Raw genomic sequence first — 56607 nt, 5'->3', positions numbered from 1 at the left:
GGGCGAGCAGCGGCTCGACGGCCTTCTCGTACTCGCGGCGCGTCACGCGGATCTCGTCGTCGTAGCCCGGGACCCACAGGTTCACCGCGGGCAGGCGCGACAGGGCCTCCTTGGCCTGGGTGACGTCGCGGCGCAGCAGCGTGCGGTGGCGCTCGGCGACGCGGCCCTCGGCCTCCCAGAGATCGTTCCACGTGTCGGGGTCGAGGGCCTCGGCGTGCTCGGCGAGGATCTCCATGAACGCGGCGTCGAGGTCCTCGCCGCCCAGCGCGACGTCGCCGCCCGGCGAGCCGGCGAGCTCGAAGCCGTCGCGGCGGCGGCGCAGGACGGCGGTGTCGAAGGTGCCGCCGCCGAAGTCGTAGACCCCGATCATGCCGCCGTCGGGCACGGCCTGGTCGCCGGAGCCGGTGCGGACGTAGTGGTGGGCGGCGGCGACGGGCTCGGCGACGAGGTCGGGCTCGCCCAGACCCGCCCGCTCGGCGGCCTCGGCGAGGCGGCGCAGCTCGGTGCCGCCGGCCTGCCAGCGAGCGGGGTGGGTCAGGACGACGCGGGTCGGGCGGCTGCCGGAGAAGCGCCGGCCGGCCTCGCCCGCGACCCGGGCCAGCACGGCCGCGACGAGCTCAACGGTGCCGACCGTGCGCGTGCCCAGCAGCACCTGCTCGGACGCGACGAGCGCACGCTTGGGCACCCGCTCGGTGCGGTCGGGCGCCATCGCCGCCTCGTTGACCGCGTCGCGGCCGGTGAGGACCGTGCCGTCGTCGTCGACGCAGACCAGCGAGGGCACGTACTTCGACCCGTCGATCTCCAGGACCTCCGCGCGCCCGCCGGCCAGCGTGGCGGTGGTCGTGAACGAGGTCCCGAAGTCGATCGCGAGGTGCCAGTCGGTCACACCGCGCCGCCGTCCCCGGCGCCGTCGTCCCAGCCCTCGTGCGCGTCGAGGGTGTCGTGGGCGCCCGGGTCGTCGTGGCCGTGCTCGTCGTGGCCGTGCTCGTCGTGGCCGTGCTCGTCGTGGCCGTGCTCGTCGAGCGCGGGCTCGGCGGACCAGGCGGCAGGGTCGTCGGCGGGGTCGTCGGCGGGGTCGGCGCGGTCGTCGGCGGGGTCGTCGGCGGTCGGGTCGTCACCGGCCTCGCCCGTCACCACGGCGAGCATGTGCTCCCACACGACGTCGGGCAGCGCGCCGTCGTCGACGGCGAGCGCCGAGGTCAGCAGGCCCTGCTCGTCGCCGGAGAGGACGGTGTCCGGGTCGGTGTCGGGGTAGCGGGACATGTCGAGCCAGGCGGCGTCGGGCCCCCCGGCCGGATGGGACGCGGTCACGACGACTCCTCCTCGGTGGATCGGTGGGCGGGCAGCCGCCGGGCCAGCTGCTCGGCGGTCTCCCTCAGCTCGTTGCGGCGCTTCAGCTTCGCGTCCACATCGGCCTTGCGCCGGGCCAGCGCGCTCTTCTCGCTGGCCAGGTTCTTCTCGTGCTCGGCGAGGCTCGCGGTCAGGCGGTCCTTCTCGGCGGCCAGCGCGGCAATGATCTGGCGGCCCAGCACGTCGCGGGCGCCGTGGACGGCCTGCGCGACCACCGGCGGGATCTCGTTGTTGAGGCGCGTGGTGACCTCGCCGAGGTAGCGGCGGGCGTCCTCGCGGCTCCGGGCGCCCCGCTCCTTGCTCCAGCGCCGCCAGGAGAAGAACCCGACGGCGCCGAGCCCGGCGAGGATGCCCACGGGCGGCGCGACGACGAGGGCCACGAGGTGCCCGAGCCCCATCCCGAGGCCCGCGGCCATGATCCCCTGCTCGGCGAAGCTCGTGCTGCCCTGGCCGCGGGCGGCCTCGGGCAGCTGGGCGAGGCGCTCCGGGGCGTCGGGGACGACGCCGGCGAGGTCCACCTCGACGCCCTCGAGGTCGGCGAGCAGCGCCTCGCCGAGGGCGGTGAGCTCGCGGCGCAGCAGCGTGTCGAGCTCGATCCACAGCGCCTGCGCCCGCGGCGGCAGGTCGGTGGCGACCTCGTCGAAGATCTTCGACGAGCCCGTGGCGATGCTGTCGCCGACCTGCTTGCGCAGGTCCTCGAGGCGACGCGCGAGCTCGGTGCGCATGCGCTGCTCGAGGCGCACCGAACGCTCCGAGAGCGTCTGGCGCCACGTCGCGTTCTGGCCCTGCAGCGCGGTCAGCGCCTCCTTCTCGCGCTTGACCAGCTCGGCGAACTCCGGGGAGAGCGACAGCGACATCGCCCGCCGCACCTGCAGCGCCGACAGCCGCTTGACCAGCACCGACGCCTGGTGCAGCAGGTTCGCCAGGCGCAGCCCGTCGGCGCCCTCGGCGAGGCCCGCGAGGTGCTCGGCGAGCGGCACGATCCCGCTCGCGGCCCGCTCCTGCGCGGCCTCCTCGGGCTCGCCGTCGGCCTCGGCGGCGATCGCGTCGGCGGCCGCACGGCTCGACACCCCGAACCACGGCGCGTCGGCGTAGCGCGGGGCGTGGGCGGCGATCAGCTCGACGTCGCGGGCCCGCACCTGCTCCCACGCCGGGAACTGGTCGATCTTGGTCAGCGCGAACACGACGGTGGCGATGCGCTCGGTGGCGCGCTCGAGGAACGCGAGCTCCGAGGCGGTGATCTCGCTCGACCCGTCGAGGACGAACACCAGGGCATCGGCGCGGTCGAGGGTCGCGAGCGTCAGGGCCGCGTGGCCGGCGACCAGCCCGCCCACCCCGGGGGTGTCGATCAGCTCCAGCCCGCCGGCGAGCAGCGGGGCGGGGACGCGGACCTGCACCTGGCTGACGTCCTCGTGCTCGGGGACGCGGGCGCCCGGGTCGAGCGCGGCGTACTCGGCGACCGCGTCGAGCGGCACCTCGCGCCCGGTGGGCCCGCCGCCCTCGACGACCGTCGCGCCGTCGGGCCCGTACGAGACGACGACGTGCACGCAGGTGGCGACGTCGGCGTCGACGGGCAGCAGGCCCGGGCGCCCGACCAGCGCGTTGATCAGCGAGCTCTTGCCGCGCTTCTTCTCCCCGACGACCACGACGGCCGCGCTGCCCCGCCGCACCCGGGTGACGTCGACGTCGAGGCCCTCGGCCGCGCCCGCCTCGTCGTCCTCCACCGCCACCGTCCGCACGGCGGCGACCAGCGCGAGGACCTCGTCGGCCATCGGGTGGGGCCGGCGCTCGTCGGCGGCAGCGGTGGCAGAGGCGGAGGCGGCGGAGGCGGCGGCGGTGCTCATCGGGTGGCTCCGGGCGTCAGGGCGTAGACGACGACCTCGGGCCGCCGCAGGAGCCGGCCCCGGTCGAGGTAGCCGGCACGTTCGGTGCTCGCGACCGTGCGGTCGCGGGCGGGGTCGTCGGTCAGCTCTCGGTCGACGGCGTCGTGCTCCGTGCCGTCGAAGGGCAGGCCGTCCGGTTCGACCGCGACCACCCCGACGTCGGCGAGACCCCGGTGCACCCGGGCCCGCAGGCCCGGTCCCGCCGTGTCGAGGCGGTCGGCGAGGTCGATGCAGAGCTCGACCAGGGCCGCCCGCTCGGCCCCGATGGTCGCGGGGGTCGCGGGGGTCGCGGGTGTCTCGGCCGTCGCGCCGAGGTGGTCGGTCACGATCAGAAGCCGTTCGGGTCGTGGGCCGTGGTGTCGGCCTGGCCGTCGCCGTCGGTGTCGACCGCGGCGGTGTCGTAGTCCCCGTCGCCGTCCGTGTCGAGCACCATCGTGTCGTAGTAGCCGTCGGCGTCGGTGTCGACGATGCCGGTCTCGAAGGTGCCGTCGTGGTCGGTGTCGGCGACCGAGGTGTCGAGCCGGCCGTCGCCGTCGGTGTCGGTGGTGACGAGGTCGACGTTGCCGGCCGCGTCGGTCTCGTACGTGCCGATCATGGTGCCGTTCGCGTCGTAGACGCCGCCGTCGGCGCTGAGGTAGGTCTCGCCGGCCGTGTCGGTCGTGCCGCTCATCGTCGCTCCCGCGGGGCGGGGCCCGCGGGGTCGCGGGCCGTTCGGGTCTGTGACGGCGCGAGCGGGCCCGGATGTTCCGGGGTCTGCCGGTTTTCTTCCCGCGGCGCGCTACGCGAGCGCCGCGCGGGCCGCCGCGGCGAGGGTGCCGACGGTCGGCGTCCGGTCGCCCGGGGTCTTCGCCAGCGCGCCCGCGACGACCGCGTCGAACGCCGCCGGCACGCCCGGGCGCTGCTCCGAGGGCCGCGGGATCGGGCCCTCGAGGTGGCCGCGCATGCGCTCGGGCAGGCTGCGCCCGGGGTAGGGCCGGGCGCCGGTGAGGCACGTGTAGAGCACGCAGCCCAGGGCGTAGACGTCCTCGCGGTGGTCGGTGGCGCCGCCGCGGAAGCGCTCGGGCGCGGTGTGGTCGAGCGAGAGCCCGTTGCGCGGGACCAGCCCGAAGTCGCCGACGCGCAGCTCGGTGGCGCCCGGGTCGGTGAACACGAGGTTGGCGGGCTTGACGTTGCGGTGGGCCAGCCCCCGCGCGTGCGCGGCGGCCAGGGCCCGCGCGACCTGCTCGACGACGGCCACCGCGCGCGACGGGTCCAGCACCTCGTCGCGCCGGAGCACCGCGCCGAGGTCCGGGCCGGCGAGCAGCGGCGTCGCGACGAACAGCCGCCCGCCGGTCTCGCCGAAGTCGAGCACCGGCAGGACGTGCGGCTCGCGCAGCGTGCGGGCGATGCCGCAGGAGCGGTCGAAGCGGGCGCGGTACTCCCGGTCGGCGTCCTCGGCGGCGAGCAGCTTGAGGGCGACGACACGGTCGTGGGCGGTGTCGTGGGCGCGCAGCACCTCGCCGGACCGCCCGCGGTGGACGACGTCCTGCACCACGTACGGCCCGAGGACGGTCCGCGGCGGACCGGCGCGGGGCGGCACCCCCGACGGCACCCCCACCGTGACCTCCCCTCCGCTCGCGCTGCCCGACAGGACGGTCACCGGGTCGGCGTCCGAGCCTGCCAGCTCGGCGCGTCGTCCACTGCGGCCCGCTCGGCGAAGAGCATGTGCTCGCACAGCTCCCGCGCGGTACGGACGTGGCGCGCCAGCACCCGCGACGGGCGGGCCTCGAGGCGGCGCCAGTGCGGGATCTGCGCGGCGGCCGCGGCGGCGATCGCGGCGGGGTCGGCGCCGGCGCCGAGCCCGAGGCGGTGGGCGTCGTCGGCGCCGGTGGCGAGGTCGCGCAGCCGTGCGGTGTCCTCGTCGCCGAGGCGCATCCGGCCGGCCTCGAGGTCGACCAGCGCCGACGCGAGATCGACCTGGCGCAGCGCGGGCTCGAGCCGCAGCCGGTCGAGCTCGGACTGGAGCGCGAGCAGGGCGCGCCGGTCGACCTCGTCGACGGCGTCCCACCCGAGGTGCTCCAGCGCGGCGATGCCGGCGCTGGCGCGCAGCCGGTCGGCGCCGGCGACGAAGACGGTGTCGATGCGCTCGATCAGCTCGGCGACCCCCGAGCGCTGCGCGAGTCCCTCGAGCAGGGCGGGCGTCGCGCGCCGGCCCTCGTCGAGCAGCTCGAGGGCGACCCGGACGCCGTGCAGGCCGAGCAGCTCGAGGAGGCGCTCGCGGTCGTCGCCGGGGACCGGCGCGTCGTCCCAGGCGCGGAACCGCTGGACCGTGCGCAGCTTGCGGACGACGCCGCCGCGATCGGCCCCGGCGAGGGTGCGCAGGGCGCGGGCGTCGGACTCGGAGAAGTCGGGGCCGCGCGCGGTCTCGGCGAGCAGCCCGGCGACGGGGACGACGTCGGAGAGCACGGCGCGCAGCTCGCGGGCGTAGCGGTCGGCGACGCGGCGCGCGGCCGGCCACGGGTCGTCGTCGTCGGAGAGCGTGTCGATGCGCGACAGGACACCGATCATGTTCGCCGCACCCAGCCGCAGGCCCCCGGACCAGCCGCGCACGGCCTCGATGGCCTCGGCGTCACGCTCGCCGGGGTGGGGCATGAGGTAGACGACGGCGTCGGCGTCGCCCAGGGCCGCGAGCGAGTCCGGGTCCAGCCTCGACAGCGAGTCCATGCCCGGGGTGTCGATCAGGGTGTGCCGGGTCAGCGCGTCGTTGGGGGTCTCGACGGTGAGGTGCCCGACCTGCGCCGCGTCGGCGCCGGTGACGGTCGCGCCGACCCCGCCGGCCGCGGCGAGCGGCAGGACCCGCTCGGCGCCGTCGCGGTGGTGCACGCGGACGCGGGCCTGGTGGCTGTGGCGGAACCAGGTGACCAGCCGCGTCGTCTCCGTCGCCCCGGTGGCCGCGAGGCGCTCCTGGAGCAGGGCGTTGGCGAGCGTCGACTTGCCGGCGTTCATCCGCCCGCCGACCGCGACGCGGATGCGCGGTTCGGACAGGCGGGTCACGAGCCCGTCGAGGCGCTCGCGCAGCTCGGGGGTGCGCAGCCGGTCCCGGGTGCCGGCGCAGAGCGCGATGAGCCGCGAGGTGACGGGACCGACCGGACCTGTCATGCCGAGCGGACCGCCGGCCGGTCGGTGAGCAGCTCGACGAGGGCCTGGCGGCCGCGGGAGAGCTGGGACTTGACGGTCTGGACGGGGATGTCGCGCAGCTCGGCGATCTCGGTGTAGGACAGGTCGCAGATCTCCCGCAGCACCACCACCGCGCGGTACTGCGGGGGCAGCGCGGCGAGCGCGCGGTCGACGTCCATGCGCGCGATGACCCCGCCGTCGGCGGCGCGGACCGGGGTGGGCTCCCCGAGCTCCTCGGCCGGCTCCGGGGCCCGCTTGCGACGGCGGACCTCGTCGATCGCGGCGTTGGTGGCGACGCGGTAGAGCCACGTACCGACCGCGGACCGGCCGTCGAACTCCCCGAGCCGCTTCCAGGCGATGATCATCGTCTCCTGGAGCGCCTCCTGGGCGTCCTGGTCGTGCGCGGTGATGCGCCGGCACACCGCGTAGAGGCGGGGGCGGTGGCGGGTCATCAGCTCCGCGAAGGCGGCCTGGTCGCCGCCGGCGGCGAGCACCGCGAGCTCGGTGTCCGGCGGCCCGCCGGTCACGCCTGCTGCGCCCACGACCCCTCCTCCGTATTCCTGGACCCCGTCGTCACGCGGGGTGACGACGACCCCCTGCCGCCGGGGCACGACGTTACTTTCCGTCGACTCCACGGCCAAGCGACTCACTCGTACAGCCTAGTGACCGCTTCGTTGAGTGACCAGGTAGGTCGGGAACACCCCGCGCCGCCCGTGCGCTGACAATGGTGGGCCGGGCCGTCCGCCGGCCCCGGTGACCGGTGTCCCGTCGACGGCCGCCGATGTCACGACCGGCCCGGGACACGCGTCCCGCGCCGTCACCCGCCCCGCGCCAGGAGGAGTCCGCACGGTGTCAGCCGCGTCCGACGTCGGCAGCGACGTCGGGACCGACCTCGCGACCCGCGTCGCCGCGCTCGGACCCGCCGACGAGCACCGCCTGCGACGCCGGATCGCGGGCGCCCGGCGCATCGGCGACGACGGCCGGCGGGCGGGCACGCTGGAGAAGATCGCCGGCGACGTCACCGCCGCCGAGGAGCGGCTGGCGCGCCGCCGCGCGTCGGTCCCGGCGGTCACCTACCCGGAGGCGCTCCCGATCACCGAGCGGGTCGGGGAGATCCGCGCCGCGCTCGAGTCGCACCAGGTGGTCGTCGTCGCGGGCGAGACCGGCTCGGGCAAGACGACGCAGCTGCCGAAGATCGCGCTCGAGCTCGGGCGCGGGGTGCTCGGCACCATCGGCCACACCCAGCCGCGCCGCATCGCCGCGCGCACCGTCGCCGAGCGCGTCGCCGAGGAGCTCGGCACCACGGGCACCGACACCGTCGGCTACCAGGTCCGGTTCACCAGCCGCGCGAGCGAGGACACGCTGGTCAAGCTCATGACCGACGGCATCCTGCTCGCCGAGATCCAGCAGGACCGGTTGCTGCGCCGCTACGACACGCTGATCATCGACGAGGCCCACGAGCGCAGCCTCAACATCGACTTCCTGCTCGGCTACCTCGCCCAGCTCCTGCCGCGCCGCCCCGACCTCAAGGTGATCATCACCTCGGCGACGATCGACCCCGAGCGCTTCAGCCGGCACTTCGGGGACGCCCCCGTCATCGAGGTCTCCGGGCGCACCTACCCCGTCGAGATCCGCTATCGGCCACTGGTGGACGACTCCGCCGGCGACCCGCCCGCCCAGCAGCGCGACCAGGTCGAGGGCATCGTCGACGCCGTCGACGAGCTCCGCCGCGAGGGGCCGGAGGGCGACGTCCTCGTCTTCCTCTCCGGCGAACGGGAGATCCGCGACGCCGCCGACGCGCTGCGCGAGCACGCGGCGCAGGCCCACGTCGAGGACCTCGACGTGCTCCCCCTCTACGCGCGGCTGTCGTCCGCCGAGCAGCACCGGGTCTTCGAGCCGGCACCGGGCGGGCGGCGCCGGGTCGTCCTGGCCACCAACGTCGCTGAGACCTCGCTGACCGTGCCCGGCATCCGCTACGTCGTCGACCCGGGCCTCGCGCGGATCTCCCGCTACTCGCGGCGCACCAAGGTGCAGCGGCTGCCGATCGAGCCGATCTCGCAGGCGTCGGCCACCCAGCGCGCGGGGCGGTGCGGGCGCGTCGCGGACGGCATCTGCATCCGCCTGTACGCCGAGGAGGACTTCGACGCGCGCCCGGAGTTCACCGACCCGGAGATCCAGCGGACGAACCTCGCCTCGGTGATCCTGCAGATGGCCGGAGCCCAGCTCGGGCCCGTCGAGGAGTTCCCGTTCGTCGACCCGCCGGAGCGGCTCGCGGTCCGCGACGGGGTCCGGCTGCTCACCGAGCTGGGCGCGCTCGTGAACGGTGACGCGACGCGGCTGTCGGAGACGGGCCGGCGGCTCGCGCGCCTGCCCGTCGACCCCCGGATCGCGCGCATGGTGCTCGCGGCCGACGAGCTGGGCTGCCTGCACGAGGTCACGGTCATCGCCGCGGGGCTCTCGGCGCAGGACCCGCGGGAGCGCCCCGCGGACAGGAGCGACGAGGCCGACGCCGCGCACGCCCGCTTCACCGACCCGCGCTCGGACTTCCTGTCCTGGGTGCACCTGTGGGAGCACGTGCGCGCGGGCCGTCGCGAGCTGTCGTCGAACCAGTTCCGCAAGCGCTGCCAGGCGGAGTTCCTCAACCACCTGCGCATCCGCGAGTGGCAGGACCTCGCGGCGCAGCTGCGCCAGCTCGGCGACGAGCTCGGGCTCACGCGCAACGAGCCGTCGCCCGAGATGACGAAGGACCTGGCGAACCGCGTGCACCAGGCGATGCTCACGGGCCTGCTCTCGCAGATCGGGCTCGCGCAGGAGCCGCCGACGGACCCGAGGACGGGGAAGCCGCGGCGGCGGGCGCTCGTCGAGTACGAGGGCTCGCGCGGCGCCCGGTTCGCGATCTGGCCCGGGTCGACGCTGGCGAAGCGCCCGCCGACGATGGTCATGGCCGCCGAGCTGGTCGAGACCTCGCGGCTCTGGGCGCGCACGGTCGCGGGCATCGAGCCGGCGTGGGTCGAGGAGGCCGCGGGCGACCTCGTCACGCGCACCCACTCCGAGCCGCGCTGGTCGAAGCGCCGGGGCGCCGCCGTCGCCACCGAGCGGGTCTCGCTGTTCGGGGTGCCGCTGGCGATGGACCGCACGGTCGACTACGCGAGGATCGACCGCGAGGTGGCCCGGGACCTGTTCGTCCGGCACGCGCTCGTGCTGGGCGAGTGGAACACCCGCCACGCGTTCGTCACCCGCAACCGCGAGCGGCTCGAGCAGGTGGCCGAGATGGAGCGCCGGGCGCGCCGCGAGCTGGTCGTCGACGAGGAGACGATCGTCGCGTTCTACGACGCGCGCGTGCCCGCCGACGTCGCCTCGGTGCGCCACTTCGACCGGTGGTGGCAGAAGGCGTCCCGGCGCGACCCGCACCTGCTCGACCTCGACGTCGAGGCCCTGCTCGCGAGCGAGGCGCCCTCCGCCGAGCAGTACCCCGACACCTGGACCTCGGGCGGGCTGACGCTCCCGCTGTCCTACGCCTACGAGCCGGGCGCCGAGACCGACGGCGTCACCGTGACCGTGCCCCTGGCGGTGCTCGGGCAGGTGCGCGCCGAGGACCTCGCGTGGCAGGTGCCGGGGCTGCGCGAGGAGATGCTCACCGCGCTCGTGCGCTCGCTGCCCAAGAACCTGCGCCGCTCGCTCGTGCCCGCTCCCGACAGCGCGCGGGCGCTGCTGGCGCGCCTCGCCCACGACGGCCGCCCGCGCGGGGACGAGACGCTGCTGCCGGCGCTGTCCGAGGCCGTCAAGCGGCTGTCGGGGCTCGACGTCCCGGTCGACGCGTGGAACGTCGCGAGCCTGCCCGCGCACCTGCGCCTGACGTTCCGCGTGACCGACGACGACGGGGCCACGGTGGCCGAGGGCCCGGACCTGGGCGCCCTGCGGCGCCGGCACGCCGAGGCGACCCGGCGCGCCGTGGCCGCGGTCGCCGACGGGGCCGAGCGCCGCGGGCTCACGTCGTTCGACGGACCGGACGGCGTCGGCGAGCTGCCCCGCACCCGCGAGCAGCAGCGCGCCGGCGGCACGGTGACCGCGCACCTGGCGCTGGTCGACACCGGCCGGGCCGTCGACGTGCGCGTCTTCGACTCGGCGTTCGAGGCCCGCGACGCCATGCGTGCCGGCACCCGGCGCCTGCTGCGGCTCGCGATCGCGTCGCCGGCGCGCTCGCTGGTCCGCTCGCTGGACAACCGCGCGGTGCTGCGGCTGCGCGGGGCGATGACCGCGGGCGGCTACCGGGACGTCGACGCGCTGGCCGAGGACTGCGTGGACGCCGCGATCGACGCGCTCGTGGCCACGGGCGGCGGCCCGGCGTGGGACCCGGCGGCGTTCGCGACGCTGCGCGCCCACGTCGCGGCGCGCCTGCCGGCCGCGGCCGCCGAGGTCCTCTCCCGCGCCGAGACGGTGCTCGGCGAGGCCGGGCAGGTGGCGCTGGCGGTCGACGAGCTCGCCGCCCGCCCCGGCGGCCTGCTCACCGACGCGCTCGACGACGTCCGGGAGCAGAGCCGCGTGCTCGTCGGCGACCGGTTCGTCGCGCGGACGCCGGTGGCGCGCCTGCCCGACGTGGCGCGCTACCTCCGCGCGGCGCGGCGGCGCCTCGACAAGCTCCCGACCGCGCCGGCCCGCGACGCCGAGGCGATGGCGACCGCGCACCGGGTCGAGGGCCAGTACCGCGCCCGGCGCGCGCGGGCGGCGGCCGAACCGCGCAGCTTCGACCGCGACGCCTTCGACGCGGTCGCGTGGATGCTGCAGGAGCTGCGCGTGAGCCTGTTCGCCCAGGAGATCGGCACCCCGGGCCCGGTCTCGGAGCAGCGGATCACGAAGGCGCTCGCCAAGCTCACGTGAGTACTTTCCGGGCCTATAGGCCCGGAAAGTACTCACATACGAGGTGGCGGGTCCCCCTGCTTCAGAGCCCAGGCGACGAGGGCCACGGGGACGACGACGAGGACCGCCGTCGCGACGCCGGCGAGCACCCACACCCCCGGCACGACGAGCAGCGCGACCCCGACCACGGCGAGGACGCCGACCACGAGCCACGGCACGACGCCGGCGGTGCGTCGGGGACGCCCACCGCCCAGCCGCCGGGCGAAGCGGGGATCGGCCGCCGCCTCACGCTCCGCGAGCCGGGCGAGCGCTGCGCGCTCGCGCGCCGTCAGTGCTCCGTGCGGGGGCTCGGGCAGGCGTTCCACGGCGACCTCGGATGACTCGGACGACGGCGGTGTCGACCTGGCGAGCATGCCCCCGGATCCCCCTCGGGCGCACCCACCGAACGGAAGAGAGGATGCGCACCGTGGTGAGCGACGCCGAGGAGGCACTGGTCCAGGAGCAGCTCGAGGAGCTGCACGACCACCACGTCGACGAGCACGAGGACGACATCGTCTCCATCGCGCTGCCGGCCGCCGAGGGCGAGGAGGACGTCTTCGGGCTCGCCGGGACCGCGGTCGACGGCACCCAGTGGACGGTCGGCGACTGCGAGTTCCGCTTCCCGCTGCAGTCGATCTCCAAGGTCGTGACCTACGCGCTCGCGCTCGAGGACAACGGCCGCGAGACGACCCTGCGCCACGTCGGCGTCGAGCCGTCCGGCGACCCCTTCAACTCGATCACCTTCGACGACGAGCACCAGCGCCCGCACAACCCGATGGTCAACGCCGGCGCGCTCGTCGCCGCCTACCTCGTCCACGGGCAGACGGCCGACGAGAAGATCGAGCGGATCCTCGACCGGATGCGGGCCTTCGCGGGCGCGCCCGACATCGAGGTCGACCAGGAGCTGCTCGCCGACCAGCTCGCCGCCGCCGACCGCAACCTCGCGATCAGCTACCTCATGCGCTCGCTGGGCATGCTCACCGGCGACATCGAGGAGAACCTGCGGGTCTACCTGTCGATGTGCTCGGTGCGCCTGACCACCTGCGAGCTCTCGACCGTCGGTGCGACGCTCGCCAACGGCGGCCTCAACCCGCTGACCGGGCGGCGGGCGCTCGACGCCAACCACGTCCGCGACGTCGTCAGCGTGATGATGACCTGCGGGATGTACGACGCCGTCGGCGAGTGGGCCACCGACGTCGGCATCCCGGCCAAGAGCGGCGTCTCGGGCGGCATCGTCGCCGTGATGCCCGGACGGCTCGGGCTCGCGACGTTCTCGCCCGGCCTGGACGCCCACGGCAACTCGGTGCGGGGCCAGGCGGTGTTCCGGGAGCTGTCGCTGCGCTACGGCCTGCACATGTTCGCCACCCCGGACCAGACCCGCTTCGGGCGCCTGCACCGGACCGGAGGGCCTCGCCTGACCCGGGCATGACACGGCAGGATGAGTGATCGTGGTCGCCGTCGGAGAACAAGAGCTCGTCCGCAAGCAGCTCGACGAACTGCACGCCGAGTACCGGGACTTCGGCGAGGACCAGGTCGTCAGCTACTACCCGGAGGACGCCCCGGAGGACCAGCGTCACTTCTTCGGGCTGGCGGGCACGAACGTGGACGGGACGCAGTGGCGCGCCGGCGACTGCACGGTGCCGTTCCCGCTGCACTCGGTGTCGAAGGTGTTCACGTACGGGCTCGCGCTCGAGGACAACGGCATGGCGGCGACGCTCGCCCGCGTCGGCGTCGAGCCGTCGGGCGACCCGTTCAACTCGATCACCTTCGACGAGGTCCACCACCGGCCGTACAACCCCATGATCAACGCCGGCGCGCTGGTGGCGGCGAACCTCGTGGACGGCAAGGACGTCGACGAGAAGGTCGACCGCATCCTGGAGCGCTACCGGGCGTACGCGGGCAACCCCGGGCTCGCCGTCGACCAGCGGATCCTGCGGGCGCAGCTGCGCAGCAACGACCGCAACCTCGGGCTCTGCTACGTCATGCGCTCGCTCGGGATGATCACCGGCGACATCGACGAGGTCGTCGAGACCTACCTGTCGGCGTGCTCGATCACGGTGACCGCCGCCGACCTGAGCGTCATGGGCGCCACCCTCGCCAACGGCGGGCTCAACCCGCTGACCGGCGAGCGGGCCGTGCCCCGTGAGTACGTCCGCGACATCGTCAGCGTGATGATGACGTGCGGCATGTACGACGCCGCCGGGCAGTGGGCCAACGAGGTCGGCATCCCGGCCAAGAGCGGGGTGTCCGGCGACATCGTGTGCGTCCTGCCGCGCTACTTCGGTTTCGGCGTGTACTCACCGGGCCTCGACACGCACGGCAACTCCGTGCGCGGGGTCGCCCTCTGCCGCGAGCTGTCCGAGACCTTCGGCCTGCACGTGTTCGCCGACCCGGCGGACTCGCGCTTCGGTCGGGTCGCCCAGCCCGACCTCCCGGGATGAGGATGGGGGCGTGGAGCGGGACGTCAGGGCCTCGGACACCGAACGCGAGCTCACCGTCGAACGGCTGAACCGCGCGGTGGGCAACGGACGCCTGAGCGTCGACGAGTTCGACGAGCGGGTACGCGCGGCCTACGCCGCGCGTACCCGCGGTGAGCTCGCCGACCTCACCCGCGATCTGCCCGGTCACCTCTGGTGAGCGGCTCGGCCACCTCGTCGGCGGTGACCGGCTCGGCGGCCTCCCGGGCCGCCGGCTCGGACGCCGCCTCGATCGCGCGGCGCACCGCATCGGTGGTGGCATCGGTGGTGCTGTCGGCACCGTTGCCGAGCTGACCGGTCTCCCCGGTCGTGCCCGGGCGGCTCGCCGTGCCCGTGGCGGCCCCGGTCGCGTTCTCGAAGAACCGCAGCAGCTCCACCGGCAGCGGCATGACCAGCGTCGAGTTCTTGTCCGACGCCACGTCGCTGACGGTCTGCAGCAGGCGAAGCTGCAGCGCGCCGGGCGCGGCACTCATGCGCTCGGAGGCCAGGGTGAGCTTCTCCGAGGCCTCGAGCTCGCCCTCGGCGGAGATCACGCGGGCGCGGCGGTCGCGCTCGGCCTCGGCCTGACGCGACATCGAGCGCCGCATGCCCTCGGGCAGCGCGATGTCCTTGATCTCGACGCGGTCGATGCTGACGCCCCAGTCCTCGGTGGGCGCGTCGATGACGGCCTTGAGCTCGGAGTTGATCGCGTCGCGGTCCGAGAGCAGCGTGTCCAGATCCGCGCGGCCGATGACCGACCTCATCGAGGTCTGCGCGACCTGCGACGTCGCCCGCAGGTAGTCGTCGACGTTGATCACCGCGCGGACCGGGTCGGTCACGCGGAAGTAGACGACGGCGTCGACGCCGATCGTCACGTTGTCGCGCGTGATGGCGTTTTGCGACGGGACGTCGAGCACCGTCGTCTGGATCGGCACCTTCCGCATGCGGTCGACGAACGGGATGATCGTCCGCAACCCCGGCTCGCGGACGTTCGGCAGCAGGCGCCCGAACCGCAGGACGACGCCGCGCTGGTACTGCTGGACCGACTGGATGGCCGCGCCACCCGTGATCAGCGCCAGGAGCCCGAGGACGATGAGGACGATCAGCAGGCCTTCCATGTCCGACTCCTTCCCATGAGTCGCTTCCCAGGGTCCTCGTCGGATCTCGTTCCGCGCCTGGTGGAGTCCTGAGTGCAGCCTGAGGGTCACCGTTTCGGCATGATCACCCACAGCGCGATGTAGATGATGAACTGGGGTCCGGGCAGCAGGCAGGAGAGCACGAACAGCAGGCGCACCACCCCCGCCGACATCCCGAAGCGCTCCGCGAGCCCGGCGCACACCCCGGCGATCACCTTGTTGTCCTGCGGCCTGGTCAGGCTGGTCATGACGCCTCCGGATCCGTGCTGGTTCCCTCGTCGTGGTCCGACACCACCGACGTTCCCGCAACGAACGGTCGGGGTCGCGAGTGCCCGACCCCGGACTTCGTCAGGGTCGGCCGTGACGCCGCTCACCGAGCCGTGACGACCACTCGTCGCTCGCTGCCGGTTTCGGCTCCGTGTGGTGTTGGTACGTCGGCCGGGGTCCACACCGGGCCGGACGACAGGTCGAGGAGGACCACGTGGCGGACAACGGGCGCACGGGAGTGGCGATCGTCGGGCTCGGTGGCGCGGTCGCCACCACCGCGGTCGGTGGCGTCGAGATGATGAAGCTGGGCACGGTCGGCACGGACGGGCTCCCCCTCGCCGACGTGGCCGGTCTGGTGCCCTACACCTCGCTGGTGTTCGCCGGCTGGGACGTCCAGGGCGACGACCTCGCGAAGGCCGCGCACGTGCACCGCGTGCTCGACGACCGCCAGATCGAGGCCGTCGGGTCGGCGCTCTCGGGCATCGAGCCGTGGCCGGCCGTCGCCGACCCCGAGTACTGCCGCAACGCCCGCGGCACCAACCTCGTCGCGGTGGCCGCCCTGCGCGACCGCGTCACCCACATCGCCGAGGACCTGCGGCGCTTCAAGGCCGAGCAGGACCTCGACGCGGTCGTCGTGGTCAACCTGGCCTCCACCGAGCGCTGGCCCGACCTCACCCTGCCCGCGCTGGCCACCGCGGAGGGTTTCGAGAAGGCTCTCGACGTCGACGACAGCGCGATCACCCCGGGCATGCTCTACGCGTACGCGGCGATCACCGAGCACTGCCCGTACGTCAACTTCACCCCCAGCGCGGCGGCCGACGTGCCCGCGCTGCTGGAGCTCGCCGAGCAGCGCGGCGTGCCGGTCGCCGGCAAGGACGGCAAGACCGGGCAGACGATGATGAAGACGGTGCTCGCGCCCGCCTTCCGTTCGCGCGCGCTCACCGTCGACGGCTGGTACTCGACGAACATCCTCGGCAACCGCGACGGCGAGATCCTCGACGACCCGGACTCGCTGTCGTCGAAGGTGCAGACCAAGGGCTCCGTGCTCGACGACATCCTCGGCTACGAGGTCGGCGACCACGTCGTGCGCATCGACTACTACCGCCCGCGCGGCGACGAGAAGGAGGCCTGGGACAACATCGACCTGACCGGCTTCCTCGGCCAGCGGATGCAGATCAAGGTCGACTTCATGGCCCGCGACTCCGTGCTCGCGGCACCGCTGGTGCTCGAGCTCGTGCGCCTGGTCGTCGAGGCGCAGCGCCGCGGCGAGGGCGGGGCGCAGGAGCAGCTCGGCTACTTCTTCAAGGCGCCGACCACCCGCGACGGCCGCCGCCCGGAGCACGCCCTGCACGTGCAGGAGCGCGTGCTGCGCGACTGGATCAGCGCGGGCGCCGCGTGACGACCGCCGTGGTCGCGCCGACCGCGCGGTACGCGGCCGTCCCCGGGCTGTTCCGGGAGGTCGGTGACCTCAAGCGTGTCCGCACCGCCGACGCCGACGGATCGATGGCGGCGCGGGCGTTCGTCCGGGCCTGGTCGGCGCTCGTCTCGGGCGCCGACCCCACGGCGGTCGCCGACGCCGAGACCGCGGCCGCGGTCGCCGGCGCACGCCTCGCCGGGATCGACGCCCGGGTGCTCGACGAGGCCGGCCTGTCCGCCGGCGAGGCCCGCGACGTGCTACGCCGCGCGATCGACGAGGTCGCCGCGGACGTCGTGCACCCGGCCACGCTCCAGCGGCTGCAGGCGGCGCCGCCCCCGGAGGCCGGGCACGTGGCGCCGCCGGCGTTCGTCGGGGCGCTGTGCCGCCAGCCCCGCGCGGGGGCGACGGCGCCGGGGCAGGCCCGGCTGATCGTCGAGCCGCCCGAGGACCACGGCGAGCACTGCTGGGCGGTGGCCGTCTACGGCGCGTTGCTGGCCGAGGACCACGGCGCCGACCGGGGCGAGGCGTTCCTGCTCGGGCTCGCCCACCACCTGCACAACGCCGTGCTGCCCGACGCCGGGTTCGCCGGCGAGACCCTGCTCGGCGAGCACCTCGACGGCGTCGTCGACCGGCTGACCGAGCGCGCGCTCGCGACGCTCCCCGACGGGCTCGCGGGCCGGGTGCGCGGGCTGCTCGGCGCCCGGGCGGACGCGGACACCCCGCTCGGCGCGACCTTCCACGCCGCCGACGTCCTCGACCGCGTCCTGCAGACCCACCACCACGCCCGCGCGGCGGCGTTCACCGCCCGCGCGGCACTCGTCGACCTCGAGCTCGTGCACGCCTCGCCGGTCCAGGAGCACCAGAACGCCGTGCTCGACGCGGCGGGGCTGCTGCCGTGAGCGCCACGAACGGGGAGTTCACGCCCCTAGAAGCAGCGAACACGGCGTTCGCTGCGAGCCTGGTGAGCCCCGGCAACGGCGCCGCCCTGCGCGCCGACACCCCGCACAGCCTCGACGACGGCGCCGTGCGCTGGCCGGTGCTCGAGGGCATCCCCTACCTGCGCGCGGGTCGCGAGGAGGTCCGGGACGGCGCGCTCGCGGCGCTCGACGACGGCCGCCCCGACGACGCCGCGGCGGTGCTGCTCGCCGACAACGACGACTGGTGGGACCAGCCCCCGCCGCCCGCCGAGCAGCTGCGCGCGACGCTCGGGGCCACGACGCTGCGCGAGGCCGTCGCGGGACTGGGGCTCGGGCGGGTCGGCGACTACTTCCTGCACCGCGACCACGACCCCTCGGGCCTCGCCGTCCTCGCGCTGACGGCGGCCCACCCGCCGGCCGGGCGCCCGGTGCTCGACCTCGCCTGCGGGGCCGGGCACCTCCTGCGCCGCCTCGCCGACCACGGCGAGCGCGACCTCACGGGCGTCGACGTCGTGTTCGCCAAGCTCTGGCTGGCGCGACGCTTCCTGGTGCCGGACGACGTGACGCTCGTCTGCGCGGACCTCGCCCGTCCCTGGCCAATGCCGCCGCGGACGGACACCTACGTCGCCGTGCACGACGTCCTCTACTTCCTCGAGGACCCGGCGGCGGTCCTGGCAACGGCCGCGCAGCACGCCGGGAACCGCGGCGCCGTGGTCGCCGCCCACTGCCACAACCTCGGCCGGCCCGGCCACCCGCGCCCGCCGGAGGGGTGGGCGGCGCTGCTGCCGGGCGCCGCCACCTACGCCGAGGAGGAGCTGACCTCGGCGACGCTCGAGCGCCGGCTGCCCCGGGCCGCCGACGCCCGGGACCTCGGCGACACCGAGGCCGTGGCGCTGGCCCGCGACGGCGGCGACGTGCCCGCCGACCCGGCGCTGCTCGACCCCCCGGAGGGCGCGGACCTGCGTCCCAACCCCCTCTACGCCGACGGCACGCGGCGCTGGCCGAACGAGGTCTGGGGCGAGGAGTACGGGCCGCGTGCGGAGACCTACCTCCCCGAGCGCTGGCCCGACCCCCTGCCCGCCGACGCCACCGCGCGCCGCCTGGTCGTCGACCTCCCGGTGCGCTGGTGAGCACCGGCTGGGGGGTCGTCGGGCTGGGGTGGGTGGCGCGCGACCACGTCCTGCCCGCCATCGCCGACGACCCCGCGGCGCACCTCGTCGGCGTCCACGACCGCGACCCGGCCGCCCTCGAGGGGCCGGACCACGGAGCGCCCCCGTTCGACGACCTGGCGGACCTCCTCGCCGCGCCCGGCCTCGACGCGGTCTACGTGGCGACCCCGAACCACGCGCACGCCCCGGTGGTCACCGCCGTCGCCGCCGCCGGGATCCCGGTGCTCTGCGAGAAGCCGCTCGCGCACGACGTGCCGGCGGCGAAGGAGATCGTCGCCGCCACCGGCGGGCTGCTCGCCGGCACCGCGTTCGACCAGCGCTTCCATCCCGCGCACGAGGTGATGGCGTCGATGATCGCGGCGGGAGAGCTCGGCGTCGTCACCACCGTGCGCATCGTCTACGGCTGCTGGTTGCCCGCGGACTGGGCCACGCCCATCGGGGGTCGGGACAACTGGCGTGTGGACCCGGCCCGCGCCGGCGGCGGCGCGATGATCGACCTGGCCCCGCACGGCATCGACCTCACCGGGCGCCTGCTCGGCGAGGACGTCGTCGACCTCGTCGCCCTCACCGCGACGAGCGTGCACGCGTACGACACCGACGACACCGCCGTCCTCGCCGGCCGCACCCCCAGCGGCACGTTGCTGTCACACCACGTCAGCTTCTCGACGGCCGACCCGCTGCCGCGGCGGCGGCTCGAGGTCGTCGGCACCCGCGCGCAGCTCGTCGCCGAGAACACGCTCGGGCAGGACGCCGGTGGCACGCTGACCCGCATCGACGCGAGCACGGGCCAGGCCGTCCCGGTGCCCTTCGACGCCGACGCCGGCCCGTTCGACCGCCAGCTCGCCGCGTTCGGCGCCGCCGTGCGCGGGGAGGCCGCCTGGCCGTTCCCGCTCGAGCGCGACCTCGCCCTGCACACCCTGCTGATGGAGGCGGCATGCCCCTGAGCCCCTGGACCTGCACGAACTGCGGGCACTGGCAGCGCTGGTTCGACGTCCCGCCGCAGTGCCCGGTGTGCGTCGACGTCCGCAACGCCCTGCCGGAGGACGGCTGGGAGTTCCGGTCGTTCGCCGACCTCGCCGCGGGCCGCGAGGCCCGCTGGGAGGAGGTGACCCCCGGCGTCTCCGGCTTCTGGTGCGAGCCGCAGGTCGGGCTGGGCACGTGCGGCTGGGTGATCGAGACCGACCGCGGGCTCGTCGGCTGGGAGGCCGCGGGCTTCTACCCGGACGCCGCGATCGCCGAGATCCGCCGCCGCGGCGGGCTGGCGGCGCTGGGCGCGAGCCACGTGCACGGCTACGGGGCGCTGTTCCAGCTCCAGGACGAGCTCGACCCGCCGGTGCTCGGCATCGGGGTCCGCGACCTGGAGTGGACCAAGGCCTTCCGCGTCACCTGGCCCCTCGACGACCGCCACGAGTTCGCCCCGGGCCTCGTCGCCCATCGCACCGGCGGGCACTTCGACGGCCACAACGTCCTGCACGACGAGCGCCGCGGCATCCTGTTCTGCGGCGACATGCTCAAGGCGAGCTTCGACGCCGACGGCGCGCCGGTCGGGCTCTCCGCGCACAAGGCCTACCACGCGCAGATCCCGTTGTCCCACCAGGAGATCCGCGACGCGTACGCCGTCATCGAGCGGCTCGACTTCGACGCCGTCGCGACGCCGTTCGAGTACGCCGCGGGCATCTCGACCAAGACCGTCCTCGCCCTCTACGACCGGCTGCTCTCGGCGCAGCCGGTGGCGGGGCCGATCCCGCTCGAGGAGCTCCGGTGACCACGTCGTTCGACGACGTCACCGCCGCCCTCGACGCGGCGCTGCCCCCGGGCGAGGTGGGCGACGTCGAGCTGTCGTCGGCCGACCGGACCGGCGTCGCCGTGGTGGCCGCCGACCACGCCGACCCGGCGGGCGAGTGGTCGCGCAGCGGGGCGTTCGGGTACGGGCTCACGGCCGGGCGAGCCCGGGTCGCGGCCCACGCCGAGCTCGCCGAGGAGATGCTGCTGGCGCGGCGGCTGCGCGAGCTCGCGCCGGTCCGCGGCTCCTACACCGAGCTCCGGGCCGTCCGCGGCGACCGCGGGATCGTCGACCCCGTCGCCCTCGTCCTGCCCGCGGGCACCGCGTACGACCCGGACGCGGCGCGCTGGTGGCTCCCGACGACGCGGTGGCGCACGGGCGAGGAGGTGCTGGTCCCCGCCGAGTTCGCCGCGGCCTACCCCGTCGACCTCGACTGGCAGCCCGCCGAGGAACGGCTGATCACGGTCATCACCAACGGCTGCGGCGCCGGGGACACCGCCGAGCGCGCGGTCGGGCACGCCCTGGGCGAGCTGCTGCAGCGCGACGGCAACGCCACCGCGTTCCGGGCGCTCGACCGCGGCATCGTCATCGACACCGACGGCGTCGCCGACCCGGACACCCGCCGGCTGCTCGACCACCTCGCCGAGGCCGGCATCACGGTGGTCCCGAAGCTCGCGTCGACGGCGTTCGGCGTCACCGACCTGCACGTCGTCGGCTACGACACCGACCCCGCCGACGCGCCGCACCCGATCTCGGTCACCGCGTGCGGCGAGGCCGCGCACCCCGACCGCGAGGAGGCGCTGCAGAAGGCGCTGCTGGAGTTCTGCTCCGCGCGCGTGCGCAAGCTCGTCGCCCACGCCGACCTCGACACCGTCGGCCCGCTGTTCGACGCGCGGTACTGGGAGCGCGAGCTCGCGCACCCGGTGCCGCCGCAGGAGCGCCGGGCGTTCGAGGCGATGGCGGACTGGATCGGTCGCGGGCCCGCCGAGCTGCGCGAGCTGCTCGAGCCCACCGTGCTCGCGCGCCGGGGCCGCGTGGCGTTCACCGACCTCCCGCACACCCCGGGCCTCGACGAGCCCGGCGCGCTGCTCGACGACCTGCTGGCGCGCCTCGACGGGTTCGACGTGCTCACGGTCGTCGCCGACGCCGGGTCGGCGGTGACCGCGAAGGTGATCGTCCCGGGGCTCGAGGTCGAGACCATGTCGTACGGACGGATCGGGGCCCGGGGCGTCGAGCGCCTGCTCGCGCGCGGCAGCGACCTCGTCGGGCTCGGCGACCCGCCCCGGCCCGGCACGCAGCCCGTCGCGCTGACCGCCGAGGGCCGCGAGCACCTGGGCGGGCCGGCGTGGCTCGACCGGACCGCGGTGGACCGCACGGTCGGCGAGCTCTACCCCCTCTACCGCGAGCCCTCCCGCCACGCCCTCGCCCGCGCCGCCGCCGGGGAGCCCGTCGACCTGCGCTGATGCCGCACAGGGTGGGCGTCCCACATTGAGACAGGCGTCACGTCCCGCGAGCCCTAGCGTCTCGTGGTGTGGACGACGACGTGGTGCCCGGGGGCGGTGGGTCGCGGTCGCTGAAGACCGCGGCGACGGTCCTGCGCGCGCTGCGCCTGCTCGGGGACCACCCGGAGGGCCTGTGCGCCGCGGACCTCGCCGAGGAGCTCGGCAAGAGCGCCGCGACCGCCCGCTACATGATCAACACCTTGTGCGAGGCCGGCTACGCCGAGCGCGCGGCGTCGGGCCGGTGCCGGCTCTCCGACGCGCCGCCCTGGGGCCACTGGGGCGCGGCCGCCGCGCCTCCGAGCCCCGTCCCCGGCGACCCGGACCCCGGCGCCGTGCTCGCCGAGGCCACCACCGAGCTCTACCGGCGCACCCGCCAGCGCTCCTATCTGGTGCGCCGCACGGGCACCGTGGTCGCGTCGGTCACCGACTCGCGCGGCCACCAGGGCCTCGCCAAGCACCCGGGTCTGGGTGACCACGTGCCGCCGGCCCACGCCCACGCCCTCGCGATGACCAAGGTGCTGCTCGCGACGTCGGCGGCGTACCGCGAGGTCGTCGTCGAGGAGGGGCGGCCGCCGGCGCTGACGCCCGCGACCGTCACCGATCTCGCCGCGCTGCGCGCCGAGCTCGACGCCGTCCGCCGCGACGAGGTCGCGCTCGACCGCGAGGAGTTCGCCGAGGGCTTCGCCACCGTCGCCGCCCCGGTCGTCTCGCCGTCGGGCGCCGTGACGGTGGCGCTGGGGCTGTCCTGCTCGGCGCGGCGGCTCGCCCTCGACGAGGACGAGCTCGTCGACGCGGTACGCGCGGTGGCCCGGCGCGCGAGCGCGCAGTGGGCCGGCGAGGTCGGCGCGCGCCCGGTGCCCGCCCTGCCGGTGGAGGCCCCGGCGGGGCCGGCCCCGGTGGACGAGCCGCTGGTCAGCGGCCCACGTCGCTGATCCCGAACGCCCGCAGTCGCCGGTAGAGCGTCGCCCGCCCGATCCCGAGCGCCGCGGCGGCCTGCTTGCGGTTGCCGCCCGCCTCGAGCAGGGCGGACACGATGAGGTCGCGCTCGGCGGTCTCGAGCGGGGTGAGGCGCCGGCGGGTGCCGCTCGCGAACTCGGCGGGCAGGTCGCCGGGCTCGATGTCGCCGGCCGGGCGCGCGGCGAGCGCCCGGCGAAGCACCCCGGTGAGCTGGGTGACGTTGCCGGGCCAGCGGGCGCCGACGAGCAGCGCCGCGGTCTCGGGCGTGCAGCGGGCGCGGCGGGACGGCGCGAGGCGGGCGAGCACCGCGGCCGCGATGACCGGAACGTCGTCGGGGCGGCGGCGCAGCGGCTCGACCAGCACCGACGTCGCGAACCCGCCGAGCACCCCGCTGACCGGACCCTCCTCGGGCGCGCGCTCCGCGGTGATCAGCCCGACCACCCACCACGTCGACGGGATCTCGCCGAGCAGCGCGGTCAGCGCTCCCGCGCCGGCCGCGTCGAGCGCCTCGGTGTGCCGCACGACCACCGTGACCCGCCCCGGCTCGTCCGTCGACGCCTCCGCCGCGTAGCCGGCGAGCGTGACCGCGGCATCCGGGTCGGTGCCGTCGATCGCGACCCACCGCGCGCCGGGCCGGGTCTCGCCGTGCACGGCGCGCACCGCCGCGGTCTTGCCCGTGCCGGGCTCCCCGAGCACGACGGTGCTGCGGGCGGCCGACGCCGCGGTGCGCAGCGCGGCGGCGACCGAGCGCCACGGCCGCGAGTCGCCCGGCAGGCCGGGCAGCGGACGGTCCGCCGCCGGCGCGGGCGGCGCCCACGTCGACACCGGCGACGACGGGCCCGGCAGCTCGGTGCCCGGCGGTGACGGCAGGTGCGGCAGATCCGTCGGGGAGGGGTCCTCGCGCCCGGCGAGACGCAGGCTGCTGCGGCTGGGCACCACCTCGACGACCACCCCCACCGGCCGCTCCGCGGGCACCGGGGTGATCATCAGGCGCGCCGGGCCGTCGGCCAGCAGCACGCGGTCCTGGTGGGGGCGCGCGGTCTCGCCCAGCTCGAGCGCACGCATCGTCACCCGGTCCTGGTCGAGCGGGGAGAGCGCGCGGGCGGCGCGGTTGGCCATGACGAGGTCGTCGGTCAGCGCGAGCACCGGCCCGCGGGTGCGCGCGCACGTGGCGCGGAACGCGGCCATGACCCGCCGGACGCCGACCCCGCCGCGCTCTCGCAGCACGTCCTCGATGTCGGTGGCGGCCTGCTGGGCGAGGAAGCGCATGAGGTCGTTGGCCTCGGAGCGCAGGCACGTGACGTCGAGGATGCCGGCGAGCGCGCCGTCCGGGCCGCGCACCGGCGCACCCGCGCACGCGAAGGCCTGCAGGCGCTCGCTGAAGTGCTCGGCACCGACGACCAGCGCCGGGATCGCGCCCTCGAGCGAGGTGCCGACGCCGTTGGTGCCGGCGAACTCCTCGGCGTAGCTGAACCCGGGCGCCAGCGAGATCGCGTCGAGGCGGCGCTGGAGCTCGCCCTCGCCGACCCGGCGCTCGAGCACCCGCCCGTCGGCGTCGGTGAGCACCACGGCCACGGACATGCCCGACAGCCGCTCGGCGAGGTCGTCGAGCACCGGGCGCGCGCAGTTGGACAGGCTGCCGTCGAAGTCCAGGTCGGGCTCGTAGGGGAGGTCCAGCTGGGTCGCGTCGACCCCGGCGCGCCGCGAGCGCTCCCAGGAGTCGACGATCTCGGGCCGGACGATGCCGGAGGCGCTCACGGAGCCCCGGTCGACGAAGAACTCACGCGCACGACCGAGAGCGCTCTGGGCGCGTCCGTCCATGGGCCACCTCGCCATCGACCACCACGCACGACGTGATGGGTAACACGGCATCGTACGGCCCGAGCGGCTCCCGCAGGGGTCTTCTCGTGTCTCGGATCGAGACGGATGTGCAGGTCAGAGCAGGTCACAGCAGGTCAGCGCCGGTCCGACGGCCGGCCACCGTCCGGTCGGCGCCCGCCGCACACTGTGGCTCAGCGCCCCTCCCCGCCGTCGGGCGGCCGCCCGAAGTCCTGCGCGGTGGCCCCGTCGAGGAACGCCCGCAGCTCGGCCACCTGCTCGGCGGCCTCGCGCGCGGGCTCCGGCCGGTCGCCGCCGAGCTCGCTGAACGACTGGCCGACCGCGTCGAGCACCGCGTCGGCCACCTCGATGGGCAGCGCCTCGCGCACCGCGACCGCGAGCACGTCGCTGGGGCGCGCCGGCAGCCGGGACCCGTCGTCGAGGACGAGCTCGGCCCGGAAGCGGTCGTCCACGAGGTCGGTGATCGCGCCGTGGTCGAGGCGCCGGCCGACGAGGACGGCGAGCTCGCCGAGGAGGTCCTGGGTGAGCCGGTCGTCGTCGGACGGCTCGGCCGGCCGCGGCCCGCGGTCGATGATCTCGGCCTGCGGCCCGCGCACCGACACGACCAGGCACCGGTCCCCGCTCCCGTCACTGCTCTCCTCGACGAGCAGCGCGAGCGGCTCGCGGGTCATCCTGTGCACGACGAGGCGCGCGACGCGCATCGTGGTCACGGTCAGTCCCGGCGGTGGTCGGCGGTGTCGGCCGTGTCGAACGCCGCCCGGATGCGGGCGAGGTCGTCGCGCACGCGCTCGGCGTCCTGCCCCTCGCCCCACGACGGGTCGCCGGGCGTGATCCCCAGCGTCTCCAGCAGCTGCGACGCCGCCGCCGACGGGTCGCCGGACTCCCCCAGCACCGGGTGCAGCCCCTGCTCGGCGAGGTGGTTGAACACGACGTTGACCACGGTCCAGGGGTTGTACTTCTCGATCACGCGTCACCCTCCGGGGCGTCGGTGAGCTCGACCTCGTCCAGCGTCTCCAGCTCCGACGGGCTCAGGCTGCGGGCCCCCTCGAGCACCGTGCCCTGGTGCTCGGCGATGCGCTGGTCGACGAGCTGGCTGAGCTGGTAGGCGATCGCGCCGGTCTGGTGCACCGAGATCGTGTCGGGCAGCGACTGGCGGGTGGACGTGATCGCGACGCCCTGGGGCACGCCGTCACCGACGGCCACGCCGACCTCGAACGTCTCGCGCGGGTTGGTGGCGGGGTCGGCGTAGTGCTTCTTGAGCTGTCGCAGCATCTGGTGCCAGCCGAGCACCTCGCCCTCGAGCTGCAGCCCGGTCACGTCGGCCTCGGTGAGGCCCATGCCGCGCCCGCCGGGCGCGAAGCAGCGGCTGTAGGACAGCAGGGCCGTCGTCCAGAGCGACTCGATGACGACCGGGTCCGGTTCCGGGACGCTCAGCTGCGTCACCAGGCGCTCGCAGCACAGCAGCACGGTCTGCAGGTCGTCGAAGATCGCGGCGAGGTCGGCCAGCGCCGCGGCCGCGGGTGACCCGATCCGACGGACGGTGCGGGGGGTCTCGCTGGGCGCGCTCATTGCGTACAGCTCCTCTCGAACCGGGCCGGACCGTGCTCTACAGCCCGTAGCGGGCGGCGAGCTGGCCGCGGCAGATGCTGGTGTTCGCGTCGACGCCGACCTGGTACGAGCGCGCCTTGCGCAGGTGCAGCGGCAGGGCGTCGACGCCGACGGTGCGGCCCACCGGGTCGACGACCAGCGGCGCGTCGTCGCCGTCGGGGATGCCGAGCTCGCGGCGCCGGGCGCGCAGGCGGTGCAGGTCGGGACCGTCCGGGGCGTCGCCCAGGGTCATCGCCGCGATCTGCTCGGGCGTGGTGCCCCCGCGGACCAGGGGACGGACGACGAGGTCGGTGCCGGCCATCATGGCCCGCTCGGTGAACGTGCGCCGCAGGTCGTGCAGCTCGTCGACGGCCTCGCCGACCTCGCTGCCCGCCATCGAGCGCACGAAGCCGGCCCGCGCCGCGACGCCGGCGTTGATGGCGTCGGACGCGAAGTGGTCGATGAGCTCGACGTCGACGTCGGCGAGACCCGGCACCTGCGACACGGCGTCCCACGCGTCGGCGACCATGAGGAACGCGAAGTTCGGGGCGCAGAAGTAGGTGGGCAGGCGCAGGCGCACGTGCGCGATCCCGTCCTCGTCGACCGAGCAGTCGGCCACGAAGTCGAGGCTCACCACGTCGGTGTCGAGCTCGGGGTCGCGCACCGTGCGCAGCGCCTCCCACACCCCGGCCAGCAGGGTGGCCGGGGTGTCGGAGACGACGGTCATGCCTGGGCCACCGACCGGTCCTCGACGAGCTCGGCGGCGTCCGGCGCGGCCGGCTGCCCCTCGCTGATCTGGCACTCGGCCGGCACGTCGATGCCGTAGAGCTTCGCCGCGTTGAGCCCGAGGATCTTCTTCTTGCCGTTGGTGTCCAGGCGCGGGTAGTCCGCGAACTGGTCGTCGTCGGGCATCGTCCAGTCGACGAAGCCCTCGATCTGCCACTTCGGTTCCCAGATGTTGTAGTCCGAGCCGAAGGTCATCTTGTCCTCGCCGACCCAGAACAGCAGCTCGCCCATGACCTTGGCGAAGAACTTGGGACGGGCGTGCATGAGGCCGCCGATGACCACCGACAGGCCCGCGTACACGTTGGGCTCCTGCGTCGCCATGAAGCAGAAGTCCTCGATGCGCGGCAGGCCCACGTGCTCGACGATGAAGTTCAGGCCCTGGAAGTCGGTGGCGGCGTGGTCGACGTCGGAGACGTCGAAGGCGTCCTTGTCCAGCGGCCAGATCGTCGGGCCCTTGTGGACGTGGATGTTCTTGACGCCGAGCTCCTCGGCGCGCTGCAGGAAGCGGTAGGCCTCCGGGTCGGTGAGCTTGAAGCCCCGGGAGTCGCCGTTCCACTCCGCGGTGTAGACCTTCGCCCCGGTGCAGCCGTACTTGCGCACGTTGTCCTCGAACTCGCGCATGCCCGCGTCCCCGTCACGGGGGTCGAAGCGCGTGTTGAGGATGAACTTGCCCGGGTACTTCTCGGCGAGGTAGCCGTTGCGCTCGGTGGTGTTGAAGCCCTCCTTGTACCACTCGCGCAGGTACGTCGACTGGAAGATCGCGACGTCGACGTGGCCCTCCTCGAACTCCTCGCGCATCAGCTGCTCCTCGGAGACCTTCTGGAACTCCTCGAGGGGCTGGTGCGTGTCGGCCGGGCCGAGTCCCTGGTAGGCGTGGAAGCACTCGATCCAGCCCTTGGCGTACTGCTCCGCGCCCTGCACCCAGTTCTCGGGCGACGCGTCCCAGTAGTGCATGTGGGAATCGACGATGAAGTACTTCTCGCCGTCCTTCTCGTACATGTGGTGGTGTCCTTCCTACGGGACGAGGATCGCCCGGCCGCGCACCTTCACCGCGTCCAGGTCGTGCAGGGCGTCGAGGGCGTTGTCGAGCGGGTACTGCTGGGTGTGGAGCGTGACCTTGCCGGCCTGGGCCAGGACCATGAGCTCGGCGAGGTCGTTGTACGTCCCGACGATGTTGCCGATGACGTTCTTCTCCCCGGCGACGAAATCGAGCGTCGGGGCCTGGAACTGTCCGCCGTACCCCAGGACGAACTGGTAACCGGCGGGCCCGGTCATCTGCCAGGCCTCGAGCTCGACGCCCTGCTCGGCGACGAAGTCGAAGACGACGGTGGCGCCGCCACCAGTCAGCTCCTGGACCTCGCCCACCTGGTTGCCGTCGGCGAGGACCGTCTCGTCGGCGCCGATCCGCTTCGCCAGGTCGAGGGCGTCCTTGTTCTTGTCGACCACGATGATCTTCGTCGCGGTCAGCGCCGCCAGGGCCTGGATCCCGATGTGGCCGAGGCCGCCGGCCCCGATGACGACCGCCGAGGTGCCCGGGTACAGGTACGGGACGGCCTTGCGCACGGCGTGGTAGGCCGTGATGCCCGCGTCGGCGAGTGCGGCGACGTCGGCGGGGTTGGTGTCCGGGTTGAGCTTCACGCAGGCCCGGGCGGTGGTCCGCAGGTACTCGGCCATCCCGCCGTCGTTGTTGGACAGGCCGGGGAAGAACGCGTTCCCCGTGCACTGCATGTCCCGCCCTGCGCGGCAGGCGAGGCAGAGCCCGCAGGAGGGCTGCGGGTGCAGGATGACGGTGTCGCCGACGCTGACGTTGGTGACGGCGTCGCCGACCTCGTGCACCCAGCCGGCGTTCTCGTGGCCGATGACGTAGGGCAGGTCCGGGTTCTGGATGTCCTTCCAGTCCCCGTTGACGATGTGCAAATCCGTCCGGCACACCCCCGCGCCACCGATCTTCACGATGACGTCGAGCGGGCCCTGCAGCTTCGGCTCCGGGATGTCGTCGAGGCTGGGGTCCTGCTGGTAACCGTGGACGCGAACGGCCTTCACGACGAGCTCCTCTCGGTGGTCACAGCGCTGTCACCCCATCGACGGGCCGAGGCCCATCGACTGCGGCGTGCTCGAGTCGGGCGCCGGCTGCGGCAGCCCCTCGTCGAGCTGGCCGAACTCTGTCATGAGGGACTTGTTCCAGGGGGTCTGTTCCTCGGCGACCAGCGAGTTCGTCGTGAGGATCAGGCCGGCCACCGAGGCGCCGTTCTGGAGCGCGGAGCGCACGACCCGCAGCGGGTCGATGATGCCGAGCTCGACCATGTTGCCGAAGCGGCCCTCGAGGGCGTCGAAGCCCTCGTCGACACCCAGGTCGCGGGTCTGCTTGACGACGTCGCCGCCCTCGAAGCCCGCGTTCGTGGCGATGAGGTTGGCCGGCTCCGACAGGGCCGCGCGCACGATCTCGGCCCCGATGCGGCCGTCCCCGGTGAGGCCGTCGAGCTCGGCCAGCACCGACTCCGCGTGCAGCAGCGCCGCGCCGCCGCCGGCGACGATCCCCTCGGCCATGGCCGCGCGGGTCGCCTGCAGCGAGTCGTCGACGCGGTGGCGGACCTCCTTGAGCTCGGCGTTCGTCGGCGCGCCGACCTGCAGGATCGCCGCCTTGCCGGACAGCCGCGCGATGCGCTCGGAGAACCAGTCCTCGTCGGTGCCGATCGTCGCGCGGTCGAGCTCGGCCCGCAGCTGCGCGAGGCGCTGCTCCCGGCCCGCCGGGTCGCCGAGGCCACCGATGATCGCGGTCTGCTCGCTGGTGGCGCGCACCTGCGTGGCGCGACCCAGGTGCTCGGCCCCCATCTGCTCGAGCGAGAACGCCGACGCCTTCGAGTGGACCTTGCCCCCGCACAGGGCGGCCATGTCCTCGAGCAGGTGCACGCGCTTCTCGCCGAAGCCCGGGGCCTGGATCGCGGTGACCTTGAGGTGCCCGTTGACGTGGTTGTGCACCAGCATCTGGAGGGCGGAGCCCTCGACCTTCTCGGCGACGATCACGAGCGGCCGCGGGTCGCGCATGATCCTCTCGAGCACCGGCATGAGGGAGCGCACGTCGGTGATCTTCTCGGCCGAGAAGAGGATGTACGGGTCGTCGAGGACCGCGAGCATCGAGCCGGGGTCGGTGACGAGGTAGGGCGAGACGTAGCCGTTGTCGAACTCGAAGTCCTCGACGAAGTTGACGTGCAGGCCCAGCATCGGGCCGTCGTCGACGGTGATGACGCCGTCGTCGCCGACCGTGTGCAGGGTCTCGGCGACCACGCGGCCGATCGCGTCGTCGTCGTTCGCCGAGATCGCCGCGACGCGTGCGAGCGCCTCGACGTCGTCAACGGGGTGCGCGACCGCGGCCAGGTGGTTGACGACCCGGGCGACCGCGGCGTCGATCCCGCGCTTGACGAGCACCGGGTTGCCGCCCTGGCCGATGGCCTTGAGACCCTCGCGGACGATCGCCTGGGCGAGCACGGTCGACGTGGTGGTGCCGTCGCCGACCACGTCGTTGGTCTTGACGGCAGCCTCCTTGAGGACCTGCGCGCCCATGTTCTCGAACTGGTCGCGCAGGTAGATCTCCCGCGCGATCGTCACGCCGTCGTTCGTGACCTCCGGTGTGCCCGTGATCTTCTCGAGGATGACGTTGCGCCCCTTGGGCCCGAGCGTGGACTTCACGGCTTCGGCGAGCTGGTCCACCCCCGCCTGGAGCGCGCGTCGTGCGTCGGGACCGAATCGCAGTTCCTTGGCCATGGCTTCGTACGGCCTCTCTTCTCCTCGTGGGCGCGAACGGGGCGATCAGTGCGAAAGGTGGAGATGGTGCCGGGTCGCCGCCCGCGGTGCCCCCGCAGCGGACGGCGACCCGGCGACCGGTCCTACTTGTTCACCACCGGCGGGAGCATGTCGCCGATGAACTCGGCGGCCTCCTCGAGGTTCCCGAACATGATCGTCCGGTCATCCATGTGGATCATCTTCCCGTAGTGGGTCGACATGTTCTCCTCGAACTCGGCGGCGTTGTAGAAGTCGGGCTCCTCGCCGAGCGCCTCGGAGATCTCCGCGTACACGAAGTCCATGCGGCCCACGCAGTCGACACGGATCATCGAGGGGAGGTGCTTGACCGTCACGTTCTCCTGGCGGTCCATCACCTCGGCCACCACGACGCCGACCTGGTTGTTCATCAGCGTCACGCCAGCCATGCCGGACTCGGTGTTGTCCTGCTTGAACGGGCTCTCGGCCGTCTTGAAACTCTTGGTCACTGGTTCAGCTCCTTCGGGGTCTCGAGGCCGAGGTCGGTGAGGATCGCGGAGAAACGGTTCTTCGCGCGGTCGAGGGCGTCCTCGAAGCGCGGGGGCTTCGCGTCGGGCTGCGACCAGAGCGGCTGCATCGTGCGGGCCGCCTCGAGGCACTTCGGCACCCACTTGGCGACCCAGCCGTCGAACAGCTCCTTGTTGTGGTCCGCGAACTCGCGGTCCTGGGTCAGGGGGGCGAAGGCCGCAACGGTCCAGCGCAGGTCGCGCTGGGCGAAGTCGTACTCGCCGGCGCCCATGACCGTCGGCGTCACGTAGTCGCCGTTGCCGGCCGCCGCCTGCATGACCAGGTTGGACCGGAAGAGCTCGCCGATCAGGGGCTCGAAGACGATGTTGGCGGCGAAGATCATCTCGCCCCAGTCGTCCTCGATGGCGGTGATCTCCTCGACGACCTTCCGGACGCCCTGCCACTCGGCGTCGTTGTTCCACGCGTCGATGTGGGCCGAGCCGTCGAAGCCCTCGATCTCCTCGGTGAGGGTCAGGTTGTAGAGGGCCAGGTCCTGCGCGAAGCGGATCTTGTGCTCGCTGTTCACGGCCATCGCCGTGTTGTGCATGTTCGTCGGGCCGGAGCGGTTGCAGGCCGCGAAGACGTACAGGCCGAAGATGTGCTCGATGTGCATCCAGGCGCCGACGTTGCGCTCCACGAAGCGCACCCAGTTCGGGGTCCACTGGTCGAACGCCTTCGCGTTGCGGGCGTTCTCGACGTTCTGGGTCACCTGCCGGACAACGTTGGCGTTGTACCGGTACATCGTGAGTTCCCACTCCTCGTTGGGATCGCGGAACTCGTGCCACCCGTGGGCCGGCCAGTCCTCGACGTGCTTGCCGCCGGACCCGGGGCCGCGCTCGGGCTCAGGGTTGTCCACACCCCACGCCTTGAGCTTCGTCCAGGTCAGCGGGTAGCCGCGCGAGCCGTCCGCGAAGCCGTAGATCCAGCCCTGGGAGAGGTAGTGGCGCGGGTCCGGCTGGACCTCGACCGTCACGTCCTCGTAGTGGGTCTGCTTGCGCTTCGCCGGCTTGAAGTAGTTGTAGCGCCGGGCCGAGGGCCCGGAGTCGGGGAACTCCTTGGCGCCCGCTTCCGCGTCGGTGAAGACGGGCTTCGGAACGCTCCGCTCTGGACGTTCTTCGGTGCTTGTCATGGGTTAGCCCTCGTCCTCCGGCTCTCCGGTGGTGGTGAACTTGTCGAAGTAGATGTGCTGCTCGTCCATTCCGCGCTGGGTCAGCAGGGCGATCGCCGCATCCACCATCGGCGGCGGCCCGCACACATAGGCATCCATCCCTTCCAGGCCCGGCTCGTTCGCCCGGACGACCTCGGTGATCAGTCCGGTCGCGCCGTCCCAGTCGTCGCCGGTGTGCTCGGAGAGCGCGGGGACGTAGCGGAAGCCCGGGATCTTCTCCTCGAGCGCCCGCAGTTCGTCCTCGAAGCAGAGATCGGCCTTCGTGCGCGCGCCGTAGTAGAGGCGCGCCTTGCGCTCGCCGTCCTTCTCCGCGAGCGCCCGCAGCAGGCCGAGCAGCGGGGCCATGCCCGCGCCGCCGCCGACGAAGACGATGTCGGAGGTGCGGTTCTCGCGGAGGGTGCAGGTCCCGAACGGGCCCTCGACCTCGATGCGGTCACCGGGCGCCACCTTCTTCTCCAGGAACTGCGAGAAGGCGCCGTCCGGGTAGATCTTGATGACGAACTCGAACACGCCCTCGCGGTTCGGGAGGTTCGCCATGGAGAACGACCGCACCTCGCCGGTGTCGGGCACCGTGAGGTCCATGTACTGGCCGGGGAAGAACTTGATGTCCTCGCCGGCGACCTGCTTGACCACGAGGTGGCGCATGTCGTGGGTGACGGCCTCGTTGGTGAGCACCTCGACGGTGCCCTTCCGCACCGGGAGGCCGCTGCGGATGATCTCCTCGTCGTAGTTGAGGAGCTCGATGACCAGGTCGTCGTAGGCGTGGGCGCGGCACAGGAGGGTCTGGCCCTCCTCGCGCTCCATGTCGGGCAGGGCGAAGGTCGAGTACTTGTCGAGCTCGATCTCGTCCATGTCGCCCTCGAGGACGAAGGACTTGCAGGCGGCGCACTGCCCTTCCTTGCAGCCGTGCATGAGCTGCACGCCCTGCTCGAAGGCGGCACGCAGGATCGTCTGGTCCTCGTCGACCTCGATCTCGATGCCCACCGGTTCGAAGCGGACCCGGTGCTTGTCACCCATCGATGGCTTCTCCGTTCGGGAGGGAAGGGCCGAATCCGGACGGGGAGGGGTGGCTCCCGTCCGGACGAGGGCGTGAGGGATCGAGGGAGGGCCGGGTCGGACCCGGCCCTCCCTCTCACCTCACCGTCGTGCGGTCGCGACTAGCTGGTCGCGTCGGCCGGCCGGCCGGCCGGGCCCTGGCGGTTGTAGTCCGCCACGAACGCCTCGCGCTCCGCGTCGCTCATCTCGTTGAGGATGACGTTGGGGCTGGCCACGTGCGGCATGCGCCGCAGGTGGTCGAGCGTCCACATCTTCTTCGGGTCGAGATCGAGGTGCGGCTGCGCCGTCATGGTCTTGCCGTCGTCGCGGACGAAGCCCATGTCGGAGACCACGTCGGCCCAGTTCCAGCCGTGGTAGAGCGTCTCCCACTCGCGGTGCCCCACGAGCTTGCCCATGTTCGGGGTCTCGCGACCCTGGTACGTGGGCCGGAAGGCCTCGGCGTCCGTCCAGCGGCAGGCCTCGTGGCAGTACGTCCGCCACTGGCCGTCCACCTTGTCGACGACCATGTCCTCACGCACGAGGCACGGGACCATGCAGGTCCAGCACCGGTGCGGGTACACGTAGTCGACGTCCTCGGCGACGATCGGGTGGTGGCCGTTCGGCTTGGCCAGACGGTTGTAGTTCTCCCACCACTTGCCGTACTTGTCGTACCAGCCCGGGTACTTGTACTCGAACCACTCGAAGTCCTCGTCGGTCATGCCGTCGATGCGCCAGTAGTTCGCGAGCCACCCGGTGGCGAAGAACTGCGCGACCTCGTGGACGTAGCCCTTGTTCCAGATCTGGTTCCAGGACTCCTCGACCAGGTCGTGCGGGATCACGAGGCCGTACTTCTCGAGCGGCAGCAGGTACGCCCGGTAGTAGTCGTCGTAGATCCAGCGGCGCCACATCTCCGCGTAGGACTCACGGTCCTTGCGGCGGTCCTTGGTGCCGTACTCGATGAACGTGCCGATGGCGGCGTCCACCACGCGGTGGTTGTTCCACCACGCGTAGCGCAGGTCGCGCTCGAGGAGCTGGCGGTTGTCCTCGTCCGACAGCGCCATCAGCAGGGTGGCGTAGCCGTTCGAGATGTGCCGCGACTCGTCGGACTGCACGGAGTGGAACACCGTGGGCAGCAGGTAGTCACCGTTCGCCGCCGCCTCGGCCGGCATGGCCACGAACAGGGTGTTCGTGAACGCCGTCTCGGCGACGATCGTCAGGTAGATGCTGGCCGCGGTGATCGCGTCACCGGTGATGAACCCCTCGGCGAACTGGCGGCCGATGGTGCCGCAGTAGTCCGAGTGGAAGTTCCGGAGGGTGTTGTTGAACCCCGCCGGGTCGATGTAGTTGTTCATGTACAGCCGCTTGAGGTTCTGCTGGATCGTGCTGTGCCGAACCTCGTCGATCATCTGGATCGCCTGGCCGTTGTGCAGCTCCGGGTTCGGAACCGCCTGGAACAGCATCGGCATCGACCGGGCGGCCGAGATCTCCGGCAGCGGGATGATCGACAGGAACAGCTTCTGCCACTCCAGCCACCGCTCCTGGACCTGGCGGAACATGTTCCCGCGGATCGCACCGTCGGATGCTCCGTAGACGCGGTTGTCCTTCTCCTCCTGCATGGGGAAGTAGGACCGAAGGACCTGCTTGAGCGGGTCCTTCTTGGCCGCCTTGCGGAAGGTGTAGTCCGTCCCGTACTTCATGTACGGCTCGTGGTACACCGGCTCCCAGGAAAGTTCCTGGATCTTCTGGTGAGCCTTCGCCAAACTCTGACGGCTCATTTCTTCTCCTCGTGGAGTTCCAGCTCGGCCTACGGGGTTCCGCAGCCGTGGTCCGTGGTGGTGGCCGCCGCCGGTGGGGTTCCGGTGCGGCACGGCCGGTGCTCGGCCCGCGTCAGTGCCCGGGGGGCACCGGGTCGGCCGGGCGCGGCGGCGGCAGGCCACCCGCGACGGCCTCCGCGTCCAGCCAGCCGCGCGTGGCCGTACTGGCGACGTCGCGGACGGCGCCGGTGAGCTCCTCGGCCTCGACCTCGAAGCGCTTCGCCGGCGTCGAGATGGCGATGCTCGCGGCGACCCGGCCGTCCGGGGCGAAGATCGGCGCGCCGATGCAGCAGAAGCCCTCGGCGTACTCCTCGCGGTCCACCGCGTAGCCGCGCCGGCGGACCCGCTCGAGCTCCAGCTCGATGGCGGGCGTGGTCGTGATCGTGGTGCCGGTGAACGCCGCGAGGTCGGAGCGCTCGCGCAGCGCCGCGGCGTGCGGGCCGGACGACGCGATCAGGGCCTTGGTCACCGCCAGCGCGTGCGCCGACGCGAGCGGGATGCGCTCGGCGAGGTCGGGGATGCGCGCGAGGCCCTGGTGGCCGCGGGCGTCGACGATCACCGTCGCGTCCTCGTCCTCCCAGCGCGCGAGGTAGGTGCGCTGGCGGGTGCGCCAGTACAGCTCGGTGACCGCGTCGGAGAGCCGCTCGGGCAGCTCGTAGCGCGTCAGGTCCTGCGGGACCTCCGCGCCGTCCCACACCGCGCCCCACGCCCCGCCCCACGGCGGGGACTCCGGGAGGCGGACCCGACCGGTCTGCCGGTCGCGGACGGCGAAGCCCTCCTGGCAGAGGGTGTTCAGCAGGTACCGGGCGGTGGCGGTGCTCTTGCCGAGCTCCGCACCGAGGGCCTCGGCCGTGACGCCGTCCTCGGCGGCACCCAGGTAGCGCAGCGCCGCCAGCGCCTCGGCCGCGGTCTTGAGGGAGCGACCCCCGCCGACGCCGCGACCGTGACGCGCTTCCGACATGGGTGCCTCCTCCCGACAGGTGGCTCTCGCGGCGACTGCTCCGACCGGCCGCTCGCGGCCCGTCGCGCGGAGGTCACTGAACGCGTCCGGGACCCTTGTGGTCAACATCACTGTTTGTGCGTGCAGATGCTGCACCCACCGCAGGCCGCGCCCTGTCGACCGCCCGGCTCGGTGGATCACAGGTCACGCCGTCGACGAGCGGCGGACGAGCGGTGGGTTCTGCTCGGCGTCTCCGGTGGTACCTCGGCCGGGATGTCCGGTCCGGAGCAGTCCTCCCCGCACGCGGGCCCCCGTGCGTTGCGCTACGCCTACAACACCAACGGGCTCACCTCGCACCGTCTCGACGACGCGCTCGCGCTGCTCGCCGACTGCGGCTACGACGGCGTGGCCCTGACCCTCGACGTCGCCCACCACGACCCGTTCGCCCCGGAGCTCGGGCGCCGGACAGCCGCGCTGGCCGACCGCCTGCGCGGGCTCGGGCTGGACAGCGTCGTCGAGACCGGCGCGCGGTTCCTGCTCGACCCGCGCCGCAAGCACCAGCCGACGCTCGTCACCGACGACCCCGACGGGCGGGCGCGCCGGGTCGCCTTCCTGCGCACCTGCGTCGGCGTGGCGGCCGACCTGGGCAGCGAGGCGGTGTCGTTCTGGGCCGGGGTGCCGGCGCCGGGGCTCGACCACGCCGAGGCCTGGTCGTGGCTGCTCGACGGGGTGCGCGAGGTCGTCGCCCACGCCCGCGAGAAGCGGGTCGTCTGCGCCGTGGAGCCCGAGCCCGGGATGCTCGTCGAGGACTGCGACGACTGGATGCGGCTGGCGCTCGAGGTTCCCGAGGTGACCCTCGCCCTGGACACCGGGCACTGCATCGTCTCCGGGCGCTGGACCCCCGAGGGCGCAGTGCACGAGTTCGCGCCGCTGCTCGGCGCGGTCGCGGTCGAGGACATGCCGCGCGGGGTGCACGAGCACCGCGCGCCCGGCGAGGGCGACATGGACCTGCCGGCGGTGCTCGGGGCGCTGCGCGCCGTCGGGCACCCGGGACTCGTCTCGTTCGAGCTGTCCCGGGACTCGCACCGCGCGGACACGCTCGTGCCGTCGGCCCTCGAGACGATCAAGAAGCTGGAGGCCGGCGCGTGAGGATCTGCTTCGTCTCCCGCCGCTACTGGCCCGCGGTGTCGGGCATGAGCGCCTACGCCGAGAACCTGCTGCGCCACCTGGTCCGCGAGGGCCACGACGTCGTGCTGATCTCGCAGTACCGCGGCGACGAGGCCGGCCGCGCGGTCTACGGCGGCGGGCCGCCGCCGCCCGAGCGGGTCCCCGCCGGCGTGCACGTCGTCGCGCTCGAGGCGCACGGCGAGCAGGAGGTCGTCGAGGGGCGCCCGGCCGACTTCGAGGCCGACGTCGAGACGATGCGCCGCGCCGTCGCCGACGAGCACGCCCGCGCGCCGTTCGACGTGCTCCACGCGCAGTACGCCTACCCGAACGGGCTCGCGGTCCTGCGGGCCGCGCACGACCTCGGGCTGCCCGCGGTGGTCAGCGTCCAGGGCGGCGACGGGCACTGGGTGGGGACGTGCTGCGCGACCCACGAGAGCCTGGTGCGCGCGGTGTTCGCGCACGCCCCCGCGCTGGTGATCGGGTCGCCGTCGTTCGCCGCGGAGGTCTCGCAGCGCCACGGCGTCGACCCCGGCCGCTGGACGGTCGTCTCCGGGGCCACCGACACCGAGCGGTTCACCCCGGCCCGCGAGCCCGGGGCCCTGTCCGACCCGCCCGTGCTGCTCTACCACGGCCGCGTCGACGCCCGGAAAGGCGTGCTCGACCTGCTCGATGCCGTCGACGACCTGCTCGACCGGGGTCGGCGCCTGCACCTCGTGGTGTCGGGCATCGGCCCGGACACGGGCACCGTCGCCGACCGGGTCACCGAGCTCGGGCTCGACGAGCACGTCACCCAGCTCGGCTACACCGCCTACGAGAACGCTCACCAGGTCTACCGGCGCGGCGACGTGTTCGTCAGCCCGACCTACGCCGAGGGCTTCTCGAACACGGTGCTCGAGGCCATGGCGACCGGGCTGCCCGTGGTGTCCACCGACGTCGTCGGCGTGCGCGACTGCGTCCGCGACGGCGAGAACGGCCTGCTCGTGGCGCCCAAGGACCCGACGGCCCTCGCCGACGGGATCGCCCGGGTCCTCGACGACACCGACCTGCGCGTCGGGCTCGCCCGCCGGGCCCTCGACGAGGTCCGCGAGCGCTGGTCCTGGCCGGTGATCGCGCACCGCCTCACCGACGTCTACGACCAGGTGCGCGACGTCGGAGTGCCGGCGATCGACGACGTCCCCGTCGACCCCGACTGCCGCTTCCGGGCGGCGCCGCACCTCCTGTGAGTGTCAGCGGAGTGCCGTCGCTGACGTTGAGTGTCCGTATCGGTACTTCGATCATCGGGGAGGACGTGTGAGCTCCCGTCCCCTCGGCGTCGTCGCCGTCAGCCCCCACCTCGACGACGCGGTGTTCTCCGCCGGCGGGACGCTCGCACGCCTGGCCGCCGCGGGCCACGACGTCCTGGTGCTCACCGTCTTCACCGGCTCGGTCGACGCGCCGACCGGGTTCGCGCTCGCGTGCCAGACCGACAAGGGCCTCGCGCCGGAGGTCGACTACATGGCGCTGCGCCGCGCCGAGGACGACGCCGCGCTCGGTCGCCTCGGCGTGCGCGGCGCGCACCTCGGGCTGCTCGAGGCCCCGCACCGGGGCTACGGCTCGCCCGCCGCGCTGTTCGCGGGGCGCCGCGACGGCGACGACGTGGCCGGGGCGGTGGGCGACGCGATCCGCGAGCACCTCGCGGGCGCCGACCTCGTCCTCGCGCCCCAGGCGGTCGGCGACCACGTCGACCACCAGGTCGTCACGGCCGTCGTCGCCGACCTGGCCGACGCCGACCGGACCGCGTGGTGGCGGGACACGCCGTACGCGGTGCGCCACCCCGACGCGCGCGGGGCGCCCGAGGTCGACGGCACCGACGTCGCCGTCGACGTCGGCGCCGTGCTCGACGCCAAGAGCGGGGCGGCCGGCGCGTACGCCACCCAGGTCGGGTTCCAGTTCGGCGGGCCCGAGCACGTCGCGCCGGTGCTCGCCGACCTCGCCCGCCGCGAGGGCGACGGCCGGCCGGTCGAGGTGTTCCGGGCCGGCGGGCGGGCGCGGGCGCTGATCGGCGCGCTGGAGCCGTGAGTCTCCTCGAGGTCGCGACGATCCACGCCGAGCCGGCGTCGCTCGCGTCCCTGCGCGGCCAGGAGGTGCTCGCGCGGTTCCCGGACGCCGAGGTCGTCGAGATCGACTCGCACTGGGCGATCCCCGACCTGCACGGGGACGAGGAGAACGTCGCGCGCTGGGTGCGGGTCAAGGCCGAGCACCTGGTGCTCGGGGAGAAGAAGTCGCTGACGGTCCGGCCGAACGGGCGCTCCGCGGACTTCATCGCGCCGTCGACCGCCAACGGTTGTGCGATGGCCTGCGCCTACTGCTACGTGCCGCGCCGCAAGGGCTACGCCAACCCGATCACGGTCTTCACGAACATCGACGCGATCCAGCGCGCCGTCGCCCGGCACGTCGCCAGGCAGGGGCCCAAGCCGGAAGCGAACCAGTGCGACCCCGTCGACTGGGTCTACGACCTCGGCGAGAACTCCGACTGCTCGGTCGACGCCCGCGTCAGCGACAACGTCGCCGACCTCGTCGCGCAGTTCGCGCGCCTCGACGGCGCCAAGGCCTCGTTCGCGACCAAGCACGTCAACCGCGACCTGCTCGCCCTCGACCCGCGCGGCGGCACCCGCGTGCGGTTCTCGCTCATGCCGCGGCGGGACGCCAAGCTCCTCGACATCCGCACCAGCTCGATCGACGAGCGCATCGCCGCGGTCGACGACTTCGTCGACGCCGGCTACGAGGTGCACCTCAACTTCTCCCCCGTCGTGCTCCGTGAGCGCTGGCAGTCGGAGTGGGCTCTGCTGCTCGACGAGCTCACCGGGCGCCTGTCCGCGCGGGCCAGGGCCCAGGCCGCCTGCGAGGTCATCCTGCTGACCCACCACGCCGGGCTGCACGAGGTGAACCTCGGCTGGCACCCGCAGGCCGAGGACGTGCTGTGGCGCCCCGAGGCACAGGAGGCCAAGCGCAGCCAGCACGGTGGGGACGTCGTGCGCTACCGCGTCGACGTCAAGCGCCGCGCCGTCGCGCGGTTCCGGGAGCTCGTCGCCCGCCACGCGCCGTGGCTGACGATCCGCTACGCGTTCTGAGCGAAGTCCGGACCGCGATTACCCTCGCCCCACGTGAGCACCCGGCTGGCGTTGAGCCGCGCCTACCCCTACGGCGTCCCCGCCTTCGCCGCCGCGCTCGCCGACCCCGAGTTCCACCGCATCAAGCTCGACGTCGACGGGTCCGGGCGCATCGAGGTCGTCGCGTTCGACCGGACCTCGCCCGCCGACGGGGCGCGGCGCGTGCGGGTCGTGCTGCGCCAGCCGGTGCCGCCCGGGCAGGTGCCGGCCGTCGTCGAGCGCCTGCTGTCCGGGGTGCTCGTCATCGAGCGCACCGAGGAGTGGAGGCTCACGCCGCAGCGGTGCGACGGTCGGGCCCACGTCGGGGTGCCGGGGACGCCGATCAGCGCGGAGGGGACGATGGCGGTGGTGGGCGAGGGCTCCGGGAACGGCAGCCGGCTCTCGGTCGACCTGGACGTCACCGCGGCGATCCCGCTGCTCGGCGGCGGCATCGAGCGCTCCGTCGTCACCGGGATCCGCGGGCTGACCGGCACCGAGCACGAGCGCATCTCGGACTGGCTCGACCGCGCCGGGCGGGCCGGCTGATGCCCGCCCGCCGCAAGCGCCGACCCGGGTCGGACCGGCTCTACGTCACCTCGTCCGACGGACTCCCCCTCGGGCACCTCGACCTCACCTCGCGGGTCGCGCACGACGTGCCCGCGGAGTACCGCGAGCGGTTCGCCCAGGAGGCCAACGCCTGGCTGTGGCAGAACGGGCTGCCGCCCATCGGGCCCGCCGAGGCGGAGCCGGCGGCGCTGGGCGCGGGTGTCGAGCCCCCGGAGGGCGGCTGGGACCCGGGCTTCGACGACCTCGCCCTGCACCGGCCCGGGCACGGCGTGCTCGAGGAGGCCGCGACCGCGCGCGCGACCCGGGGCCCCGACGCCGACCGGCCCCACCGGCTGCACGCCGACGGTCAGCACGCCGTCGCCGAGGCCGTCGCCAAGCTCACCCGCCCCCCGACGCTGCGCCGCGGGCGGGGCGCGCGCTGGCGCATCCTGCACAGCGTGCCGATGGCGTTCGCCGAGGGCCCCACCACCGAGACGGTCGTGCTGGACCACGTGCTCATCGGCCCGCCGGGCGTGTTCGTCATCCAGGTCCTGAACAAGCCGGGCGGCCGGATCACCATCGAGGACGAGGCGCTCGACCTGGGCGGCGGCGAGAAGCTGGACCTCGTGCGCCCGCGGCTGATCGGCCGCGAGGTCGGCGAGCGCGTGTCGATCGCCCTCGCCCGTGCCGCCGGCGCGACGGAGACGCTGGATCCGCCGGCGGTGCACCCGGTCGTCGCCGTCGTCGGCGCGATCCTGTCCGGGCACGGGCGTCCCCGCGGCGTCACCGTCACTCGCGTCGGCCAGCTGCCGCGCCTGCTGTCGGCGTTCGGCGACCCGCTCTCCGACCTCGCCGTCGCCCAGATCCACGAGGTCGCCCGACGGTCGGTGACGTGGAGCCCCTGACCCGTCCGGACGCCACCCTGCGCCGCGCGCGCATCGCGGTCGTCGCGATGTTCGTCGTCAACGGGTCGACGTACACCAGCATCGTCCCGCGGTTCCCGACCCTGCGGGACGACCTCGGCCTGTCCAACGCCGCGCTGGGCACCGCGATCGCGGCGTTCCCGGCGGCGGCACTGGTCTTCGGGGTGCTCGCCGGCCCGCTCATCGCCCGGGTGGGCAGCGGCCGGGCGGGGGCCGGCGTCGGGCTCGCCGGCGCGGTCCTGCTGCCCGCGGTGGCCCTCGCCCCGTCGTGGATCGCGCTCGCCGCCGCGCTGTTCGTCCTCGGCCTGACCGACGCCTGGGCCGACGCCGCGATGAACGCCCACGGGCTGCGCGTGCAGACCGGGTACGGGCGCTCGATCGTCAACGGGCTGCACGCGGTGTGGAGCATGGCGGCGGTCGGGGCGGGCCTGGTCGGCGCGGCCGCGGCGGGCTTCGGGGTGCCGCTGACGGTGCACCTCGGGATCGTGGCGGCGGTGCTCGTCGTCGTCTCGGTGCTGGCGTGGCGCTGGTGCCTCCCCGGGCCGGAGCCCGAGGCGGAGCAGGCGGAGGACGCCCCCGACGGAGGGGCGCGGCAGGGGCCCTGGCGCGCGGTGGTCGTCGCCGCCGGCCCGCTGCTCGCGCTGTCGGCGCTGCTCGTGGCCTCGGGCGGGATCGAGGACTCCGCGATGTCGTGGGGCGCGCTCTACGTGCGCGACGACCTCGCCGGCGGGGCGTTCGTGGCCGGCCTGCCGTTCGTGGCGTTCCAGAGCGCGATGACGCTCGGGCGGCTGGCCGGCGACCGGGTCGTCGACCGCTTCGGCCCCGTCGCCGTCGCCCGGGCGGGTGCGGCGCTGGCGGCGGTGGCGATGAGCGGCGCGCTGCTGGTGGCCCACCCGGCGGGGGCGGTGGCGGGGTTCGCGCTGACGGGTCTCGGGGTGGCGACGATCTTCCCGCTCGGTTTCGCGGCGGCCGGCTCGGTGCCGGGGGTGCGGCCCGGCGACGGCATCGCGGTGGTCGGGTGGCTCGCGCGGCTCGGGTTCCTCGCGTTCCCGCCGATCATCGGCGCGGTCGCGGACCGCGTGTCGGTGGGCGCGGGCCTCGTCCTGGTGCCGGTGGCGGCGGTGGCCGCGGTCGTGCTGGCCGGGTCGCTGCGCCCGGCGGGGGCGAGGCGGTCGTGAGCGTCGACGAGGCCGTGCCGGAGGTCGTGGCCGCCCTGTCCGTGCCGCTGGTGCCGCTCGACGAGGCGGTCGCGGCGCTGGGCCGGGACGCGGGGCTCGTCGCGTGGTGGGGCACCGACGTGCCGGTCGAGGGGCCGGCGCACCCCACCGACGCCGGCCACGTCCTGCTCGACGTCGGCGACGCCACGATGCTGCGCAACCGCGTCACGCGCCAGGACCTCTACCGCACCGGGGTCTCGCCGCTGCGTCGCGCGCTGGCCGGGCTGCTGCTCGCCGAGCTCGCCCTCGCGCCGACCTGGGCCGCCGAGGTGGTGCTGACGAAGGCCGACGAGGAGCGGCTCAGCGCCTGGATGCGGGCGCGCCTGCGGCTCACGTCCGTCGTGCACCTCGACCGCAAGCTGCTCCTCACGCCCGTGCGCGACGCCATGGCCCCGGGGCTGCGCGAGGACGGCGAGACCGCCCGCGCGGCCCGCGACCGCTTCACCGCCGCCGGCGGCGAGCGCCCTGCCCGCGACCCGTCGGTCCCGTTCCGCCGCCCGTAGTACGTGAGCACTTTCCGCCCCTATAGGGGCGGAAAGTGCTCACGTACGACGGTCGGCGCAGGCCACGCAGGTGCGGGCGGCCGGGCGGGCCTCGAGGCGCTCGGGGGCGACGGGGCGCCCGCAGCGCTCGCAGACGCCGTAGGTGCCGGCGTCGACGCGGGCCCGCGCGGCGTCGATCTCGGTGAGGTCGTGGCGCGCGGCGGCGAGCAGCGCGGCGACCTGGGCGCGGTCGTAGGCGATCGTCTGGCCCTCGGGGTCGTGCTCGTCGTCCCCGGAGCTCGCCGACGCCGTCTCGACGATCCCCGCGAGCTGCGCGGTGAGCGCCGCGACCCGCGCCGCCGCCTCCGCGCGGGCCTCCTCGAGCGTCACACCACCGTCGCCAGCGCGTGCTGCGCGATCTCGACGGTGACCGCCCGGTCGGCGGGCAGGTCGAGCACCTCCCCGTCGAGCTGCACCGGCATCGGCTTGAGGGTGGTGAACGCGAAGCGGTCCGTGCGCGGCTGCGGGCCCAGTCCCGACACGGCGGCGCGCACCGCGTACGCGAGCAGCCGCAGCTTCGAGCGGTGGGGCAGCGTGATGACCTCGAACCGTCCGTCGGCCGGGTCGCCGTCGGAGAGCGTCACGTACTTCGCCATCTCGGTGGTGTTGGCGAGGATCAGGCTGTCGAAGCGGCGCGGCCCCGTCATGTCCCCGGGGCCGTGCACGTCGACCGCGAACGGACGGAACCGCGAGAACGCCCGCACGGTCGTGACGATCTCGCGCAGCGAGCCCTTGCCCCGGCGCTCGATCTCGAGGGCGACGGTCGGCGTGATCCCCAGCCCGAAGTACGAGTGCGCCCAGCGCGTCCGCTCCTCACCGGCGATGGCGACGCGCATGAGGTCGATCCGGCGCACGTCGCCCGCCGCGATCGCGTCCGTCAGCGGGCGCTCGCGGGTGGCCCGCCGGTGGTCGTTGGCGTTGCCCGCCGGCAGCACCGCGGCGACCGCGCCCGATGTCGCACCGTCGCCCGCGGCCATGACGCCCTGCACGACCTCGTTGTAGCCGCCGTCGCCCGACACCGAGACCACCAGCGTCCGCCCCGCGCGCGCCTCCTCCTCGGCGATCACCCGCGCGTGCCCCGGGTACTGCGTCGGCACCGCCGTGACCGCGAGGTGCGGTGCCTGCTCGGCCAGCGTCGCCCGCGCGTCCTCGGCGCGCTGCTCGCCGTCCCCGCTGCTCTGCGGGTTGTAGACGAGGACCACGCGGTCGTACGCGGGCACCGGGGACGGTTCGGACGGCAGGGCCACGGGGGCAGACTACGACGAGGAGGACGCGGATCGGCGCAACGCCAGCACGTGCTCGACCGCCTCGGGCAACGTGTCCACGACCGGGGCGACCGTGCGCAGGTCCGCGGCGTGGTGGGTGGAGTGCTCCGCGACGAGCACGCAGGCACTCCCGACCGCCGCGGTCGCGGCCGCGTCGTCGAGCGTGTCGCCGACGAGCACGACGTGCGCCGGGTCGAGCCCCAGGACGTCGAGGTGCTCCGCGAGCGCGGCCGCCTTGCTCCGCCCGTCGTGGTGGTGGTCGCCGTCGACGCGGACGAACCGGTCGTGCAGGCCCCGCCGCCCGAGGGTCACATGCAGCGCGTCGTGGCCGAGCATGCTCAGCACCGACTGACCGCACCCGGCGCGGGCGAACCGCTCCAGCGCGTCGAGGGCCCCGTCGGCCAGCGGCAGCGCCGGCTCGCGGTCCAGATAGTGCTCGCCGAACGCGGCGTTCACCCGCGCCCACTCCGCGTCGTCCACGCTGCGCCCCACGACGTCGGAGTAGAACGTCCGCAGCGGGCGCCGGAACATCGAGCGGTACCGCCGGAGGTCCATCTCCGTGTCGACGCCGACCGCGGCGAGGCTCGCCGCCGTGGCGTCGACGACGAGGTGCACGTCGGCGAGCAACGTGCCGTTCCAGTCCCAGACGACGTGGTCCACCACGCCACCATGATCCGCTACTTCTCCAGGTGGTCCAGCAGGGCCTTCAGGGAGCGCTCGCGGGTGAAGCGCAGGACGTCCTGCGGGTCGTCGGACTCGGTCTGCTCGAGCCAGGCCTCGGTCTCGCCCTTGTCGGTGACGGCGAACCACACGGTGCCCGGCGGCTGGTCGTCCTGCGGCTCGGGACCGCCGGCGCCGCTGACCGCGAGGGTCAGGTCCGCGCCCAGCAGCTCCGCGGCCTTCTCGGCCATCGTGCGCACCGCCGGCTCCGAGACCACGGGGCCGTCCGGGACGCCCAGCGCGCCGTGCTTGGTGGTGCGGTCGTAGGCGACGACCCCGCCGCGGAACCACTCGCTCGAGCCCGGTGACGCCGCGAGGTCACTGCACACCAGCCCGCCGGTCAGCGACTCGACGATCGCGAGCCGGCGCCCGTCCCGCGACGCCACCTCGGACACTGACTTGGCGAGCTCCTGCGGATCCTGCGACACCTGCACACCCCTCCCGACGAGCAACCCCTCCGACGGACGACAGTGCGGCGTTGCCGATCCGGGGCGCGCGGAAACGCTCAGGCGCGGAAGCGGCGCAGGCGCAGGCTGTTGGCGACGACGAAGACGCTCGACAGCGCCATCGTCACGCCGGCGATCATCGGGTTGAGCAGGCCCGCGACGGCGAGCGGCAGCGCGGCGACGTTGTAGGCGAACGCCCAGAACAGGTTGCCGCGGATGGTGCCCAGCGTGCGGCGGGCCAGGCGCAGGGCGACGGGCACCGCGCGCAGGTCGTCGCGCACGAGCGTGACGTCGCCGGCCTCGATGGCCATGGCGGTACCGGTGCCCATCGCCACCCCGAGGTCGGCCTGGGCGAGCGCGGCGGCGTCGTTGACGCCGTCGCCGACCATGGCGACGGTCGCGCCCTGCTCCTGGAGCCGGCGGATCTCGTCGGCCTTCTCGGTCGGCAGCACCTCGGCGACCACGTCGTCGGCGGCGATACCCACCTCGGCGGCGACGGCGGCGGCCGCGGCCGGGTTGTCGCCGGTGAGCAGGACCGGGCGCAGGCCGCGGGCCGTCATCTGCGCGACGGCCTCGGCGGAGCCCTCGCGCACGCCGTCGGCCACCTCGAGCACCGCGCGGGCGACCAGCGCGCCCGACCCGTCGTCCCAGGCCGCGAGCACGGTCGTCGCGCCGTGGGACGCGGCCGCGTCGAGGGCGCGCGCCAGGTCCGCGGACACGGCCACGCCGCGGGAGTCGAACAGCCGCCGGCGCCCGGCCAGCACCGGGACGCCGTCGACGGTGCCGGCGACGCCCAGCCCGTCGAGGGCCGCCACGTCGCGGACCTCGACCGTGCGCGGCGGGAGCTCGTCGCGCGCCGCGGCGGCGATCGCCCGCGCCACGGGGTGCTCGAGCTCCGCCTCCAGCGCGCCGACCCGGGCGAGCACCTCCTCGCGACCGGTGTCGGGGGTCGTGTGGACCGCGCGCAGGGTCATGCGGCCGGTGGTCACGGTGCCGGTCTTGTCGAGCACGATGGTGTCGATCCGCCGGCTCGACTCGAGCACCTCGGGGCCGCGCAGCAGGATGCCGAGCTGGGCGCCGCGGCCCGTGGCGACGGCGAGCGCGGTGGGCGTGGCGAGGCCCAGCGCGCAGGGGCAGGCGACGACGAGCACCGCCATCCCGGCCGCGATCGCGAAGCCCCACCCGGCGCCGGCGACGCCCCAGAAGAGCAGCGTGTTGACGGCCACGAGGATCACGACCGGCACGAACCACGCCGAGATGCGGTCGGCGAGGCGCTGGATCGCGGTCTTGCCGGCCTGCGCCTCCTCCACGCGGCGCGCCATCCGGGCCCACTGGGTGTCCCCGGACGCCCGGGTGGTCTCGACGACGACGCGCGCGGTCTCGTTGCGGGTGCCCGCGAGCACCTCGTCGCCCGGCCCGACGTCGACCGGCGTCGACTCGCCGGTCATCGCGCCCGCGTCGACGCTCGAGCGGCCCTCGACGACCCGCCCGTCCAGCGGGAACGGTTCGCCCGCCGCGACGGCCACCCGGTCGCCGGGCTGCACGCCCTCGACGGGCACCGGCAGCTCGCGGTCACCGACCACGACGCGCGCCTCCGCCGCCGGCGGGGCCATGAGGGCCGCCGACACCCCGAGGGCGCGGCGTCGCCCGCGGCGCTCGATCCACCGCCCGAGCAGGGCCGCGGTGGTGATCGCCGCGGCGGTCTCCAGGTAGATCGTGCGCGCGCCGTCGAACTGGTCGGGCTGCGGGAGGAGGTAGAGCCCGTGGCGCATGCCGCCGAGCCCCGCGCCGCCGACGAAGAGCGTCCACAACGACCAGCCGAAGGCCGCGAGCGTCCCGACCGAGACCAGCGTGTCCATCGTCGCGGCGAGGTGGCGCAGGTTCTTCGCCGCCGCCCGGTGGAACCGCCAGCCACCCCAGATGACGACCGGCGCGGTGAGCACGAGCGAGAACCACTGCCAGTACCGGAACTGCCAGTCGGGGTTCATCGCGACCGCGATGACGGGCAGCGTCAGCGCCAGGCACACCAGGGCGCGGTGGCGCAGCTCGCCGAGCTCGGGGTCGGGGGCGTCCGCGTCGGGCGTCGTCGCGCGGGTGGTGGCGCGCTCCGACGACGGCCGCGGCGACGGCACGGAGGCCGGGACGAGGGGGGCGACCGGGGAGGCGCCGAACCCGATCGCGGTGACCGCGGCGACGAGCTCGTCGGGGTCCTGCTCGGGCGGGTGCGTGACGCGGGCGCGGCCGCTCGCGTAGTTCACGCTCGCCTCGACCCCGGGCAGGCGCCCGAGCCGCCGCTGGATGCGCGCCGCGCACGTGCCGCACGTCATCCCGGTGACGGCGAGCTCGGTGGTGACGCGCGGGTCGTCCGCCGTCCCCGCCGCCGCCGGCTCGGCCGATCCCGCACTCTCCGCGACGTCGGTCGCCACGGGCGACACCTCCCTGGTCGTCGATCGACGCCGCGACGCTAGGGGCCACCCGCGGGCGCGCCCCCGGAGCTGAGAGGCCCCGACCCTCCGTCCGCCCAAGGTCCGGGTCCGGCACGACGAACGGTCGGGGCACCTCCCCGGACGGGTGGCGCGTCTGCCCCGAACGGCCCACCGACCGTTCTCAGGCGCGCAGGTGTGAGGGGAGCTGACGATCGGGTAGGTCCGCGGTCGTCCACGACTCGCTCGACGAAGGAGGCAGCCGTGCCGGAGGACACCTCCGCCGAGGACCTGAAGGGGCGCGCCAAGGAGGCCGTCGGCGCCATCACGGGCCAGGACGACTGGGCCCGCGAGGGCCAGGAGCAGCAGAAGAAGGCCGACGCCGAGGACACCGCCCGCCAGAAGGAGGCCGAGGCCGAGAAGGCTCGCGCCCAGGCGGACAAGAAGGAAGCCGACCAGCGCAAGCAGCAGTAGCCGGCCACCCGCACACGGCCCCGGACCGCGCGTCGGTCCGGGGCCGTCGTGCGTCCGGGACCGGGGGTCGACGAACGTTAGCTCGACGCATCGACCGGGGACCATCGCGCCAGGTCGACAGGGCGCCCGCGGGCCGATCGTCGATCCAGGTCTCGCCGGTTCAACGTCATGAGCCGGCGAGACCGCCCCTCTCCCGGTCAGCGTCTCCCCGCCGTGACGGCGCCCGGCCCGGCGCCTCCCGGCCCGTGGCGCCGGCGGCCGGCTCCGCGCCGGGGCACGGGTCGTCGGGTCGGAGGCTTCCTGTGCCGGGGATCCGCTGTCAGGATCACCGCGATGCCAGCGACACCTGAGACCGAGCGACTCCGCCAGCTCCTCCACGCGCTGTCCTCGGACGACCGCGACGACCGCCGTCCCTGGGCCGGCACGCTCGGCGAGTGGTGGCGCGAGGGCACCCTCGACCCGGAGACCGCGAGCACCGTGGGCACGGTCGTGACCTGGTGCGCGATGGTCGACGACGACGCCGCCAGCGGCAGCCGCGCCAAGGTCCTCGCGTCCCTCGCCGCGCTCGCCGAGGACGGGCGCCTGGCGGAGTCGGATCTGGACCGCCTCCTGCGCGGCGTCGACGCGCAGTTCCTGCCCGAGGCCGAGAAGCCCTCGGTCAAGACCCTGCGGGCCGCGCTCGGTCGGAAGCCCGGCGGTCGCCGCGACCCCAAGGGCTACCTCTGGACCCTCGTCGACCACGTCCACGCGCTGACGTCCCCCGACCCGGAGGAGCGCCGGGCCGCGGTGGACAAGGCCGCCGCCGAGCCGGGCATCGGCCCGGCCGACAGGCAGGCCCTCGCCGCCGTCTCCGGGTGGGCGACGGCCTGACCGCTCCCGCGCGGTCGGGTGGGGCGGCGGGCTCGGACGCGGCGCGCCGCGTCTCCGTTCACGGGTTCACCCGCACCAGCGACGGCGAGTGCTCGTACCCCGCGCGAAACATCGCGCGGGGTCGCATCGGACCCGTCCCGGCATGCCCTGATCGAGTGATCGCGGCGCGTGCTGAACCGCGACGACGAGCACGTCGTGTGAGTCCGGGTTCTGACGACCGCAACCGTCCCGTTATCTGTTCGTGACCGAGCGGCGGGCGCTTCGTTGGGCCCGCTGCGCCATCCCGGAAGTGATCACGTCCACGACACGCGCGTGATCACCTCGCCGGTGGTGGCGGGCGGGGGGTTCATCGTGTTTGCGCTCGCGACAGGCGAGCGGGCTCTTCGTCTCGACCTCAAGTCCGTCCTGAACGAGGAGAGACATGCTCAAGAAGTTCGGTGCCGTGACCATCGGTGTGGCCGCGAGCCTGACGGCGGCCGCGCCGCTGGCCTCCGCCCACGAGTCGGCCCACGAGGGCCACCACGGCGACGCCGGGTCGTCGTGCAACGTCACCGGCGGCAGCGCCGAGGCCAACGGCGGCATCGCCGGTGACGCCCTGGGCGGGAACCTGCTCACCCAGGCCCCGGTCGGCGGCGCGAACGTCGGCAACATCGTCTGCAACGACATCCTGAACGGGAACCTCAGCGGCAACACCGCTGACGTCAACATCGGCGGCCCGGAGGCCCCCGAGGTCATCCCCGCCGATGGTGACGACACCGACGAGGACGACACCGACGAGGACGCCACCGACGACGGCGCCACCGACGAGGACGCCACCGACGACGGCGCCACCGACGAGGACGCCACCGACGAGGACGCCACCGACGACGGCGCCACCGAGGGCGCCACCGAGAGCGCCACCGAGGGCGCCACCGAGGGCGCCACCGAGGGCGCCACCGAGGGCGCCACCGATAGCGACCCGATCAGCGCGGCCAACGCCTCGGCCCTGCAGTCGCTCGGCATGTGAGACCTCGCGGCGCTCACCGGCGGGCACTCCACCCCGCCGGTGGGCGTCGCGATCCTCGCCGTCCCCGGGCGAGCAACCGACCCCTCCGACCAGAGGACTGACAGATCGTCGGCTGTGGGAGAAGGTAGGTCCGATGGTCCGCCCTGCTCCGGCCGCGACGCGACTCCCGTGGGACTCCGTCCTCGAACGCTCCGACCTCCCGCCCGAGGTCCTCGCCCTGCGCGACGCCCTCTCCGACGCCGTCGAGGAGGGCCACTGGGCGCACGTCGCCACACTGCTCGACCGCACCGACGACGACCTGCCCGCCACGCTGAGCGCCAACGCCTTCCGCGCCGGGGACGACAGCGGGCTGGCGCCGCTGCACCACGCGGCGCTGCAGGGCGCCCACCCCGACGTCGTCGACGACCTCGTCGCGCGCGGGGCCTGGCGCACGTTGCGCAGCGCGGACGGGGAGACCGCCGAGGCGCTGGCGCGCCGGCTCGGGCGCACCGAGCTCGCCGAGCGTCTCCGTCCCGAGCCGGTCGCGGTGGACGACGAGACGATCACCGATCTCGAGATCTTCCTGCGGGCGCTGGTCGAGGTGCGGACCCGGCGGCTGGGCCGCCGCCTGCGGCCCCCGCAGCTCGGACCGCTGTTGGAGCACCCGGGGGCGACGATGTGGGTCGGGGTGCCCGGCATGTATGGCGGCTTCGCCTGCCGGTGGGCGGAGGACACGACCGCACCGACCGTGGAGGTCCGCAGCGGGAGCCGGGTGACCGGGGGTTCGGGGCGGGCGCACCACATCACGGTCGAGGGCGTCGAGCTCGTCACGCGTGGGCTGCTGAGGGAGGCGACCCCACCGCTCTGAGGCTCCGGGAGCTCTGCCGGTCAACGTCCCTCCCGGAAAGTACTTCCGCGACGAGCTCGGACGGGCCCTGGTCGCGGCCCCTACCGTTCTCCGTGGTTGCCCACCGACCTCTGGCTCTCGGGCCGGCGGCAGCCACCACCTCCTCGGGTGCGGCAGCCAGGCCACCGCAGAGCACAGCGAGACGCGGCGGGGTCGGGGCCGGACACGGCGAGGACGGACGAGGAGTCGGCGAGGGGTGGCCCACCGCGGTGGGCCACCCCTCGTCGCGTCCGCCGGGTGAGTCCGCGCCGAGCCGGGGTGGGCAGTCCCGGTGGCGGCGCCGGCTCCACGCGATCCGGACCCACGGCCCCGGCTCCACGGCGTGGCGACGTGACCGCGTCCGGACGTCGCTCCACGGTGACCGCCATGGTCCGCCATCCCGACGAGTTCCCGTCGGTTCATTTCCTGGTCGAGCTCGGTGAGCTGCTCGGGCGTCACGGCTACACGCCTGCTCAGGTGCCGGCCGCCCACGCCGTCGGGCAGGCCATCCCCGAGCTCGTCGCGTTCCTGTCCGCCTACCGGGCCGCTCGGCGACCGTGCCGCCCCGCGGCGACGACGGCCTGGTGACGTGACCACCTCCGAGTCTCACCGGCGGCGCGATCCGCCCACCGTGCCGCTGGGCCCGGCACGACGATCTCCGGCGCCCACGACCGTCCCACCGCCGCCGCGGCCCGCGCGCGGCGTGTCCACGGTCGCACCGGTCCCACCCTTTCCCGGGGTCCCACGGCGCCGGTCGCGGGGACGCCGGCGTCGCGGGGCCCTCCTCGCGCTGGTGCTGGGCGTGCTCGTCGTGACGGCCACCAACGACGTCGGTCCGGCGCCGGGTCCTGCTCCCATATCGAGCAGCAGCCCGCCCCGCGCGGCCCACTCGGGTCCGCCCGTGCCGGTCGTCGACCCGGCCGCCGCGACGGATGCCGCGACCGCGGCGATCGATCGTCTCGTGACCGGGCCGTCGGTCGGCCACGTCTCGGTCGCCGCGCTCGACGTCGCGACAGGACGGTCGTTCGGCTACGCCGCCGACACCCCGATCCGGACCGCCAGCGTGGTGAAGCTCGACATCCTGGAGACCCTGCTGCTGCAGAGTCAGGACGACGGACGGGCGCCGTCCGCCGAAACGCGGGAGCTGGCCGCCCTGATGATCCGGCAGAGCGACAACGACGCCGCCTCGCGTCTGTGGGAGGACCTGGGCGGGGTGCCGGTGCTGGACGCGGCCCACCGTCGTCTCGGCGTACGCGCCACCCAGCTCGTCGATCACTGGGGCAGCAGCACGACACCGGCGTCCGACCGGCTCGCGCTGCTCGCCGCCCTGCACGCGCCGGGGCCCCTCGACGCGGACTCCCGCCGCTTCGCCTGCGACCTGATGACCACCGTCATCGACGAGCAACGCTGGGGGGTCAGCGCGGCCGCCGACCCGGGGACGACCACCGCCCTGAAGAACGGGTGGACGCCGGTCGACGCGGACGACGGACGCTGGGTCGTCGGCTCCGTCGGCATCGTCACCGTGACGGGCCGTGTCGTCCTTCTCGCCGTCCTCACCGAGCACCAGCCCAGCAAGGACGCCGGCATCCAGCTCGTCGAGACGATGGCCCGGATCGCCGCCCGGGCGGTGACGACGTACCCCGCTCCGAGGTCCCCGCGCTGACGACGCGCAGCGCTCGATCACGGCCCCGCCGGCCCGACGCGAAGCCCGGTCAGGGCCTGCTACACCCGACCACCCCTGTCGTGGGAACCTCCGGTCATGCGCGTGGGCATCCTCACAGGCGGCGGCGACTGTCCCGGTCTGAACGCCGTGATCCGGGCGATCGTGCGGCGCGGCGTCCCCGAGTACGGCTACGAGTTCCTCGGGTTCCGGGACGGCTGGCGCGGCCCTCTCGAGGCGATCACCCGCCCGCTCGACATCCCGGCCGTGCGCGGCCTGCTCCCGCGCGGCGGCACGATCCTCGGGTCGTCGCGGACCAACCCCTTCGCCATCGAGAACGGGGTCGGTCGCATCAAGAAGAACCTCCAGGACCTCGGGGTGAACGCCCTCGTGGCGATCGGCGGGGAGGACACCCTCGGCGTCGCGAGCGAGCTCCACGACGCCGGCGTCCGGGTCGTCGGGGTGCCGAAGACGATCGACAACGATCTGTCGGGCACCGACTACACCTTCGGCTTCGACACGGCGGTCAACATCGCGGTCGAGGCGATCGACCGCCTGCACACCACCGCCGAGTCCCACCACCGCACGTTGATCGTCGAGGTCATGGGCCGTCACGCCGGCTGGATCGCGCTGCACGCCGGGATGGCGGGTGGCGCCAACGCCATCCTGATCCCCGAGGTCCGCTTCGACATCGACCAGGTCTGCGAGTGGGTCGAGAGCCGCTTCCGGCTCGAGTACGCGCCGATCGTCGTCGTCTCCGAGGGCGCGATGCCCAAGGACGGCGAGGAAGTGCTGCTCACCGGGGACAAGGACGCCTTCGGCCACGTCCGGCTCGGCGGCGTCGGCGAGTGGCTGGGGCGCGAGATCGAGGCCCGCACGGGCAAGGAGGCCCGGACGACGGTGCTCGGGCACGTCCAGCGCGGCGGGACCCCCACCGCACGCGACCGCTGGCTCGCCACCCGGTTCGGCCTCCACGCGATCGACGCGGTCGCGGCGGGCCAGTGGGGCCAGATGACCGCCCTGCGCGGCGCCGACATCGTCACGGTCCCGCTGCACGAGGCGACGCAGCAGCTCAAGCTCGTCGACCCCGACCTCTACGCCGAGGCCGCCGTCTTCTTCGGCTGAGGTGGGTCCGCGACCACCGGTTCGTGCGTGGGGCGTGACCGTGCCGCACCCGCGCCGAGGGAGCAGGATGCGGCGCCATGACGGTGGCACTGGTGCACGGCAATCCGGAGAGCGCGGCGCTGTGGGACCCGCTCGTGGCCGAGCTGGCCCGCGCGGGCGTCGACGACGTCGTCCGCCTCTCCCCGCCCGGGTTCGGCGTGCCGCTGCCCGCCGACTTCCCCGCGACCGTGACCGCCTATCGCGACTGGCTGATCGGCGAGCTCGAGCGCTTCGACCGGCCCGTCGACCTCCTGGGCCACGACTGGGGCGGCGGCCACCTCGCCACCGCACTCATGGCGCGCCCGGAGCTGGTACGCAGCTGGGCCAGCGACGCGCTGGGGCTGTTCGAGCCGGACTACGTGTGGCACGACCTCGCGCAGACCTGGCAGACGCGCGGCGAGGGCGAGGCCAACCTCGAGGAGATGCTCGGCGGCACGCCCGAGCAGCGGGCCGAACAGTTGGAGGGGTTCGGCGTGGGCCGGGCCGAGGCCCTGCAGATGGCGGGCGCCCAGAACGAGGACATGAAGCGGGCCATCCTCGCGCTCTACCGCTCCGCCGCCCAGCCGGCGATGTCCCAGCTCGGCCGCGGACTGCCGGCGCTGGCGGCTCGCCCGGGCCTCGCCCTCCTCGCCACCGCCGACCCCTTCGGCGGCTCCGAGGAGCTCCGCCGGCGCGCCGCGGAGCGGGCCGGGGCCGAGGTCGCGGTGCTCGACGAGCTGGGCCACTGGTGGATGGCCGAGGACCCGGCCCGCGCCGCCCGGGTGCTCGTCGCCTTCTGGCGTGCCCGGGCCTGGAGCGCCTGACCCCCGCCTCGTCGCTCGCCTTTCTCGACAGCCGCCGCGGGGTGGCTCCCCGCCGTAGGTTGGGCGCGTGTCCGCTGCGAGCCCGTGCCGACCGTGTGCGGAGGGGGCGCGGTCGTGGCAGGTCGCGCTCTGCGGCACCCGGGCCCGGCTGCACGGCGACGACCCGGCGGCCCAGCTCGTCCGCTTCGTCACGGTCGGCGTGATCAGCTCGCTGGTCTACTTCGGGGTGTTCCTCCTGGTGCGGCCGCTGGGCAGCCAGCTGGCCAACCTGTCCGGCGCGGTCGTCTCGTCCGCCCTCGCCAACGAGCTGCACCGGCGCCTCACCTTCCACGCCGGCGCGCGCATCGGCTGGTGGACAGCGCAGTGGGAGGGCGGCGGGCTGGCCGCGGCCGGGTGGGTGGCCACCGCCACCACCCTCGCCGTGCTCGATCCCGTGGTGGGCGAGGCCTGGTGGGCGCAGGTGGTCCTCATCGCCGCGGTGACCGGTGCGGTCGGTCTGGTGCGGTTCGTCTTCCTGCGGCTCTGGGTGTTCTCCAGCCACGCGCGCCGGACCGTTCGCGAACGCGCGCCCCGGAGACGGATGCGCGTGGGCGGGTCGTGACCCTGGTCCGGTGGGCCCGGGTCAGAGCGGCCGGACGTCCGGGTTCGCGTACTCCCGCATGAGGTCGAGCACCACTTCCTGACGCTCGTCCTCGAGCCGGGGCACCGCATGGGGGACGTCGGACGCCTCGTCGCCGCGTGCCGCCGGGAGGTCGGCCCCCTCCTCGTCGGAGACGTGCGCCATCGACCAGTGACCGAACACGCGGCCGTCGACGGTGCCGGCCTCGAGCAGGACCACGTCCTCGTGGCGCGGGTCGGCGGCGATGGTGGCGTAGAGATCCCGCACCGTCGCCTCGTCACCCTCGAGCACCTGGACGAACGTGTCCTGCCAGACCAGCAGAGCACCGCTGAGACCCAGATCGGTGTTCTTGCGGCGCGACAGCTCGAAGATCTCCTCGAGCTCCGCG

At 74.3% G+C, this 56607-nt stretch carries 58 protein-coding genes (2 of these 58 only partly in view); 28 read left to right on the top strand and 30 right to left on the bottom strand.

The window, feature by feature from the left end:
* The 8 genes from ACYX4T_RS21540 to ACYX4T_RS21505 all read right to left on the bottom strand — a co-directional run.
* Window positions 1–886, bottom strand: the 5' portion of a protein-coding gene (locus ACYX4T_RS21540; RefSeq protein ID WP_476011304.1) for an Hsp70 family protein. It extends 743 nt beyond the left edge of the window; the window shows 886 of its 1629 coding nt (coding positions 1–886); it begins with the start codon at window positions 884–886; its stop codon lies beyond the left edge, outside the window.
* Window positions 883–1311: a hypothetical protein gene (locus ACYX4T_RS21535; protein ID WP_476011303.1), complete on the bottom strand. Its 429-nt coding sequence runs from the start codon at window positions 1309–1311 to the stop codon at window positions 883–885. The genes ACYX4T_RS21540 and ACYX4T_RS21535 overlap by 4 nt, the downstream gene beginning before the upstream one ends.
* Window positions 1308–3194: a dynamin family protein gene (locus tag ACYX4T_RS21530; RefSeq protein WP_476011302.1), complete on the bottom strand. Its 1887-nt coding sequence runs from the start codon at window positions 3192–3194 to the stop codon at window positions 1308–1310. Before ACYX4T_RS21530 ends, ACYX4T_RS21535 begins: the two co-directional genes overlap by 4 nt.
* Window positions 3191–3559, bottom strand: a complete 369-nt coding sequence (gene grpE, locus ACYX4T_RS21525) for a nucleotide exchange factor GrpE (RefSeq protein WP_476011301.1) — start codon at window positions 3557–3559, stop codon at window positions 3191–3193. The genes ACYX4T_RS21530 and grpE overlap by 4 nt, the downstream gene beginning before the upstream one ends.
* 2 nt (window positions 3560–3561) lie before the next feature.
* Window positions 3562–3903, bottom strand: a complete 342-nt coding sequence (locus ACYX4T_RS21520; protein WP_476011300.1) for a hypothetical protein — start codon at window positions 3901–3903, stop codon at window positions 3562–3564.
* Window positions 3904–4011: 108 nt separating this feature from the next.
* The gene (locus ACYX4T_RS21515; protein ID WP_476011299.1) at window positions 4012–4872 is read right to left on the bottom strand and encodes a serine/threonine-protein kinase; all 861 of its coding nucleotides are present in this window, start codon (window positions 4870–4872) and stop codon (window positions 4012–4014) included.
* The gene (locus ACYX4T_RS21510; protein WP_476011298.1) at window positions 4869–6371 is read right to left on the bottom strand and encodes a dynamin family protein; all 1503 of its coding nucleotides are present in this window, start codon (window positions 6369–6371) and stop codon (window positions 4869–4871) included. The genes ACYX4T_RS21515 and ACYX4T_RS21510 overlap by 4 nt, the downstream gene beginning before the upstream one ends.
* Window positions 6368–6931, bottom strand: coding sequence for an RNA polymerase sigma factor (locus ACYX4T_RS21505; RefSeq protein ID WP_476011297.1), 564 nt, complete (start codon window positions 6929–6931; stop codon window positions 6368–6370). Before ACYX4T_RS21505 ends, ACYX4T_RS21510 begins: the two co-directional genes overlap by 4 nt.
* Window positions 6932–7238: 307 nt before the next feature.
* Between ACYX4T_RS21505 and hrpA the strand changes: the two genes are divergently transcribed.
* Window positions 7239–11267, top strand: a complete 4029-nt coding sequence (hrpA, locus tag ACYX4T_RS21500; protein ID WP_476011296.1) for an ATP-dependent RNA helicase HrpA — start codon at window positions 7239–7241, stop codon at window positions 11265–11267.
* A 32-nt stretch (window positions 11268–11299) separates the two neighbouring features.
* Here hrpA and ACYX4T_RS21495 read toward each other — a convergent pair whose 3' ends face one another.
* The gene (locus tag ACYX4T_RS21495; RefSeq protein WP_476011295.1) at window positions 11300–11611 is read right to left on the bottom strand and encodes a DUF3040 domain-containing protein; all 312 of its coding nucleotides are present in this window, start codon (window positions 11609–11611) and stop codon (window positions 11300–11302) included.
* Between the two features lie 92 nt (window positions 11612–11703).
* Here ACYX4T_RS21495 and glsA (ACYX4T_RS21490) point away from each other — a divergent pair, with 92 nt between their 5' ends.
* From glsA (ACYX4T_RS21490) to ACYX4T_RS21480, 3 genes are read left to right on the top strand one after another with little or no spacing between them, the layout of a single operon-like run.
* Window positions 11704–12714 carry a glutaminase A gene (gene glsA / locus ACYX4T_RS21490; RefSeq protein WP_476011294.1) on the top strand — a complete coding sequence of 337 codons (1011 nt, stop codon included), beginning with the start codon at window positions 11704–11706 and terminating at the stop codon, window positions 12712–12714.
* A gap of 19 nt (window positions 12715–12733) precedes the next feature.
* Window positions 12734–13726 carry a glutaminase A gene (gene glsA / locus ACYX4T_RS21485; RefSeq protein ID WP_476011293.1) on the top strand — a complete coding sequence of 331 codons (993 nt, stop codon included), beginning with the start codon at window positions 12734–12736 and terminating at the stop codon, window positions 13724–13726.
* A gap of 10 nt (window positions 13727–13736) precedes the next feature.
* Window positions 13737–13922: a DUF1707 SHOCT-like domain-containing protein gene (locus tag ACYX4T_RS21480; protein ID WP_476011292.1), complete on the top strand. Its 186-nt coding sequence runs from the start codon at window positions 13737–13739 to the stop codon at window positions 13920–13922.
* On the opposite strand, the gene ACYX4T_RS21475 is transcribed toward ACYX4T_RS21480, so the two are convergent.
* Both ACYX4T_RS21475 and ACYX4T_RS21470 read right to left on the bottom strand, forming a co-directional pair.
* Entirely contained in the window at window positions 13891–14859 is a 969-nt protein-coding gene (locus ACYX4T_RS21475) for a slipin family protein (protein ID WP_476011291.1), read from the bottom strand. The two genes, ACYX4T_RS21480 and ACYX4T_RS21475, sit on opposite strands and share 32 nt — an antisense overlap.
* An 86-nt stretch (window positions 14860–14945) precedes the next feature.
* Complete coding sequence (locus ACYX4T_RS21470) at window positions 14946–15125, bottom strand: PspC domain-containing protein (protein WP_476011290.1); 180 nt, start codon at window positions 15123–15125, stop codon at window positions 14946–14948.
* A 233-nt stretch (window positions 15126–15358) separates the two neighbouring features.
* Here ACYX4T_RS21470 and ACYX4T_RS21465 point away from each other — a divergent pair, with 233 nt between their 5' ends.
* The 7 genes from ACYX4T_RS21465 (at window position 15359) to ACYX4T_RS21435 (ending at window position 22864) form a co-directional block, all read left to right on the top strand.
* Entirely contained in the window at window positions 15359–16543 is a 1185-nt protein-coding gene (locus ACYX4T_RS21465) for an inositol-3-phosphate synthase (RefSeq protein ID WP_476011289.1), read from the top strand.
* Window positions 16540–17460 carry an HD domain-containing protein gene (locus ACYX4T_RS21460; protein ID WP_476011288.1) on the top strand — a complete coding sequence of 307 codons (921 nt, stop codon included), beginning with the start codon at window positions 16540–16542 and terminating at the stop codon, window positions 17458–17460. Before ACYX4T_RS21465 ends, ACYX4T_RS21460 begins: the two co-directional genes overlap by 4 nt.
* Window positions 17457–18608 (top strand): class I SAM-dependent methyltransferase, encoded by a 1152-nt coding sequence (locus ACYX4T_RS21455; protein ID WP_476011287.1) that lies wholly within the window; start codon window positions 17457–17459, stop codon window positions 18606–18608. The genes ACYX4T_RS21460 and ACYX4T_RS21455 overlap by 4 nt, the downstream gene beginning before the upstream one ends.
* Window positions 18605–19591, top strand: a complete 987-nt coding sequence (locus ACYX4T_RS21450; RefSeq protein ID WP_476011286.1) for a Gfo/Idh/MocA family protein — start codon at window positions 18605–18607, stop codon at window positions 19589–19591. Before ACYX4T_RS21455 ends, ACYX4T_RS21450 begins: the two co-directional genes overlap by 4 nt.
* On the top strand, window positions 19582–20412 hold the full coding sequence (locus ACYX4T_RS21445) for an MBL fold metallo-hydrolase (protein WP_476011285.1): 831 nt from the start codon (window positions 19582–19584) through the stop codon (window positions 20410–20412). Before ACYX4T_RS21450 ends, ACYX4T_RS21445 begins: the two co-directional genes overlap by 10 nt.
* Window positions 20409–21893: a YcaO-like family protein gene (locus ACYX4T_RS21440; protein ID WP_476011284.1), complete on the top strand. Its 1485-nt coding sequence runs from the start codon at window positions 20409–20411 to the stop codon at window positions 21891–21893. The genes ACYX4T_RS21445 and ACYX4T_RS21440 overlap by 4 nt, the downstream gene beginning before the upstream one ends.
* A gap of 68 nt (window positions 21894–21961) precedes the next feature.
* Window positions 21962–22864, top strand: coding sequence for an IclR family transcriptional regulator (locus tag ACYX4T_RS21435; RefSeq protein WP_476011283.1), 903 nt, complete (start codon window positions 21962–21964; stop codon window positions 22862–22864).
* On the opposite strand, the gene ACYX4T_RS21430 is transcribed toward ACYX4T_RS21435, so the two are convergent.
* The 13 genes from ACYX4T_RS21430 to ACYX4T_RS21370 form a co-directional block, all read right to left on the bottom strand.
* Window positions 22845–24710: a sigma-54-dependent Fis family transcriptional regulator gene (locus ACYX4T_RS21430; protein ID WP_476011282.1), complete on the bottom strand. Its 1866-nt coding sequence runs from the start codon at window positions 24708–24710 to the stop codon at window positions 22845–22847. The genes ACYX4T_RS21435 and ACYX4T_RS21430 overlap by 20 nt on opposite strands.
* A gap of 191 nt (window positions 24711–24901) precedes the next feature.
* Window positions 24902–25429, bottom strand: coding sequence for a bifunctional nuclease family protein (locus tag ACYX4T_RS21425; RefSeq protein ID WP_476015337.1), 528 nt, complete (start codon window positions 25427–25429; stop codon window positions 24902–24904).
* Between the two features lie 11 nt (window positions 25430–25440).
* The gene (locus ACYX4T_RS21420; protein WP_476011281.1) at window positions 25441–25695 is read right to left on the bottom strand and encodes a hypothetical protein; all 255 of its coding nucleotides are present in this window, start codon (window positions 25693–25695) and stop codon (window positions 25441–25443) included.
* On the bottom strand, window positions 25692–26297 hold the full coding sequence (locus ACYX4T_RS21415) for a hypothetical protein (protein ID WP_476011280.1): 606 nt from the start codon (window positions 26295–26297) through the stop codon (window positions 25692–25694). The genes ACYX4T_RS21420 and ACYX4T_RS21415 overlap by 4 nt, the downstream gene beginning before the upstream one ends.
* 37 nt (window positions 26298–26334) lie before the next feature.
* Window positions 26335–27042: a metal-sulfur cluster assembly factor gene (locus ACYX4T_RS21410; RefSeq protein WP_476011279.1), complete on the bottom strand. Its 708-nt coding sequence runs from the start codon at window positions 27040–27042 to the stop codon at window positions 26335–26337.
* Window positions 27039–28100: an amidohydrolase family protein gene (locus ACYX4T_RS21405; RefSeq protein ID WP_476011278.1), complete on the bottom strand. Its 1062-nt coding sequence runs from the start codon at window positions 28098–28100 to the stop codon at window positions 27039–27041. The genes ACYX4T_RS21410 and ACYX4T_RS21405 overlap by 4 nt, the downstream gene beginning before the upstream one ends.
* A gap of 15 nt (window positions 28101–28115) precedes the next feature.
* Window positions 28116–29144, bottom strand: a complete 1029-nt coding sequence (locus ACYX4T_RS21400) for an NAD(P)-dependent alcohol dehydrogenase (RefSeq protein ID WP_476011277.1) — start codon at window positions 29142–29144, stop codon at window positions 28116–28118.
* A 30-nt stretch (window positions 29145–29174) separates the two neighbouring features.
* Complete coding sequence (gene groL, locus ACYX4T_RS21395; protein ID WP_476011276.1) at window positions 29175–30863, bottom strand: chaperonin GroEL; 1689 nt, start codon at window positions 30861–30863, stop codon at window positions 29175–29177.
* A 122-nt stretch (window positions 30864–30985) separates the two neighbouring features.
* Window positions 30986–31306, bottom strand: coding sequence for an MmoB/DmpM family protein (locus ACYX4T_RS21390; RefSeq protein ID WP_476015336.1), 321 nt, complete (start codon window positions 31304–31306; stop codon window positions 30986–30988).
* Between the two features lie 56 nt (window positions 31307–31362).
* Window positions 31363–32553, bottom strand: coding sequence for a ferritin family protein (locus ACYX4T_RS21385; RefSeq protein WP_476011275.1), 1191 nt, complete (start codon window positions 32551–32553; stop codon window positions 31363–31365).
* A gap of 3 nt (window positions 32554–32556) precedes the next feature.
* A complete protein-coding gene (locus ACYX4T_RS21380; protein ID WP_476011274.1) occupies window positions 32557–33609 on the bottom strand; it encodes an FAD-binding oxidoreductase in 1053 nt (350 codons plus the stop codon).
* Between the two features lie 140 nt (window positions 33610–33749).
* Window positions 33750–35402 carry a ferritin family protein gene (locus tag ACYX4T_RS21375; RefSeq protein WP_274200309.1) on the bottom strand — a complete coding sequence of 551 codons (1653 nt, stop codon included), beginning with the start codon at window positions 35400–35402 and terminating at the stop codon, window positions 33750–33752.
* 112 nt (window positions 35403–35514) lie between these two features.
* Window positions 35515–36402: an IclR family transcriptional regulator gene (locus ACYX4T_RS21370; RefSeq protein WP_476011273.1), complete on the bottom strand. Its 888-nt coding sequence runs from the start codon at window positions 36400–36402 to the stop codon at window positions 35515–35517.
* Between the two features lie 252 nt (window positions 36403–36654).
* Here ACYX4T_RS21370 and ACYX4T_RS21365 point away from each other — a divergent pair, with 252 nt between their 5' ends.
* The 8 genes from ACYX4T_RS21365 to ACYX4T_RS21330 all read left to right on the top strand — a co-directional run bounded on the left by ACYX4T_RS21365 (window position 36655) and on the right by ACYX4T_RS21330 (window position 43865).
* Window positions 36655–37530 (top strand): sugar phosphate isomerase/epimerase family protein, encoded by an 876-nt coding sequence (locus ACYX4T_RS21365; RefSeq protein WP_476011272.1) that lies wholly within the window; start codon window positions 36655–36657, stop codon window positions 37528–37530.
* Complete coding sequence (locus ACYX4T_RS21360) at window positions 37527–38771, top strand: glycosyltransferase family 4 protein (protein WP_476011271.1); 1245 nt, start codon at window positions 37527–37529, stop codon at window positions 38769–38771. The genes ACYX4T_RS21365 and ACYX4T_RS21360 overlap by 4 nt, the downstream gene beginning before the upstream one ends.
* Before the next feature lie 67 nt (window positions 38772–38838).
* Entirely contained in the window at window positions 38839–39606 is a 768-nt protein-coding gene (locus ACYX4T_RS21355; protein ID WP_476011270.1) for a PIG-L deacetylase family protein, read from the top strand.
* Window positions 39603–40658, top strand: a complete 1056-nt coding sequence (locus tag ACYX4T_RS21350) for a spore photoproduct lyase family protein (protein ID WP_476011269.1) — start codon at window positions 39603–39605, stop codon at window positions 40656–40658. Before ACYX4T_RS21355 ends, ACYX4T_RS21350 begins: the two co-directional genes overlap by 4 nt.
* A gap of 33 nt (window positions 40659–40691) precedes the next feature.
* Window positions 40692–41222, top strand: a complete 531-nt coding sequence (locus tag ACYX4T_RS21345) for a DUF2505 domain-containing protein (protein ID WP_476011268.1) — start codon at window positions 40692–40694, stop codon at window positions 41220–41222.
* Window positions 41222–42127: a nuclease-related domain-containing protein gene (locus tag ACYX4T_RS21340; protein WP_476011267.1), complete on the top strand. Its 906-nt coding sequence runs from the start codon at window positions 41222–41224 to the stop codon at window positions 42125–42127. The genes ACYX4T_RS21345 and ACYX4T_RS21340 overlap by 1 nt, the downstream gene beginning before the upstream one ends.
* Entirely contained in the window at window positions 42115–43323 is a 1209-nt protein-coding gene (locus ACYX4T_RS21335) for an MFS transporter (protein ID WP_476011266.1), read from the top strand. Before ACYX4T_RS21340 ends, ACYX4T_RS21335 begins: the two co-directional genes overlap by 13 nt.
* Window positions 43320–43865 carry a GIY-YIG nuclease family protein gene (locus ACYX4T_RS21330; RefSeq protein WP_476011265.1) on the top strand — a complete coding sequence of 182 codons (546 nt, stop codon included), beginning with the start codon at window positions 43320–43322 and terminating at the stop codon, window positions 43863–43865. Before ACYX4T_RS21335 ends, ACYX4T_RS21330 begins: the two co-directional genes overlap by 4 nt.
* 39 nt (window positions 43866–43904) lie before the next feature.
* Here ACYX4T_RS21330 and ACYX4T_RS21325 read toward each other — a convergent pair whose 3' ends face one another.
* From ACYX4T_RS21325 to ACYX4T_RS21305, 5 genes are all read right to left on the bottom strand, one after another.
* Window positions 43905–44234, bottom strand: a complete 330-nt coding sequence (locus tag ACYX4T_RS21325; protein ID WP_476011264.1) for a TraR/DksA family transcriptional regulator — start codon at window positions 44232–44234, stop codon at window positions 43905–43907.
* Window positions 44231–45151 (bottom strand): diacylglycerol/lipid kinase family protein, encoded by a 921-nt coding sequence (locus ACYX4T_RS21320; RefSeq protein ID WP_476011263.1) that lies wholly within the window; start codon window positions 45149–45151, stop codon window positions 44231–44233. The genes ACYX4T_RS21325 and ACYX4T_RS21320 overlap by 4 nt, the downstream gene beginning before the upstream one ends.
* 9 nt (window positions 45152–45160) lie before the next feature.
* Window positions 45161–45832: an HAD family hydrolase gene (locus tag ACYX4T_RS21315; protein WP_476011262.1), complete on the bottom strand. Its 672-nt coding sequence runs from the start codon at window positions 45830–45832 to the stop codon at window positions 45161–45163.
* A gap of 14 nt (window positions 45833–45846) precedes the next feature.
* The gene (locus ACYX4T_RS21310) at window positions 45847–46317 is read right to left on the bottom strand and encodes a CinA family protein (protein ID WP_476011261.1); all 471 of its coding nucleotides are present in this window, start codon (window positions 46315–46317) and stop codon (window positions 45847–45849) included.
* A gap of 77 nt (window positions 46318–46394) precedes the next feature.
* A complete protein-coding gene (locus ACYX4T_RS21305) occupies window positions 46395–48662 on the bottom strand; it encodes a heavy metal translocating P-type ATPase (protein WP_476015335.1) in 2268 nt (755 codons plus the stop codon).
* Between the two features lie 360 nt (window positions 48663–49022).
* On the opposite strand from ACYX4T_RS21305, the gene ACYX4T_RS21300 reads away from it, so the two are divergent.
* The 9 genes from ACYX4T_RS21300 to ACYX4T_RS21260 all read left to right on the top strand — a co-directional run bounded on the left by ACYX4T_RS21300 (window position 49023) and on the right by ACYX4T_RS21260 (window position 56201).
* On the top strand, window positions 49023–49232 hold the full coding sequence (locus tag ACYX4T_RS21300) for a microaggregate-binding protein 1 (protein ID WP_476011260.1): 210 nt from the start codon (window positions 49023–49025) through the stop codon (window positions 49230–49232).
* A gap of 333 nt (window positions 49233–49565) precedes the next feature.
* Window positions 49566–50102 (top strand): hypothetical protein, encoded by a 537-nt coding sequence (locus ACYX4T_RS21295; protein WP_476011259.1) that lies wholly within the window; start codon window positions 49566–49568, stop codon window positions 50100–50102.
* A gap of 421 nt (window positions 50103–50523) precedes the next feature.
* Entirely contained in the window at window positions 50524–51108 is a 585-nt protein-coding gene (locus tag ACYX4T_RS21290) for a hypothetical protein (protein WP_476011258.1), read from the top strand.
* Window positions 51109–51241: 133 nt separating this feature from the next.
* Window positions 51242–51955 (top strand): hypothetical protein, encoded by a 714-nt coding sequence (locus tag ACYX4T_RS21285; protein ID WP_476011257.1) that lies wholly within the window; start codon window positions 51242–51244, stop codon window positions 51953–51955.
* A 405-nt stretch (window positions 51956–52360) separates the two neighbouring features.
* A complete protein-coding gene (locus tag ACYX4T_RS21280; protein WP_476011256.1) occupies window positions 52361–52561 on the top strand; it encodes a hypothetical protein in 201 nt (66 codons plus the stop codon).
* 205 nt (window positions 52562–52766) lie between these two features.
* Entirely contained in the window at window positions 52767–53636 is an 870-nt protein-coding gene (locus tag ACYX4T_RS21275; RefSeq protein ID WP_476011255.1) for a serine hydrolase, read from the top strand.
* Window positions 53637–53732: 96 nt separating this feature from the next.
* A complete protein-coding gene (locus ACYX4T_RS21270; RefSeq protein ID WP_476011254.1) occupies window positions 53733–54758 on the top strand; it encodes a 6-phosphofructokinase in 1026 nt (341 codons plus the stop codon).
* A gap of 77 nt (window positions 54759–54835) precedes the next feature.
* Window positions 54836–55600 carry an alpha/beta fold hydrolase gene (locus ACYX4T_RS21265; RefSeq protein WP_476011253.1) on the top strand — a complete coding sequence of 255 codons (765 nt, stop codon included), beginning with the start codon at window positions 54836–54838 and terminating at the stop codon, window positions 55598–55600.
* A 67-nt stretch (window positions 55601–55667) separates the two neighbouring features.
* Window positions 55668–56201 carry a GtrA family protein gene (locus ACYX4T_RS21260; RefSeq protein WP_476011252.1) on the top strand — a complete coding sequence of 178 codons (534 nt, stop codon included), beginning with the start codon at window positions 55668–55670 and terminating at the stop codon, window positions 56199–56201.
* Between the two features lie 21 nt (window positions 56202–56222).
* Here ACYX4T_RS21260 and ACYX4T_RS21255 read toward each other — a convergent pair whose 3' ends face one another.
* Window positions 56223–56607: the 3' portion of a BLUF domain-containing protein gene (locus tag ACYX4T_RS21255; RefSeq protein WP_476011251.1), read on the bottom strand. Its footprint extends 86 nt past the window's final position; only the last 385 of its 471 coding nucleotides appear in the window; the start codon falls outside the window, past its right edge — the gene reads right to left on this strand; it ends in the stop codon at window positions 56223–56225.

Source organism: Actinomycetospora sp. ABD4_176 (genome assembly GCF_056311855.1).
The sequence above is the reverse complement of the archived record's forward strand: the minus strand, read 5'-3'. Positions and strand labels throughout refer to the sequence as shown.

Bases quoted from the DNA above. Each gene is read 5' to 3' on its own strand.
- groL (WP_476011276.1), bottom strand. From the start codon at position 30,863: ATGGCCAAGGAACTGCGATTCGGTCCCGACGCACGACGCGCGCTCCAG.
- ACYX4T_RS21405 (WP_476011278.1), bottom strand. From the start codon at position 28,100: ATGTACGAGAAGGACGGCGAGAAGTACTTCATCGTCGATTCCCACATG.
- ACYX4T_RS21510 (WP_476011298.1), bottom strand. From the start codon at position 6,371: ATGACAGGTCCGGTCGGTCCCGTCACCTCGCGGCTCATCGCGCTCTGC.
- ACYX4T_RS21265 (WP_476011253.1), top strand. From the start codon at position 54,836: ATGACGGTGGCACTGGTGCACGGCAATCCGGAGAGCGCGGCGCTGTGG.
- ACYX4T_RS21340 (WP_476011267.1), top strand. From the start codon at position 41,222: ATGCCCGCCCGCCGCAAGCGCCGACCCGGGTCGGACCGGCTCTACGTC.
- ACYX4T_RS21475 (WP_476011291.1), bottom strand. From the start codon at position 14,859: ATGGAAGGCCTGCTGATCGTCCTCATCGTCCTCGGGCTCCTGGCGCTG.
- ACYX4T_RS21295 (WP_476011259.1), top strand. From the start codon at position 49,566: ATGCCAGCGACACCTGAGACCGAGCGACTCCGCCAGCTCCTCCACGCG.
- ACYX4T_RS21445 (WP_476011285.1), top strand. From the start codon at position 19,582: ATGCCCCTGAGCCCCTGGACCTGCACGAACTGCGGGCACTGGCAGCGC.
- ACYX4T_RS21365 (WP_476011272.1), top strand. From the start codon at position 36,655: ATGTCCGGTCCGGAGCAGTCCTCCCCGCACGCGGGCCCCCGTGCGTTG.
- ACYX4T_RS21415 (WP_476011280.1), bottom strand. From the start codon at position 26,297: ATGAGCGCGCCCAGCGAGACCCCCCGCACCGTCCGTCGGATCGGGTCA.
- ACYX4T_RS21470 (WP_476011290.1), bottom strand. From the start codon at position 15,125: ATGACCAGCCTGACCAGGCCGCAGGACAACAAGGTGATCGCCGGGGTG.
- ACYX4T_RS21530 (WP_476011302.1), bottom strand. From the start codon at position 3,194: ATGAGCACCGCCGCCGCCTCCGCCGCCTCCGCCTCTGCCACCGCTGCC.
- ACYX4T_RS21285 (WP_476011257.1), top strand. From the start codon at position 51,242: ATGGTCCGCCCTGCTCCGGCCGCGACGCGACTCCCGTGGGACTCCGTC.
- ACYX4T_RS21280 (WP_476011256.1), top strand. From the start codon at position 52,361: ATGGTCCGCCATCCCGACGAGTTCCCGTCGGTTCATTTCCTGGTCGAG.
- ACYX4T_RS21370 (WP_476011273.1), bottom strand. From the start codon at position 36,402: ATGTCGGAAGCGCGTCACGGTCGCGGCGTCGGCGGGGGTCGCTCCCTC.
- ACYX4T_RS21430 (WP_476011282.1), bottom strand. From the start codon at position 24,710: ATGGACGGACGCGCCCAGAGCGCTCTCGGTCGTGCGCGTGAGTTCTTC.
- ACYX4T_RS21375 (WP_274200309.1), bottom strand. From the start codon at position 35,402: ATGAGCCGTCAGAGTTTGGCGAAGGCTCACCAGAAGATCCAGGAACTT.
- ACYX4T_RS21385 (WP_476011275.1), bottom strand. From the start codon at position 32,553: ATGACAAGCACCGAAGAACGTCCAGAGCGGAGCGTTCCGAAGCCCGTC.
- ACYX4T_RS21290 (WP_476011258.1), top strand. From the start codon at position 50,524: ATGCTCAAGAAGTTCGGTGCCGTGACCATCGGTGTGGCCGCGAGCCTG.
- ACYX4T_RS21305 (WP_476015335.1), bottom strand. From the start codon at position 48,662: ATGACGTGCGGCACGTGCGCGGCGCGCATCCAGCGGCGGCTCGGGCGC.
- glsA (WP_476011294.1), top strand. From the start codon at position 11,704: ATGCGCACCGTGGTGAGCGACGCCGAGGAGGCACTGGTCCAGGAGCAG.
- ACYX4T_RS21520 (WP_476011300.1), bottom strand. From the start codon at position 3,903: ATGAGCGGCACGACCGACACGGCCGGCGAGACCTACCTCAGCGCCGAC.
- ACYX4T_RS21425 (WP_476015337.1), bottom strand. From the start codon at position 25,429: ATGCGCGTCGCGCGCCTCGTCGTGCACAGGATGACCCGCGAGCCGCTC.
- ACYX4T_RS21410 (WP_476011279.1), bottom strand. From the start codon at position 27,042: ATGACCGTCGTCTCCGACACCCCGGCCACCCTGCTGGCCGGGGTGTGG.
- ACYX4T_RS21390 (WP_476015336.1), bottom strand. From the start codon at position 31,306: ATGGCTGGCGTGACGCTGATGAACAACCAGGTCGGCGTCGTGGTGGCC.
- ACYX4T_RS21270 (WP_476011254.1), top strand. From the start codon at position 53,733: ATGCGCGTGGGCATCCTCACAGGCGGCGGCGACTGTCCCGGTCTGAAC.
- ACYX4T_RS21380 (WP_476011274.1), bottom strand. From the start codon at position 33,609: ATGGGTGACAAGCACCGGGTCCGCTTCGAACCGGTGGGCATCGAGATC.